Source organism: Streptomyces sp. NPDC087440, assembly GCF_044744005.1.
In the GTDB taxonomy this organism is placed as follows: domain Bacteria; phylum Actinomycetota; class Actinomycetes; order Streptomycetales; family Streptomycetaceae; genus Streptomyces.
In genome coordinates, this window is record NZ_JBIUXN010000013.1 from 216,616 (window position 1) to 270,544 (window position 53,929).

General features: G+C 71.6%; 57 protein-coding genes and 2 pseudogenes (1 of these 59 cut by a window edge). 27 read left to right on the top strand and 32 right to left on the bottom strand.

From position 1 onward, the window contains the following. Positions 1 to 131: 131 nt before the first annotated feature. The 3 genes from ACIO3O_RS25130 to ACIO3O_RS25140 form a co-directional block, all read right to left on the bottom strand. On the bottom strand, positions 132 to 911 hold the full coding sequence (locus ACIO3O_RS25130; protein ID WP_401749442.1) for an SDR family oxidoreductase: 780 nt from the start codon (positions 909 to 911) through the stop codon (positions 132 to 134). Positions 912 to 1,004: 93 nt separating this feature from the next. Further along, positions 1,005 to 1,844, bottom strand: a complete 840-nt coding sequence (locus tag ACIO3O_RS25135; protein ID WP_401749444.1) for an SDR family oxidoreductase — start codon at positions 1,842 to 1,844, stop codon at positions 1,005 to 1,007. Positions 1,845 to 1,997: 153 nt separating this feature from the next. Continuing rightward, positions 1,998 to 2,852 (bottom strand): helix-turn-helix domain-containing protein, encoded by an 855-nt coding sequence (locus ACIO3O_RS25140; RefSeq protein WP_401749445.1) that lies wholly within the window; start codon positions 2,850 to 2,852, stop codon positions 1,998 to 2,000. A gap of 207 nt (positions 2,853 to 3,059) precedes the next feature. Between ACIO3O_RS25140 and ACIO3O_RS25145 the strand changes: the two genes are divergently transcribed. Next, positions 3,060 to 3,890 carry a helix-turn-helix transcriptional regulator gene (locus ACIO3O_RS25145; protein ID WP_401749447.1) on the top strand — a complete coding sequence of 277 codons (831 nt, stop codon included), beginning with the start codon at positions 3,060 to 3,062 and terminating at the stop codon, positions 3,888 to 3,890. Positions 3,891 to 3,912: 22 nt separating this feature from the next. Here ACIO3O_RS25145 and ACIO3O_RS25150 read toward each other — a convergent pair whose 3' ends face one another. Together ACIO3O_RS25150 and ACIO3O_RS25155 are read right to left on the bottom strand one after the other, a co-directional pair. Beyond that, complete coding sequence (locus tag ACIO3O_RS25150) at positions 3,913 to 4,461, bottom strand: dinucleotide-binding protein (RefSeq protein ID WP_401749449.1); 549 nt, start codon at positions 4,459 to 4,461, stop codon at positions 3,913 to 3,915. 161 nt (positions 4,462 to 4,622) lie between these two features. Then, positions 4,623 to 5,627 (bottom strand): alpha/beta hydrolase, encoded by a 1,005-nt coding sequence (locus ACIO3O_RS25155; protein WP_401749451.1) that lies wholly within the window; start codon positions 5,625 to 5,627, stop codon positions 4,623 to 4,625. Positions 5,628 to 5,883: 256 nt separating this feature from the next. Between ACIO3O_RS25155 and ACIO3O_RS25160 the strand changes: the two genes are divergently transcribed. Beyond that, positions 5,884 to 8,682: an AAA family ATPase gene (locus tag ACIO3O_RS25160; RefSeq protein WP_401749453.1), complete on the top strand. Its 2,799-nt coding sequence runs from the start codon at positions 5,884 to 5,886 to the stop codon at positions 8,680 to 8,682. Positions 8,683 to 8,741: 59 nt separating this feature from the next. On the opposite strand, the gene ACIO3O_RS25165 is transcribed toward ACIO3O_RS25160, so the two are convergent. Both ACIO3O_RS25165 and ACIO3O_RS25170 read right to left on the bottom strand, forming a co-directional pair. After that, positions 8,742 to 9,389, bottom strand: coding sequence for a hydrolase (locus ACIO3O_RS25165; protein WP_401749454.1), 648 nt, complete (start codon positions 9,387 to 9,389; stop codon positions 8,742 to 8,744). A 162-nt stretch (positions 9,390 to 9,551) separates the two neighbouring features. Then, on the bottom strand, positions 9,552 to 10,172 hold the full coding sequence (locus tag ACIO3O_RS25170; RefSeq protein ID WP_401749457.1) for a TetR/AcrR family transcriptional regulator C-terminal domain-containing protein: 621 nt from the start codon (positions 10,170 to 10,172) through the stop codon (positions 9,552 to 9,554). A 152-nt stretch (positions 10,173 to 10,324) separates the two neighbouring features. Here ACIO3O_RS25170 and ACIO3O_RS25175 point away from each other — a divergent pair, with 152 nt between their 5' ends. From ACIO3O_RS25175 to ACIO3O_RS25185, 3 genes are read left to right on the top strand one after another with little or no spacing between them, the layout of a single operon-like run. Continuing rightward, entirely contained in the window at positions 10,325 to 11,266 is a 942-nt protein-coding gene (locus tag ACIO3O_RS25175) for an alpha/beta hydrolase (protein ID WP_401749459.1), read from the top strand. After that, the gene (locus tag ACIO3O_RS25180) at positions 11,259 to 12,308 is read left to right on the top strand and encodes a PDR/VanB family oxidoreductase (protein WP_401749461.1); all 1,050 of its coding nucleotides are present in this window, start codon (positions 11,259 to 11,261) and stop codon (positions 12,306 to 12,308) included. The genes ACIO3O_RS25175 and ACIO3O_RS25180 overlap by 8 nt, the downstream gene beginning before the upstream one ends. A 55-nt stretch (positions 12,309 to 12,363) precedes the next feature. Beyond that, a complete protein-coding gene (locus ACIO3O_RS25185) occupies positions 12,364 to 13,059 on the top strand; it encodes an MSMEG_1061 family FMN-dependent PPOX-type flavoprotein (protein ID WP_401749463.1) in 696 nt (231 codons plus the stop codon). 255 nt (positions 13,060 to 13,314) lie between these two features. Here ACIO3O_RS25185 and ACIO3O_RS25190 read toward each other — a convergent pair. Together ACIO3O_RS25190 and ACIO3O_RS25195 are read right to left on the bottom strand one after the other, a co-directional pair. Next, a pseudogene (locus ACIO3O_RS25190) lies at positions 13,315 to 13,599 on the bottom strand (FAD-dependent oxidoreductase); the annotation flags it as partial. Positions 13,600 to 14,060: 461 nt separating this feature from the next. Next, the gene (locus ACIO3O_RS25195) at positions 14,061 to 14,942 is read right to left on the bottom strand and encodes an NAD(P)H-binding protein (RefSeq protein ID WP_401749465.1); all 882 of its coding nucleotides are present in this window, start codon (positions 14,940 to 14,942) and stop codon (positions 14,061 to 14,063) included. A gap of 44 nt (positions 14,943 to 14,986) precedes the next feature. Here ACIO3O_RS25195 and ACIO3O_RS25200 point away from each other — a divergent pair, with 44 nt between their 5' ends. Beyond that, complete coding sequence (locus tag ACIO3O_RS25200; RefSeq protein ID WP_401749468.1) at positions 14,987 to 15,943, top strand: AraC family transcriptional regulator; 957 nt, start codon at positions 14,987 to 14,989, stop codon at positions 15,941 to 15,943. A gap of 105 nt (positions 15,944 to 16,048) precedes the next feature. Here the strand turns inward: ACIO3O_RS25200 and ACIO3O_RS25205 are convergent, their stop codons facing one another. Further along, the gene (locus ACIO3O_RS25205) at positions 16,049 to 17,206 is read right to left on the bottom strand and encodes a thioester reductase domain-containing protein (protein ID WP_401749470.1); all 1,158 of its coding nucleotides are present in this window, start codon (positions 17,204 to 17,206) and stop codon (positions 16,049 to 16,051) included. Positions 17,207 to 17,600: 394 nt separating this feature from the next. Between ACIO3O_RS25205 and ACIO3O_RS25210 the strand changes: the two genes are divergently transcribed. Together ACIO3O_RS25210 and ACIO3O_RS25215 are read left to right on the top strand one after the other, a co-directional pair. Then, positions 17,601 to 18,914 carry an AAA family ATPase gene (locus ACIO3O_RS25210; protein ID WP_401749584.1) on the top strand — a complete coding sequence of 438 codons (1,314 nt, stop codon included), beginning with the start codon at positions 17,601 to 17,603 and terminating at the stop codon, positions 18,912 to 18,914. Next, positions 18,904 to 19,791 (top strand): hypothetical protein, encoded by an 888-nt coding sequence (locus ACIO3O_RS25215; protein ID WP_401749472.1) that lies wholly within the window; start codon positions 18,904 to 18,906, stop codon positions 19,789 to 19,791. The genes ACIO3O_RS25210 and ACIO3O_RS25215 overlap by 11 nt, the downstream gene beginning before the upstream one ends. Before the next feature lie 164 nt (positions 19,792 to 19,955). Here ACIO3O_RS25215 and ACIO3O_RS25220 read toward each other — a convergent pair. From ACIO3O_RS25220 to ACIO3O_RS25250, 7 genes and pseudogenes are all read right to left on the bottom strand, one after another. Further along, positions 19,956 to 20,105, bottom strand: a pseudogene (locus ACIO3O_RS25220) (IS5/IS1182 family transposase); the annotation flags it as partial. A gap of 88 nt (positions 20,106 to 20,193) precedes the next feature. Further along, the gene (adh, locus tag ACIO3O_RS25225) at positions 20,194 to 21,717 is read right to left on the bottom strand and encodes an aldehyde dehydrogenase (protein WP_401749473.1); all 1,524 of its coding nucleotides are present in this window, start codon (positions 21,715 to 21,717) and stop codon (positions 20,194 to 20,196) included. Positions 21,718 to 21,772: 55 nt separating this feature from the next. Then, positions 21,773 to 23,113 carry a GAF domain-containing protein gene (locus tag ACIO3O_RS25230; protein ID WP_401749475.1) on the bottom strand — a complete coding sequence of 447 codons (1,341 nt, stop codon included), beginning with the start codon at positions 23,111 to 23,113 and terminating at the stop codon, positions 21,773 to 21,775. 144 nt (positions 23,114 to 23,257) lie between these two features. Beyond that, positions 23,258 to 23,506 carry a hypothetical protein gene (locus ACIO3O_RS25235; protein WP_401749476.1) on the bottom strand — a complete coding sequence of 83 codons (249 nt, stop codon included), beginning with the start codon at positions 23,504 to 23,506 and terminating at the stop codon, positions 23,258 to 23,260. 10 nt (positions 23,507 to 23,516) lie between these two features. Continuing rightward, positions 23,517 to 23,735 (bottom strand): hypothetical protein, encoded by a 219-nt coding sequence (locus tag ACIO3O_RS25240; RefSeq protein ID WP_401749477.1) that lies wholly within the window; start codon positions 23,733 to 23,735, stop codon positions 23,517 to 23,519. Between the two features lie 51 nt (positions 23,736 to 23,786). After that, positions 23,787 to 24,806, bottom strand: coding sequence for an acetamidase/formamidase family protein (locus tag ACIO3O_RS25245; protein ID WP_401749478.1), 1,020 nt, complete (start codon positions 24,804 to 24,806; stop codon positions 23,787 to 23,789). Next, a complete protein-coding gene (locus ACIO3O_RS25250) occupies positions 24,803 to 24,958 on the bottom strand; it encodes a hypothetical protein (RefSeq protein WP_401749479.1) in 156 nt (51 codons plus the stop codon). The genes ACIO3O_RS25245 and ACIO3O_RS25250 overlap by 4 nt, the downstream gene beginning before the upstream one ends. Before the next feature lie 310 nt (positions 24,959 to 25,268). On the opposite strand from ACIO3O_RS25250, the gene ACIO3O_RS25255 reads away from it, so the two are divergent. The 4 genes from ACIO3O_RS25255 (at position 25,269) to ACIO3O_RS25270 (ending at position 27,708) form a co-directional block, all read left to right on the top strand. Then, positions 25,269 to 25,553 carry a hypothetical protein gene (locus ACIO3O_RS25255; RefSeq protein WP_401749482.1) on the top strand — a complete coding sequence of 95 codons (285 nt, stop codon included), beginning with the start codon at positions 25,269 to 25,271 and terminating at the stop codon, positions 25,551 to 25,553. 173 nt (positions 25,554 to 25,726) lie between these two features. Continuing rightward, positions 25,727 to 26,788, top strand: a complete 1,062-nt coding sequence (locus ACIO3O_RS25260) for a fatty acid desaturase family protein (RefSeq protein ID WP_401749485.1) — start codon at positions 25,727 to 25,729, stop codon at positions 26,786 to 26,788. A gap of 82 nt (positions 26,789 to 26,870) precedes the next feature. After that, positions 26,871 to 27,053 carry a hypothetical protein gene (locus tag ACIO3O_RS25265; RefSeq protein ID WP_401749486.1) on the top strand — a complete coding sequence of 61 codons (183 nt, stop codon included), beginning with the start codon at positions 26,871 to 26,873 and terminating at the stop codon, positions 27,051 to 27,053. Between the two features lie 112 nt (positions 27,054 to 27,165). Beyond that, the gene (locus ACIO3O_RS25270) at positions 27,166 to 27,708 is read left to right on the top strand and encodes an MOSC domain-containing protein (protein ID WP_401749488.1); all 543 of its coding nucleotides are present in this window, start codon (positions 27,166 to 27,168) and stop codon (positions 27,706 to 27,708) included. 65 nt (positions 27,709 to 27,773) lie between these two features. Here the strand turns inward: ACIO3O_RS25270 and ACIO3O_RS25275 are convergent, their stop codons facing one another. Both ACIO3O_RS25275 and ACIO3O_RS25280 read right to left on the bottom strand, forming a co-directional pair. Further along, positions 27,774 to 28,577, bottom strand: a complete 804-nt coding sequence (locus ACIO3O_RS25275; protein ID WP_401749586.1) for a hypothetical protein — start codon at positions 28,575 to 28,577, stop codon at positions 27,774 to 27,776. A 166-nt stretch (positions 28,578 to 28,743) separates the two neighbouring features. Further along, positions 28,744 to 29,040, bottom strand: coding sequence for a hypothetical protein (locus ACIO3O_RS25280; RefSeq protein ID WP_401749490.1), 297 nt, complete (start codon positions 29,038 to 29,040; stop codon positions 28,744 to 28,746). A 166-nt stretch (positions 29,041 to 29,206) separates the two neighbouring features. On the opposite strand from ACIO3O_RS25280, the gene ACIO3O_RS25285 reads away from it, so the two are divergent. Beyond that, positions 29,207 to 30,097: an oxygenase MpaB family protein gene (locus ACIO3O_RS25285; RefSeq protein ID WP_401749492.1), complete on the top strand. Its 891-nt coding sequence runs from the start codon at positions 29,207 to 29,209 to the stop codon at positions 30,095 to 30,097. A gap of 67 nt (positions 30,098 to 30,164) precedes the next feature. Here the strand turns inward: ACIO3O_RS25285 and ACIO3O_RS25290 are convergent, their stop codons facing one another. Further along, on the bottom strand, positions 30,165 to 30,782 hold the full coding sequence (locus ACIO3O_RS25290) for a class I SAM-dependent methyltransferase (RefSeq protein ID WP_401749495.1): 618 nt from the start codon (positions 30,780 to 30,782) through the stop codon (positions 30,165 to 30,167). A 146-nt stretch (positions 30,783 to 30,928) separates the two neighbouring features. Here ACIO3O_RS25290 and ACIO3O_RS25295 point away from each other — a divergent pair, with 146 nt between their 5' ends. From ACIO3O_RS25295 to ACIO3O_RS25315, 5 genes are all read left to right on the top strand, one after another. After that, positions 30,929 to 31,333, top strand: coding sequence for a DUF742 domain-containing protein (locus ACIO3O_RS25295; protein ID WP_401749497.1), 405 nt, complete (start codon positions 30,929 to 30,931; stop codon positions 31,331 to 31,333). A gap of 62 nt (positions 31,334 to 31,395) precedes the next feature. Continuing rightward, complete coding sequence (locus ACIO3O_RS25300; RefSeq protein ID WP_401749499.1) at positions 31,396 to 32,115, top strand: GTP-binding protein; 720 nt, start codon at positions 31,396 to 31,398, stop codon at positions 32,113 to 32,115. Positions 32,116 to 32,268: 153 nt separating this feature from the next. Beyond that, on the top strand, positions 32,269 to 32,664 hold the full coding sequence (locus ACIO3O_RS25305; RefSeq protein ID WP_189826132.1) for a roadblock/LC7 domain-containing protein: 396 nt from the start codon (positions 32,269 to 32,271) through the stop codon (positions 32,662 to 32,664). A 246-nt stretch (positions 32,665 to 32,910) separates the two neighbouring features. Beyond that, positions 32,911 to 33,861: a DUF6397 family protein gene (locus ACIO3O_RS25310; RefSeq protein ID WP_401749502.1), complete on the top strand. Its 951-nt coding sequence runs from the start codon at positions 32,911 to 32,913 to the stop codon at positions 33,859 to 33,861. Between the two features lie 5 nt (positions 33,862 to 33,866). Then, positions 33,867 to 34,082 carry a hypothetical protein gene (locus tag ACIO3O_RS25315; RefSeq protein ID WP_345226244.1) on the top strand — a complete coding sequence of 72 codons (216 nt, stop codon included), beginning with the start codon at positions 33,867 to 33,869 and terminating at the stop codon, positions 34,080 to 34,082. Here the strand turns inward: ACIO3O_RS25315 and ACIO3O_RS25320 are convergent. The 3 genes from ACIO3O_RS25320 to ACIO3O_RS25330 all read right to left on the bottom strand — a co-directional run bounded on the left by ACIO3O_RS25320 (position 34,064) and on the right by ACIO3O_RS25330 (position 35,987). After that, complete coding sequence (locus ACIO3O_RS25320; RefSeq protein WP_401749504.1) at positions 34,064 to 34,543, bottom strand: YchJ family protein; 480 nt, start codon at positions 34,541 to 34,543, stop codon at positions 34,064 to 34,066. The genes ACIO3O_RS25315 and ACIO3O_RS25320 overlap by 19 nt on opposite strands. Positions 34,544 to 34,682: 139 nt before the next feature. Further along, positions 34,683 to 35,057, bottom strand: coding sequence for an RNA-binding S4 domain-containing protein (locus ACIO3O_RS25325; protein WP_401749506.1), 375 nt, complete (start codon positions 35,055 to 35,057; stop codon positions 34,683 to 34,685). Between the two features lie 9 nt (positions 35,058 to 35,066). Further along, positions 35,067 to 35,987: an alpha/beta hydrolase gene (locus tag ACIO3O_RS25330; protein WP_401749508.1), complete on the bottom strand. Its 921-nt coding sequence runs from the start codon at positions 35,985 to 35,987 to the stop codon at positions 35,067 to 35,069. A gap of 148 nt (positions 35,988 to 36,135) precedes the next feature. On the opposite strand from ACIO3O_RS25330, the gene ACIO3O_RS25335 reads away from it, so the two are divergent. Then, the gene (locus ACIO3O_RS25335) at positions 36,136 to 36,723 is read left to right on the top strand and encodes a GNAT family N-acetyltransferase (protein ID WP_401749510.1); all 588 of its coding nucleotides are present in this window, start codon (positions 36,136 to 36,138) and stop codon (positions 36,721 to 36,723) included. Positions 36,724 to 36,838: 115 nt separating this feature from the next. Then, a complete protein-coding gene (locus ACIO3O_RS25340) occupies positions 36,839 to 37,069 on the top strand; it encodes a hypothetical protein (RefSeq protein ID WP_401749511.1) in 231 nt (76 codons plus the stop codon). Positions 37,070 to 37,168: 99 nt separating this feature from the next. Here the strand turns inward: ACIO3O_RS25340 and ACIO3O_RS25345 are convergent, their stop codons facing one another. The 3 genes from ACIO3O_RS25345 to ACIO3O_RS25355 all read right to left on the bottom strand — a co-directional run bounded on the left by ACIO3O_RS25345 (position 37,169) and on the right by ACIO3O_RS25355 (position 39,547). Further along, a complete protein-coding gene (locus tag ACIO3O_RS25345; protein WP_401749512.1) occupies positions 37,169 to 37,885 on the bottom strand; it encodes a DUF2470 domain-containing protein in 717 nt (238 codons plus the stop codon). A gap of 155 nt (positions 37,886 to 38,040) precedes the next feature. After that, entirely contained in the window at positions 38,041 to 38,661 is a 621-nt protein-coding gene (locus ACIO3O_RS25350) for an L-threonylcarbamoyladenylate synthase (protein ID WP_401749513.1), read from the bottom strand. A gap of 94 nt (positions 38,662 to 38,755) precedes the next feature. Then, a complete protein-coding gene (locus tag ACIO3O_RS25355) occupies positions 38,756 to 39,547 on the bottom strand; it encodes an SDR family NAD(P)-dependent oxidoreductase (RefSeq protein WP_401749514.1) in 792 nt (263 codons plus the stop codon). 209 nt (positions 39,548 to 39,756) lie between these two features. On the opposite strand from ACIO3O_RS25355, the gene ACIO3O_RS25360 reads away from it, so the two are divergent. After that, positions 39,757 to 40,242, top strand: coding sequence for a peroxiredoxin (locus tag ACIO3O_RS25360; protein WP_401749516.1), 486 nt, complete (start codon positions 39,757 to 39,759; stop codon positions 40,240 to 40,242). 200 nt (positions 40,243 to 40,442) lie between these two features. Here ACIO3O_RS25360 and ACIO3O_RS25365 read toward each other — a convergent pair whose 3' ends face one another. Together ACIO3O_RS25365 and ACIO3O_RS25370 are read right to left on the bottom strand one after the other, a co-directional pair. After that, positions 40,443 to 41,105: a response regulator gene (locus ACIO3O_RS25365; protein ID WP_401749518.1), complete on the bottom strand. Its 663-nt coding sequence runs from the start codon at positions 41,103 to 41,105 to the stop codon at positions 40,443 to 40,445. Further along, positions 41,102 to 42,244: a sensor histidine kinase gene (locus ACIO3O_RS25370; protein ID WP_401749521.1), complete on the bottom strand. Its 1,143-nt coding sequence runs from the start codon at positions 42,242 to 42,244 to the stop codon at positions 41,102 to 41,104. Before ACIO3O_RS25370 ends, ACIO3O_RS25365 begins: the two co-directional genes overlap by 4 nt. Before the next feature lie 165 nt (positions 42,245 to 42,409). Between ACIO3O_RS25370 and ACIO3O_RS25375 the strand changes: the two genes are divergently transcribed. From ACIO3O_RS25375 to ACIO3O_RS25385, 3 genes are all read left to right on the top strand, one after another. Beyond that, the gene (locus ACIO3O_RS25375; protein ID WP_401749523.1) at positions 42,410 to 43,021 is read left to right on the top strand and encodes a hypothetical protein; all 612 of its coding nucleotides are present in this window, start codon (positions 42,410 to 42,412) and stop codon (positions 43,019 to 43,021) included. Between the two features lie 145 nt (positions 43,022 to 43,166). Then, positions 43,167 to 44,624, top strand: a complete 1,458-nt coding sequence (gene argG, locus ACIO3O_RS25380; RefSeq protein WP_401749526.1) for an argininosuccinate synthase — start codon at positions 43,167 to 43,169, stop codon at positions 44,622 to 44,624. Positions 44,625 to 44,882: 258 nt separating this feature from the next. Then, complete coding sequence (locus ACIO3O_RS25385) at positions 44,883 to 45,512, top strand: hypothetical protein (RefSeq protein WP_401749528.1); 630 nt, start codon at positions 44,883 to 44,885, stop codon at positions 45,510 to 45,512. 91 nt (positions 45,513 to 45,603) lie between these two features. On the opposite strand, the gene ACIO3O_RS25390 is transcribed toward ACIO3O_RS25385, so the two are convergent. Beyond that, positions 45,604 to 46,806 (bottom strand): nitrate/nitrite transporter, encoded by a 1,203-nt coding sequence (locus ACIO3O_RS25390; protein ID WP_401749530.1) that lies wholly within the window; start codon positions 46,804 to 46,806, stop codon positions 45,604 to 45,606. A 100-nt stretch (positions 46,807 to 46,906) separates the two neighbouring features. Then, positions 46,907 to 48,643 (bottom strand): MFS transporter, encoded by a 1,737-nt coding sequence (locus ACIO3O_RS25395; RefSeq protein WP_401749532.1) that lies wholly within the window; start codon positions 48,641 to 48,643, stop codon positions 46,907 to 46,909. Between the two features lie 318 nt (positions 48,644 to 48,961). Here ACIO3O_RS25395 and ACIO3O_RS25400 point away from each other — a divergent pair, with 318 nt between their 5' ends. Both ACIO3O_RS25400 and ACIO3O_RS25405 read left to right on the top strand, forming a co-directional pair. After that, entirely contained in the window at positions 48,962 to 49,957 is a 996-nt protein-coding gene (locus ACIO3O_RS25400) for a GNAT family N-acetyltransferase (protein WP_401749534.1), read from the top strand. 90 nt (positions 49,958 to 50,047) lie between these two features. Beyond that, positions 50,048 to 51,229, top strand: coding sequence for an acyl-CoA dehydrogenase family protein (locus tag ACIO3O_RS25405; RefSeq protein ID WP_401749536.1), 1,182 nt, complete (start codon positions 50,048 to 50,050; stop codon positions 51,227 to 51,229). 80 nt (positions 51,230 to 51,309) lie between these two features. Here the strand turns inward: ACIO3O_RS25405 and ACIO3O_RS25410 are convergent, their stop codons facing one another. Both ACIO3O_RS25410 and ACIO3O_RS25415 read right to left on the bottom strand, forming a co-directional pair. After that, the gene (locus ACIO3O_RS25410) at positions 51,310 to 51,834 is read right to left on the bottom strand and encodes a DUF5994 family protein (RefSeq protein ID WP_401749538.1); all 525 of its coding nucleotides are present in this window, start codon (positions 51,832 to 51,834) and stop codon (positions 51,310 to 51,312) included. A gap of 136 nt (positions 51,835 to 51,970) precedes the next feature. Continuing rightward, the gene (locus ACIO3O_RS25415; protein ID WP_401749540.1) at positions 51,971 to 52,933 is read right to left on the bottom strand and encodes a pyridoxal-phosphate dependent enzyme; all 963 of its coding nucleotides are present in this window, start codon (positions 52,931 to 52,933) and stop codon (positions 51,971 to 51,973) included. 175 nt (positions 52,934 to 53,108) lie between these two features. Here ACIO3O_RS25415 and ACIO3O_RS25420 point away from each other — a divergent pair, with 175 nt between their 5' ends. After that, positions 53,109 to 53,929: the 5' portion of a TauD/TfdA family dioxygenase gene (locus tag ACIO3O_RS25420; RefSeq protein WP_401749542.1), read on the top strand. Its footprint extends 1 nt past the window's final position; only the first 821 of its 822 coding nucleotides appear in the window; its start codon is at positions 53,109 to 53,111; its stop codon straddles the right edge of the window (only 2 of its three bases are visible, at positions 53,928 to 53,929).

The window sequence follows — 53,929 nt, forward strand, 5'->3', positions numbered from 1 at the left end:
GCGCCCCCGGGCGCCCCGCGGGCCCCCCGCGGGTTTTTCCGGCGCCCCCCCCCCGCCCCCCCCCCCGCGGGGGGGGGGGGGGGGGGGGGGGCCGCGCCCCCCCCCCCCCACCACCGTGTGTGTACGCGATCTCAGATCGCCTGCGCGGTCGGCATGACGGTGATTTCGGTGAGGTTGACGTGGCGCGGGACGGCGGCCATGAAGGCGACGGTCTCCGCGATGTCGGCGGACTGGAGGCAGTCGATGTCGTGGATGAGGTCCGCCATCAGCTTCGAGGCGTCGGGGTCGGTGACGTGGTCGGGGAGTTCGGTGTCGACCATGCCGGGTTCGATGGTGGCCACGCGGACCATCTTGGGGCCGAGTTCGACGCGCAGCAGGCGGGTGAGGTGGCTGATGTACGCCTTGGTGCCGGAGTAGACGGAGAACTTCTCCAGGATGCGGGTGGCCGCGATGGACGAGGTGTTGATCAGGTCGGCGGGCCTGCCCCGGGCGGCGGAGTCCGTCAGGTGGGGGAGGAAGGCGGCGACGACGTTCATCAGGCCGCCGATGTTGAGGTCGATCTGACGCTGCCAGTCCTCGACCTTCAACTCCTCGATTCCGGAGATCAGTTGCACGCCCGCGTTGTTGAACACGAGGTCGGCGTGGCCGAAGCGGGCGGCGACCTCGTCGGCGGCGTTCTGCACGGCGGCGCGGTCGGTGACGTCGACGGCCAGGGCGAGCGCGGTGCCGCCAACGGCCTCGATGTCCTTGGCCAGGCTGTCGAGGCGCTCCTTGCGCCGGGCCAGCACGACCACGGTGGCACCGAGTTCGGCGAGCCGACGGGCGGTGGCGGCGCCCATGCCGCTGGACGCGCCGGAGACGACGGCGACGCGGCCGGCCAGGGGGGTGCCGGTGAGCAGGGCAGCAGACATGACGGAACCTCAATCTCTGGTGTGATCGGTGGGGGAGAGGCAGTGCGGCGGGGGGAGCCGGTTGGAGCGGTGAGGATCGCGGTCGGCGGGACGTCAGGCCGCGTCGTCGTGCGCGGTCGCGGCGGACTTCTCGCGCCACGGGGCGAGGTCGGCCTGTACCTGCTGGTACTTCACGTCCAGCCGCTCCAGGGTGTCGCGGCCGACGTAGAGGTGCGTGGGCAGCTTCGCGGCGGACGCGGCCTCGACGATCAGTGCGGCGCCCTTGACCGGGTCGCCGAGCTGGGCGTGGTTGGCCTCGTCGATCCAGTCCAGGGTGACGTGCGCGGGCGTGCCGTCGTACTCGGTCATGCGGTGGGCCGCGACCGACAGCGAGCTGGAGTCGAGGAAGTCGGTGCGGAAGACCCCGGGCTCGACGACCATCGACTGGATGCCGAACGGGGCCAGCTCGACGGAGAGCGCCTCGCTGATGCCGGCGACGGCGAACTTGGACGCGGAGTACAGACTGACCCCCGGCTCACCCTCGAAACCCGAGCGCGAACCCAGGTGCACCAGCTTGCCCGCACCCTGCTTGCGCATGCCGGGCAGGACGGCGCGGGTGACGTTGATCAGGCCGAAGACGTTGAGGTCGAACAGCGACCTGGCCTCCGCGTCCGTGACTTCTTCCAGCGCGCCGAGCAGGCCCCGGCCCGCGTTGTTCACCAGGACGTCGATACCGCCGAACCGCTCCACCGCCGCGTCGACCGCCGCCGGAATGCTGTTGTTGTCGGTGACGTCCAGGGGGACCGCGTACACCCTCGCGGACTTCTTCAGGTCGTCCGGGACGCGCTCCGGATTTCGTACGGCAACCACGACGTCGTTGCCCCGCGCCAGGGCGGCGCGGGCGATTTCCGCGCCGATTCCGCGGGATGCACCGGTGACGAACCACGTAGCCATGAGGGAGACCTCTCTCGTCGCTTTCCCGGATCGGGATGTCTTTCCCGTCCCGGGATTTCCTGTGGACGCTTTCGAGTCTGCTCGGCTGCCGAGATCCGATGAAGGCCGTGCTCTTCCTGGGAGTGCCACACCCAGGAAACCGTCCTCGGGGCCCTACGGGCGCGGTGCGCCGAGGGAGCCCAGCAGCGCCAGCCCGTCGGCGGAAGCGGACCCCGGTTCGGCCAGCAGGACGACGAGCTGTTGCCCCGGGACGCTGCGCACGGCGAGCGTCTCCTGCCGGAACTCCAGCTCCCCCACAGCGGAATGGCGTACCTGAACCACCCCGTTCGGCAAGGTCCGGCCGCCCTCGCGGGACCACAGCCTGCGGAACTCCCCGCTGTGCATGGAGAGTTCACCCACCAGCTCGCGAACGCGCCGGTCGTCGGGGTCATGGGCCGCAGCCTTCTGGAGTTCGGCCACCGCGCACCGCCGGGCCCGCTCCGGGTTCCGGTAGAAGGTGCTCGCCGCAGGGTCGAGGAAGAGCATGCGCAGTACGTTGTCCCGCTGGGCGAAGTCGTCGTGCAGGGCGGCTGCCGGGGCGTTGGCCGCGAGTACGTCCTGGGCGTGCCCGAGGAGCAGGGCCGGTGTCCCGGTCAGGCTGTCGAGCAGCTGCCGCACCTGCGGAGTGACCCGCTCGATCCGCGGCGGTGCCTTCGTACGACGGGCGGCCGGACGGGCGAGCCGGAAGAGTTCCGCCCGGTCCTCGTCGTCGAGGAGCAGGGCGCGGGCGAGGGCCTCCAGGACCCGCGGCGAGGCGCCCGGCTCGCGGCCCTGCTCCAGTCGGCCGTAGTAGTCCGGGCTGACTCCGGCGAGCAGGGCGACCTCCTCGCGCCGTAGTCCGGGCACCCTGCGCCGGGCGGTGCCGGGCAGCCCCGCCGCCTCGGGGGCGAGGCGTTGCCTCCGTACCCGTAGGAACTGCCCCAGACTTCCCTCCGTGCCCGGGAGCGGGGCGTGGTCCATGCCGTCCATGGCGTCAGGCTAGGCGGCGGACGCCGGTAGAGGTTGTGCGAAGGGTGGGTGCGTTGCACCCAGGCTCACGGGTCAGGAGGGACGCCAAAGCCGGTGGTCAGCGGCACAGGTCCGGGACCGGAAGGCGGCCTGCCTCATGTGTGCGACCCACCGGGCGCCGCTGCACGGCGCTTCTCGCCCCGCAGCAACGCCGTCTAGCCTTGTCCGATGAGCACTGGGACGCCCCTGGGCGACTTTCTCCGAGCCCGCCGAGAAGCCCTGAAGCCGCACGACGTCGGTCTCCCGGAACACGGGCGACGCCGGGTCCCGGGACTGCGGCGCGAGGAGGTCGCCCTGCTCGCCGGAGTCAGTTCCGACTACTACGTCCGGCTGGAGCAGGGGCGGGAGAGCAGCCCGTCCCCGCAGGTCCTGGACGCCGTGGCGCAGGCACTGCGACTGAACCCGGAGGCCACCGACCACCTCAACCGGCTCTGCCTCGACCCGTCACAGCGCCCGCACGACCGCAACGGGGCGGGCGTGAGCCAACAGCTGCTCCAGCTGTTGGACGGCTGGGAGCAGTCCCCGGCCTTCGTCCTGGGCCCCGCCCTGGACGTCATGGCCGGGAACTCCCTCGCCACGGCGCTGCACAGCGGGTTCACCCGGTTCGACAACCTCGCCCGCATGGTGTTCATCGACCCGGCGGGACGCGCGTTCTACCAGGAGTGGGAGCGCGCCGCGCACTCCTGCGTGGCGGAACTCCGGGCCGCGTACGGGCACGACCCCGACTCGGCCCGCATCGCCGAGGTCGTGGCGCAACTCACCCGCGACAGCACGGAGTTCGCCGTACTCTGGCGGATGCACGAGGTCAAGAGCAAGTCCCAGGAGGGCAAGCACCTTCGGCACCCCGAGGTCGGTGACCTGCACATCAGGTTCGCGGCCTTCACGGTCAATGGAGCCGCTCACCAACAGCTGGTCGTCTACCAGGCCGAACCGGCCAGTCCGACAGCGGCCGCCTTCGAAGAGCTGGCCACCCTGGCCACCCAGCGGGCGGGCAGGTGAGCCGGGCCGCCGCCGAGTCTCCTCACAGCTTCCCCGGGCTCCCGTACCGGTAGAAGAACGGGCCCAGCTGGCCCGCCAGCGCACGCGTGAGTCCGGAGCCGTCTTCGAGCAGGCGGGCACCGGAGTCGAGGTCGCCGACGAACACGGGGTCGTAACCGGCGTCCCGGATCAGCTGCTCGGTGGCCTCCCGGGCGGCCGGGTCGGCGGCGAAGAGGTTGCTGGGGCGCACGCTCTGCGCCTCGATCCGGTCGTACACGGCGGCGAAGTTCGTCGAGAACGACTTCGCCGTCGGCCCGCCGACGATGGACTTCACCTGGTGGGACAGCGAGGGGAACGCGTCGTCCCGGGGGCCGTAGAGGTTGCAGGCGTCGATGGTCACCTGACCGGCCAGTCCCGCCACGCCTGCCAGCGCCTCGGTGATCGCCGGACCCGGCACCGCGACCACCAGGACGTCCGCCCCCGATGCGTCGCCGCCGTCACGGCCCAGCCCCGTCACCTCGTGCCCGGCCTTCGCCCACAGCTGGGCGAGACCGCCGCCCACGTTTCCGCGTCCGACAACGGTGATCCTCATGGCGACTCCTCCGGTAGGCCTGCTACGGCCGAGACTCGCAGGGCGGTCGCGGCCGCGCATCGGTGACTGTCGCCTAGACGGGCCCGACAGGTGGAACCCGTACAGACGGGCCCGACGGGTGGAGCCCGTACAGACGGGCCCGACAGGTGGAGACCGTACGGTCAGAACCGTCGCCGCAGCCAGCGCAACCGGGCCTCGCGTGCCGTCCGGGAGAGCGCCGCGTCCGGCACCACGGCGTCGAAACCGTGGAATCCGCCCGGCCACACGTGCAGTTCCGCGTCACCGCCCGCCAGCCAGAAGCGGGACGCGTACGCGACGACCTCGTCCCGGAACGTCTCGGCGGAACCCACGTCGAGGAACAACGGCGGCAGGCCCGCCAGGCTCGCGGCACGTGCCGGGGCCGCGTACGGGGACACGTCGGGGCCACCGCGTGCCTCGCCCAGCAGTGCCGTCCAGCCGGTGTCGTTGGAGGTGCGGTCCCAGACGCCGCGGCCCGCCATCTGGAAACCGGAGGGCGTGTCGTTGCGGTCGTCGAGCATCGGGCAGGCCAGGAGCTGTCCGGCGATCCGGGGGCCGCCCCGGTCCCGGGCCAGGAGCGTGGCGGCGGCGGTCAGCCCGCCGCCCGCGCTGGCCCCGGCGACCACGAGGCGGTCGGGGTCGACGCCGAGGTCGGCCGCGTGGTCCGCGACCCACAGGAGCCCCGTGTACACGTCGTCGATCGCGGCCGGGTAGGGGTGCTCGGGGGCGAGGCGGTACTCGACCGAGACGAGGACGGCGGGGAGCTCCCGCACCCAGTCGAGCATCTCCCCGATGAGGTTGCGGTTGTCGCCGAGGATCATGCCGCCGCCGTGGGTGAAGTACACGGCCGGAAGGGGGACGGGGGCGGTGTGCGGGCGCGGGCGACAGATCAGCAGGGAGACATCGGGCGCGCCGGTCGGCCCGGGGATGCGCTGCTCCACCGCTTCGATGGTCCCACCGCGCGTGAGTTCCTCGTCCGAGGGACGTTGGCTCGTGGTGGCCGCGCGTACGGAGGGGATCGCCGACGGCAGGACCGCCGGTGGCAGCACCTGGGCCAACGAGGGCAATGCCGAGGCGAGTTCAGGGTCGAACGGAGGCGGTGTCCAGGGGGCCGCGTGCCGGGGGCCGTGAGGTACGAGGGTCGTCATTGGGACTCCTGTGACTCCTGGGCAAGAGAGGGCGCGCGCACGGAGCACCCGCCTTCGTTGCCACGTCAACAAGCCGAATGGGACTCTGGGAACCGCACCAGGGCACCTCATCTCCCCAGCTCGCGTCGCACCACGGAGACGGCAGAAGGAGTCCCATGGCCAGGCTCACAGGCACCCCCCTCGTTCGCATCGGCAGAACCCGCCTAGACGGTCGGTGTCACCGCGCTCCGGTGAACTCTCTTGTTGGGCAGGTCCGTTGACGCGGGGATCGTCCCGCTCGTCGTCCGAGTGCCGCCGCCCGTTACTGGGCCGGCAGCGCGAGTCGGACGCGGTGCGGCGACTGCTCGACGCCGCCCGGTCCCGGCGCGGAGGCGCGCTGGTGGTGCGGGGCGAGCCGGGCATCGGCAAGACCGCCCTCATCGACCAGGCCCTCACGGCGCACGGCCTGACGGTGCTGCGGGCCGTCGGCGCCGCATTCGAGTCGGAACTCACGTTCGCCGCGCTCCACCAGCTCTGCCGGCCGGTCCTGCGCCGGCAGGATCGGCTGCCCACCCCCCAGCGCAGGGCGCTCGACGCGGCGTTCGGGCGGACGCCCGGCTCGGCACCCGACCGCTTTCACGTGGGCCTGGCGGTACTCAACCTCCTCTCCGAGGCCGCGTCCGAGCAGCCCGTCCTGTGCGTCGTCGACGATGCGCACTGGCTCGACCGGGCCTCGGCGCAGGCCCTGGTCTTCGTCGCCCGCCGCGTTCGGGACGAACCCGTGGCGCTGCTGTTCGCCGAGCGCGAGGAGAGTGATGAGGGTGACGAGAGTGATGAGGGTGGCGGGAGTTTCCACCGCTCGCTGGAGGGGCTCCCGGAGCTGCCGCTCCGGGGACTGGGCGACGACGACGCCCGGCGGCTCCTCGATGCGCAGATCCGCGCGCCGCTCGACCGGGCCGTGCGCGACCGCATCATCGCCGAGGCGCGCGGCAATCCCCTGGCCCTCCTCGAACTCCCGCAGACCGTGGACCTCGCGGGCGGGTTCGCCCTGCCCACCTCCCTGTCCGTCCCCGGGAAGGTTGCGGCGAGCTACCGCACCCGCATCGCCGCACTCCCCTCCGGCGCCCGCGACGTACTCCTGCTCGCGGCGGCCGAGCCGACCGGCAATGCGGCTCTGCTGCACGCGGCGGCGCTTCAACTCGGCCTGCCCGGCGACGCGGTGACGCGTGCGGAGGACTCGGGACTCGTGACCGTCGGCGGGTGGGTCCGGTTCCGCCACCCGCTGGTGCGGTCGGTCGTCTACCAGTCCGCCACCCCCGACGAACGCCGCACGGTGCACCGGGCACTGGCCGTGGCCACGGCGGTCACCGAACCCGACCGCAGAGCCTGGCACTTCTCCCAGGCCGCGCACCAGCCGGACGAGGACGCGGCGGCGGCGCTGGAACAGGTCGCGGACCGGGCGCGGGCTCGCGGCGGAGCCGCCGCCGCGGCGGCCTTCCTGGAGAGGGCCGCGTACCTGACGCCGGACCCCGCCCGCCGGGCCGTGCGCGCCCTCGACTCCGCGTACGCCAAGCGCGACATCGGCGCCGCCGACTGTGCGCTGTCGCTGCTGGCCATGGCGCAGGACGGCCCGCTCGACGACGTTCGCCGGGCCGACGCGGCGACGCTGCACGCGCGGATCAGCTTCGACCGCAGCCGCGACGACGCCTCCGTCTCGGAACTGCTGGCAGCGGCCCGGCTCATGGCGCCGCTCGACACCCGCGCCGCCCGCGAAACCTTCCTCGAAGCCTTCGGTGCGGCCGTGTTCGTCGGCAGGTTCGCCGCCACGGACCGCATGCGCGACATCGCCGTCAGCGCCCGCACCACCGGCCCCACCCCGCCGCGCCCCCTCGACCGACTCCTCGACGGGCTGACCACCCAGGTCACGCACGGCTACGTCGCGGCGGTACCGGAGCTGCGCCGGGCCGTGGACGCCTACCGGCACGGCGCCGGGCGCGACGCGTACGACGTCGGCCAACTGTGGGCGGCATGCGGCCCGACGATGGACCTGTGGGACGACGCGGCCTGGCGGGCCCTGGCCACCCGGCAGCTCGAACTCGTCCGCGGTGCGGGCATGCTCGCCGAACTGCCCGTGGCGCTGAGCTTCCGCGCCCTCGCGCACGTCCACGCCGGTGAGTTCGCCGACGCCGCCGCACTGGTCGCGGAGGCGCACGCGATCGCGGCGGAGGCCGGTACGCCGGACATGCTGCACGTCGACGTCACGGTGGCCGCGTGGCGCGGCGACGAGAAACGCACCCTCGAACTCGCCGACGTCGCCACCCGTGATGCCCGTGCACGGGGCGAGGGGCGGCTCCTGAGCGCCACGGAGTACGCCAGGACCGTCCTGCTCAACGGCCTCGGCCGGTACGACGCGGCCCTCACGACGTGCCGGACGGCGGCCGAACTCGACGAGATCAGCTTCCACGCCTGGATACCGCTGGAGTTCATCGAAGCCGCGACACACGCCGGACGCCCGGAACTGGCCGAACCCGTACTGGAGCGCCTGTCCGAACGTACCGCCGCCGCCGGCTCCGACTGGGCACTGGGAACCGAACTGCGCTCGCGGGCCCTGCTCACCCGGGGACCGGCGACCGAGAAGCTGTACCGGGAGGCGATCGAGTGCTTCGCCCGCAGCGAGGGCGCCCCGCACCTCGCGCGGGCCCGCCTGCTGTACGGCGAGTGGCTGCGCCGGGAAGGCCGCCAGACCGACGCGCGGGCCGAACTCCAGTCGGTGTACGAGCAGTTGACCGCGCTCGGCATGGCAGCGTACGCGAGGCGGGCCGCCCGGGAACTCGCCGCGACCGGTGCCCGCGCACGCAAACGGCCCGGCGGCGCGCCGGGCCGCCTCACCCCGCAGGAGTTCCAGATCGCCCGGCTGGTCGCCACCGGGGCGACGTCCAAGGAGGTGGGTATCCAGCTGTTCCTGAGCCCGCGCACCATCGACGCCCATCTGCGGAACGTCTTCCGCAAGCTGGGCATCACCTCGCGCCGTCAACTGCGCGGCCTGGAACTGACGCACGACCGGATGAGCGACTGACCGCGCCGGACGGCCCCTGCGTGGAGCCGTCCGGCACGGCGCACCCCTGACCCGTACGATCAGCCCTCGCCCAGCAGTTGGAGCTCCCAGGCCAGGCTGGTGCCGAAGCTGCCGCCGTGCTCGAACATGATCTCGCTCATGCCGGGGACGGTCGCCGTCCGCGCCCAGTCGCGCTGCCACTCCGAGATGACGGTCCCGGCGGTCATCGGGACGACGCCCGCCTGGATCATGCGCTGGACGCCGCGTTCGTGCGCCTCGGCCGTCGTCGCACCGGAGGCGTCCGTCACCGCGTACACCCGGTAGCCGTCCGCCAGGGCGTGGATGGCGGGCATGGCGAGACAGATGTCCGTCCACAGCCCGGCGATGAGGAGGTCCTTGCGGCCGGTGACGGCGACGGCGTCCACCACCCGCTGGTCCTCCCAGGCGTTGATTGTGGTGCGGTCGATCGGCTTCTGGCCGGGGAAGACGTTCTGGAGCTGGCGGATGAGGTGCCCGCCGCGGTCCTCGACGACCGTACTCAGGATCGTCGGCACGTCGAACAGCTTGGCCCCCTTGGCCAGCGCGGTGACGCTGTTGACCACGAGGTTGGGGTCCATGTTGTGCAGCCCAGCGAACTGCGCGCCCTGGTGGTCGATCAGCAGGAGGACCGACCTCTCGGGTGCGAGCAGTGCGCCGAGGCCGGTGTGGGTGACGTCGTTGGCTGCCATGTGAGTCTCCGATGCCGCAGGCTCCCCGAGAGGCCGATCGGCCTCGCCGTGCCGACAGGGTCCGACGGCGGCACACGGACGCGCATCGGCGACGGCTGCGTAGACGGGTGACGGCTACGTAGGCACGGGCTGCGATGATCAGGGGCCGTTCTCCCGCTTCCTTCAGGACGGACGGTCGGCCTCGCGGTCCAACTCTGCCCGGAGCGCCACCACTTGCATGTTCAGCGCGAACTCGAAGCGCTCCTCGTAGGTGCCTGCGGCGACGTGTGATGCGGCAGCGCTCAGCGCCGGATACGCGGGGTCGTCGAAGTCGCTCATGCGCTCGGGCGGCGCGGCGGCATGTGCCTGCTGCTCCTGCGCGATGCCGAGGACCAGATAGAAGATGGTCCAGTTCGCCCACGCCGCCGTGCGGTGCGAGAAGCCCGCGTCGAGCAGGGTGTGGATCATCGTGTCGGCGAACCGGTAGGTGTTGGGCTCAGTGGTGGCGAGCCCGGCGAGCAGGCGGGCTGCGTCGCGGCGGGCGAGGATCGCCCCCCGGCACCAGCGCGCCAGGGCCCGGACCCGGTCCTCCCAGGGGAGGGGCAGGGCGGCGACGTCCAGGTCCGCGAGGACGGCGTCCGACATCAGGACGAGCAGGCGGCGCTTGTTGTCGACGTGCCAGCGCACGGAGTTGTGCTGGACCCCCAGCCGGTCCGCGACGGAGCGCATGGTCACCATGTCCAGACCCTGCTGTTCGAGCACTTCCAGCGCCGCGTCGACGACTGCTGCCCGGCTGATGGCCATGGGTGCCCCGTTCCTCGTGATGGCGCGATGCCGTGTCGCCGCGCTGCCTCTTGTCCGGCGGACAATATACGGCGTCGCCTCTTGTCCAGTGGACAAGACCTCGCTATTGTCCAGTGGACAAGAGGGATGGGGTAAGCGAAAAGGAGTCGACAGTGTTCCTGGATCCTGAGTTCCTGCCCGTCTACGAGGTACTGCCCGCGCTCGACGTGTTCGCCGACGTGCCTACGGCCCGCGCGGCTTCGCGTGCGGCCAGCGGCGACGGCCGGTCGGACCGTGCGGTCGACGTCGAGGACCGTGTCATCCCGTCGGACGGGCGGCCGTTGACCCTGCGGCTCTACACCCCGGTCGCCCGGGGCGCGGACCTACTGCCGGTCGCGGTGTGGATGCATGGCGGCGGGTTCGTGCTGGGCGGCCCCAACGCGGAGGACGCCACCTGCCGTCGGCTGGCCGCCGAGCTGGGCATCGCCCTGGTCGCCCCCGACTACCGACTCGCCCCGGAGGCCCCGTACCCCGCCGCCTTCGACGACTGCTGCGCCGCGCTCGACTGGGTGGTGGACCAGGCGCACGCCCGGGGACTCAACCCGGCGCGCCTGGCCCTGGGCGGGCACTCCGCGGGTGCCTGCCTGGCGGCGGCCGTCGCCCTCGCCGCCCGCGACCGAGGAGGCCCGCGCATCGCCTACCTCTACCTGGGCTGCCCCGTCATCGACGACCGCCTGGCGACCGGTTCGGCGCGTGAGGTCACGGACCCCAGGCTCTTCAACCGCCGTGCCGCGGAGGCAGGTTGGGAGATGTATCTGCAAGGGGCCGACCCGAAGGCCGGCTATGCCGTGCCGGCCCGTGCCGAGGACCTGTCGGGTCTGCCGCCCACGTACGTCATGGCCGCCGGGGTCGATCCGGCACGGGACGAGGCCCTGGAGTTCGCGGCCCGGCTGGGCGCGGCGGGGAATGCGGTCGAGGTCCATCTCGTACCCGGAGTTCCGCACATGTTCGACGTGCTGGCCCCCACGGCTCGGGTGACCCGTCGTGCCGTCTCCGCCTGGACGACGGCGCTCGCCGACGGCATCGGCGCAGGACGCGAGCACGCACATGGCTGACCCGGTGGGAGCGAGCACGCACATGGCCGACCCGGTGGGAGGGGAGACGACCGGCACGCTCGGAGCGGACACGACCGGCACAACCCGGGCCGTGCCCGAGCTGTGGGTGAGGGTGCGCCAAGTGCGCTGGGAGGCCACCGGTGTGGTCTCCGTCGAGTTCACGTCACTCGACGGGCGGCCGCTCCCGCCCTGGTGGCCGGGCGCCCACGTCGAACTCGCGCTGCCGACCGGGATCGTACGGCAGTACTCGCTGTGCGGGTCGCCGCAGGACCTGACCTCGTACCGCATCGGGGTGCTGCGCGAGCGGGCGGGCCGGGGCGGTTCGGAGTACGTGCACGCCTTCCTCCGGCCGGGACAGTCCGTACGGCTGCGCGGACCGGTGGACAACTTCGGGTTCCGGCGGGAGGAGGCGTACCTGTTCATCGCGGGCGGCATCGGCATCACCCCCGTCCTGGCGATGGCGCGGCAGGCCGCCGCCTGGGGCCTGCCGTGGCAGCTTCTGTACGGAGGCCGCACCGCCGATTCGATGGCCTTCCTGGACGAGCTGCGTGCCCACCGCGACAACGTACGGCTCTACCCGAGCGACAGCGCCGGCCGTATCCCGCTCGCCCACTGGCTGGAGCGGCCACGGCCCGCAACGGCCGTCTACGCCTGCGGCCCGGAGTCCCTGTTGACCGCGGTCGAGGAGGGGGCCGCGCACTGGGCGCCGGGCTCGGTGCGCCTGGAACGGTTCAGGCCGCGTCCGAAACCTAACCGGCCCGACACCGAACCCGACACCGACGTCGAGGTGGTGTGCGCGCGCTCGCGGCGCACGGTCGTGGTTCCCGCCGGCGACAGCATCCTCAGCGCGCTGGAGGGAGCGGGCCTGCCCGTGACCGGGTCGTGCCGCGAGGGTGTCTGCGGCACCTGCGCGACACGGGTCGTCGACGGCGAACCCGAGCACCGCGACGACATCCTCACCGCCGAGGACCGCGCGACCGGCGACCGCATGTACATCTGCGTCTCCCGGGCGCGCGGGGAGCGCCTCGTACTCGACGTGTAGCAGGGCATCCAGGTGCCCAGAACCGCACACCCGTCACCGGAGGTCCCGCATCAGCATGAGCCGTCACGACGTCACGCGTACCACTGCGCCCGTCCGCACCGCCGCCGACGACTACCGCCCCGTCGACATGGACCGGGTGCGGGAGATCATCGGCCACCCGCCGCCGTTCATCGCGGCCAAGAAGGAAACCCACCTCGGCGCATTCACCACCAGGTTCATCGCGCACAGTACGTTCTTCTGCCTGGCCACGGCCGACGACGCCGGACACCTCGACATCAGCCCCAAGGGCGATCCGCCGGGGGCCGTACGGGTGCTGGACCCGTGGACCCTGGTACTTCCGGACCGGCCCGGCAACAAGCTCGCCGACACCTTCGAGAACCTCACCCGCAACCCCGCGGTGGGGCTGGTGTTCCTCGTTCCCGGGCTCCGGGAGGTCGTGCGTGTGAACGGTGACGCGTTCATCAGCGACGATCCGGAGCTGCTGCACATGCTGAGCGCCGACGGGAAGCCCGCCGTGCTGGCCACCGTCGTGCGCGTGCGGGAGGTGTTCTCGCAGTGCGGAAAGGCGGTGATACGCGCCCGGCTGTGGGAGGGCGACCCGCGTCGGCTGGCCGAAGCGGTCCTGCTGGGCGGCGACTTCTACACGATGCACGTGGCGGAGCACGCCGCCAAGATGGCCGACAGCCTCGGCGACCGGCTCGCGGAACTCCCCGCCATCGCCGAGAGCCAGTACCGGAACCACCTGTACTGACAACCGCCGTACGTGCCCCGAAGGTGGGCGCCTGATGGGAGAAATCCCCGTTCGGACGCCCTTCTTCGCGCTTCTAGAAGAAGCCGAGCTTCTTCGGGGAGTAGCTGACCAGGAGGTTCTTCGTCTGTTGGTGGTACATGGGCCGGTGTCGTGCTGACCAGGCAAAACGGTCTTCCGTCGGTCGTGCTCGGCGGTGATGAGCTGCTGGGACTCGTCGACGAACTGCCCGCCCATCTCCACGGGCTGGTCGACGAACGTGTCGGTCCAGGTACGGCCGCCGACCCGGCCGCGGGCCTCCAGCAGGAGCGGGTTGAGGCCCTTGGCCCTCAGCTCCCGCGCGGCTATCGCGCCCGCGAAGCCGAGGCCCACGACGATGGCGTCGTCGTGGCCGCGGGTTTCGGCGCCATGAACGGTGGTGCGGCCGAAGGCGCCGGGGACCGAACCGATCGCGGCGGCAGCGGTGAGCCCGCCCACCGTGAGCAGTCGCCGACGGGAGAGACCGTCGATGCGACGTATGCCGGACTGGTTGTCTTCACTCACTGGGTTGTCCTCACGTTTCCTGTGATCGCTCGTACCTATCAAAGGGCGACGTGAGGAATCGGCGGCTGCCAGTACGGCCGTGACCGCAGGGTGCCGATCCGTCGTTCGAGACGTGACGGAGCGAGGCCTTGCGGCTCGGAATCCGGCGGATGCAGCCGCGTTCGCGAGGCAGGGTGATCTGAGAGTGATGCCAACTCAGTGCGGATCGAGGCCAGATGAGCGTCCTGGATCCACCACGGTGGCAGGACCGCGTCTCCGCGTGTGCGGTCGCGTCGGCCTGTGCCCGGTGCAACTTACCGTGAACTCGCGCAATTCCCCCGTGCACCTGCTGTGTGGAGGCAGGTTCTTCAACGCGTGCCGAGACCGGCACAGTGTCCTTCACGCGGTGCGGCCCCCACGCGTCGTCGCGACTGCGGGGGCCTTCTCGTGCGGGCGATGACGGTTACTGACCTTCCCTCTCGTCAGTCGCGCCAGGCACCGGCCGCCGCGGCCTCCTTCACGAACAGGGCGAAGGACCGGGGCGGCCGACCGAGCGCGGCCTGCACCCCGTCGGACAGATGGCTGTCCATGTCCCGCCGGATCGGGCCGACCGAGTCCGCGTAGTCCTCGGCGTCTGCCGTGGGCCAGCCCTCGGCGACCAGCTCGGCCACGAAGTCCTCGTGCGACAGGGACACATAGCGAACCGAGCGACCGGTGGCATCGGAGATGAGGTCCACCACCTCGCCGATGGTGAGCGCGCTCGGCCCCGACAACTCGTAAGTTTTACCGACGTGGTTGTCCTCGATGAGAGCGGCGACCGCGACTGCGGCGATGTCCTCGGCGTCCACGAAGCTCGCAGCACCGTCGCCCGCGGGCAGGCGCAGCTCCCCGCCGAGCACCGAGTCGCGGAAGAAACCCTCGCTGAAGTTCTGTGCGAACCACGCCGGCCGTACGACGGTCCACTCCAGACCGCTGTTGCGCACGGCGTCCTCGCCGTCGATGTGGGTCCTGCCCGCGATGCTGTCCGCCTTGGCGTATCCAGGGACGTCGGAGCCGCGGCCCGACAGGAGCACGATGCGCTCGACCCCCAACTCCTTCGCGCGCTGCACGAACGGCCGCGTCAGCTGCTCGCCGTCCTGCGGGACGATGAAGACCTTCTTCACGCCGTCCAGAGCGGCATCCCACGTGCTCCGGTCCGTCCAGTCGAAACGGGGGTCGCCAGAGCGCGATCCCACGCGCACCGCGACACCCTTTGTGCCAAGTTGGGCCACGGCACGTCCGCCGACCTTGCCCGTACCACCAGTGATCAAAATCGGGTGCTCAGTCATGGGACAACCACATCTTTCGGCGGGCGGCGAAGCCATGGCTGAGACGCCCAGGTTGATGTTCGAGCCTCTACATTGGAGGGGTGGACACCTTGGCGAAACTGCTGGACGGGGTACGGGCACGCGGTGCCGTGTTCACCCGGACGGTCATCAGCCCACAATGGTCCCTGCGCTTCGCGAGCGGCGCCCACCTGACCCTGGTCGCCGCGTTGGACGGAAGGGTCTGGATCACACCCGCCGACGGCGAGCCGATGGAACTCCGCTCAGGTGACATCGCCGTTCTGCGGGGCCCCGCCCCCTACACCGTCGCCGAGGACCCCGCCTCGCCGCCCGGCCGCGTCATCACCAGCGCGGACTACTGTGCACGCACCGCGCGAGCGGTCGCGGTCGGCGAACACGCCCTCGACCCGCGTACGTGCGGTGTCGACGCGACCGGTTCGTCCCTGCTGGTCAGCGGTGCCTATGAGGGGCGGACCAGCATCAGTGACCGTCTCCTGGACGCCCTGCCGGACGTCCTCGTCGTACCGGAAGCCGACAGCGACCGTACGCTTCTCGCCCTCGTCGCGGAGGAGGTGCGCCGTGACAAACCGGGCCAGCAGGCCGTCCTGGACCGACTGCTCGACCTGATGCTGGTCTCCACGCTGCGCGCCTGGTTCGACCGCCCCAAGAACCATGCACCCGTGTGGTACCGGCCCACGGACGACTCCGTCGTCGCGAGCGCACTCCGGCTGATGCACGACGACCCGGCGCACCCGTGGACCGTGGCGAACCTCGCAGCCAAGGTGGGTGTCTCCAGGTCGGGCCTGGCCCGCAGCTTCGTCCGCCACGTCGGTGAGCCACCCATGACGTACCTGGCCACGTGGCGCGTTGCCCTGGCCGCCGACCTGCTCCGCGACACCGACGACACGGTGAGCTCCATCGCCCACGAGGTGGGGTACTCCAACACCTTCACCCTCAGCGTCGCCTTCAAGCGATGCCGCGGAATCTCCCCCACGCAACACCGGGCGGCAGTTCTGCACAGCCGTGGGCTGAGCGCCTGAGCCGGAGGGCGTGCGAGGGCCCCGGCGGGCGTGCGCGCCGGGGCCCTCGGGTGGTGCGGGTGTCAGTCCGGAATCGGGTGGGGTGCTAAACCCTCGCAGATGCGGCTACTTCCCGGCCGGGGACCGGGAAGTAGCCCTTGTCGGTGAAGAATTCCACGTACCGCGCCAGCAGGTGCCCCGTTGCCCGGGGGCAGTGGATGTCGCTGCCGGTCGGAGCCACCTCCGTCGCGTCCGTGTCAATGTCGGGATAGCCCCCGATGCCCGAGATCGCGGCTTCGAAGACGTCGAGCAGCGGCAACAGCGAGTTCTCCGGATGCTTCCGCACACGGACTGGCTCCACTCCGCCGGGTCGAGGTCCACGAGCGTGTGGCCGAGGGCGCGGAGCCGCTCGACGATCTCGGTGAAGTGCAGACGGTGCGGATTGGACAGGTTGAAGGTGTCTCCCACTCCTGCGATCCGTGAGGAGAGCCACCGGATCGCCGCGCTCACGTAGTCGACCGGTGTCGGATGGAAGAAGCCGGAGATGCCCGCGGGGGCCACGCCCACCTCCAGCATGCCGCGGATGCTCAGCCACACGAAGTCCTGTTTCTGGCAGGCCCCGTTGACCTGGTCGCCGGAGACCACGTCGACCCGGTACACCGAGACAGGGATGCCGCGCGACCGGGCGATGTCGATGATCCCCTCGGCTATCCGCTTCGCCTGCCGGTACCCGTTGGACAGCAGCTCCGGCGGGCCGATCGGGTCGTCGACGGCGATACGGCGACCCTCGGCGGGCTCCTGCGCGTGGACGCCGGTGGACGAGATGTAGTGCACGGGAATGGTCCGGTGCCGGGCCGCGAGCCGCAGCACCTCCTCGGTGCCCGCGATGTTGGCGGGCCTCAACGCCTCGTACGGATAGAGCCAGTTGACGCTGGCACCCGTGTGGTGGACGACGTCGACCACCCGGGCCAGCTCGTCGAAGGCGCCCTCGTCCCGTCCGAGCGCCGGCTCGGCGAGATCACCGACGGCAATGTCGATCCGGTCGAAGTCGAGGTCCGCCCCCGTCTCGTACCACGTGGCCGCGGTAGTCAGGCGTGCGCGGGCATCCGACGCGTCCGTGCCGCGGACCAGGCAGTGGATCCGCGCAGACGTGTTCCGCAGCAGGTCCCTCAGCAGGAAGGAACCGAGGAAGCCGGTGGCGTCGGTCAGCAGGATGTGCCGGGGTTCGTCGGTGAGGTGCACGTCAGGCGCGGCGACGATGTGGGCGAGGTGTTCGAAAATCACCCTTCGTCCGTTCGATGGGGCTGGGGTGCCCTGCGCAGGGCGAGCGAGGTAAATCGGCCGCCCCGTGTAACGGCAGGTAGGCATCTGCCAAGGACTTGAGGGGCGCGGGAGTGGCCTTCCGACCTGTGGCTAGGATCGGAGGTCAGGACATGGGGAGGGGCAGACGGTGCGTTTTGCAGTGGGGCCTCGGGGGGCTGAAGCGCGGGAGCTCGCGGCCCTGTGGGAAGAGGGGGTCGACGGGGTGCTGGTGCCTGATGTCCGCTCTCCTGATGGTCACCGCACCGGATACGTCCTGCACCTGGCGTGGTACGAGGAGCCGATCGGTGCGGTGAGGATCGCGCATGCGGCAATGGATCCCCGAGGGCGGCATAGGCCGCCCATGCCAGACCGGTTCGTGCACTTGGACGACGACTTCTTCTCTGTCGGGCAGGACGTCTCCTACTACGAGAACCTGCGGCACCTTCCTGACTGGGAGCGGGCTGAGGTATTTCGGGCGCTGCGTGACATGGCGAGCGATGAAGCCGTCTTGACCGCCGCTCTGGAATACGACGTCACTCATGACTCGCTCCTGCGGTACGTCAAACTGGCCACGGTGCGCGGGCAGATGCGCCGACTTGCCGGCGGAGGCGCCCGCAGGCAGTCCTTCGGCATCGGCTACACCCCTCCTGGCCGCGACGGAACAAACCCGCCACGGTTCACGTTTTCGGCCGTTCCCGGCTCACAACCGGCCACGAACATCCACGCGCTGACCGGACGCAACGGTGTGGGAAAGTCGTTCGTACTGTCCCGTCTGGCACGGGCCGTGGCCGCCGACGAGCCAGATCTCACCAGGTTCGGCCTCGTGACCGAGGAAGGCAGGCAGGGGCGGTCCTTCGCGAACCTGGTGATGGTCTCCTTCAGCGCCTTCGACGGCTTCCCCCTCCTCCACGGCGATGCCATGTTCGACACCTCTTATGTCGGCCTGCACGTCCCGGGTTCCGCACCACCCCGTTTCAAGACCCCCAATCAGTTGCGTCGGGACTTCACCACCGCCGTGCGTGCTTGCATGACCCGTGAACGCACCCCTCGGTGGATCGACGCCATGCGTGCCCTCGACTACCCCGGCGGTGGACTGCTGGAAGACGGCTGGCTCGCCGCCTTCGAAAGCACCCCCACCGTTGCCGGCCAGATCCGCAAAGCCAGAGCCCTGTTCGGAACTCTCTCAGCCGGCCACCGGATCGTCCTGCTCACCGTCACCCGGCTGATCGAGAACGTTGACGAGCGCACTCTCGTCATCATTGACGAACCCGAAACCCATCTTCACCCCCCGCTGCTGGCCGCATTCATGCGCACCATCTCCGCCCTGCTGGCCGACCGCAACGGACTCGCCGTCGTCGCTACCCACTCACCAGTGGTCGTCCAGGAACTCCCTGCTCGCTGTGTGTGGAAGCTGCAGCGCCATGGCGACCACCTCCGCGCCAGGCGCCCGGGAATCGAGACCTGGGGCGAGAACGTAGGCGTCCTCACCCACGAGGTGTTCACTCTCGAAGTCACCGAATCCGGCTTCCTGAAGGACCTGCGAACGCTCGTCAACCAGGAGCTGACCTACGACCAGGTCCTCGCCCGGTACCACCACCGGATGGGCAGCGAGGCACGCGTCGCCCTCAGCGCACTGATCGCCGTCCGCGGCGGCGAAACCCGCGTCGAAGGGCCCAGCGATGCGCCGTAGCCTCACACCGCCTCCGCAGGACCCCCGGGACGTCTACAGCACCTGCATCAACAACACCCATCGTGTCACCTTCGCCAAACTGGCCTTGGCCGAGGACGACGTCGTCGACGCCGCCGACCAGTTCGAGGCTGCCGCCCAGAAGCAGGCGCTCCACACGCTCGCCCACCTGGGCGAGCAGCCCACGAACCGGCTCGACCGTGAGCGGCTGGCGAAGGTTTACGACGGGCGCCTGGTCCGCACAAGTGGACCCGGCCGCAAGACCTACGACGCGATCAAGGCCAGGTCGGCTTTCTGTCCGTTGTGCACCATCGGGACGGTCTCCACGATCGACCACTACCTCCCCAAGATGAAGTACCCGCTCCTCGCCGTGGTGCCAGTGAACCTCGTCCCCGCGTGCGGTGACTGCAACAAGAAGAAGGGAGAGCACGCCCCGGCCACCGAGGAAGATCAGACCCTCCACCCGTACTTTCCCGTCCAAACGCTCTTCGAGCACCCGTGGTTGGTGGCCCGAATTCTCCCGCCCACTGCTGATCGCGGCATGGTGGCCACGTTCTCTGTCACCCCCCACCCGAAATGGCCACCGGTGCTCGCCGCACGGCTGAACTCCCACCTCCGGGTTCTTGAACTCGATACACGCTTTACCTACGCGGTGGTGTCGGAGCTGTCCGCGGTGAGCAACCTTGTGGCCACGTGGACTACCTACGGCCTCGCACGTGACGGGATCCATCGGATGCTGGCTGATCAGGCCGCCGCGAGGGGCGGGGGCGAATCTCTCAACACGCCTATGGCCGCGTTGTACCGTGCCCTCGCCGAGGACGGTTGGTACCTCAACGGTGGGTGGCGCAGCGCAGTCGAACACGTTCCGTCAGAGGGGTGACCGGGCGCTGAGCGGCTCACCACTCCAGTGGGGATCCAAGAAACAGGTGGAGCGAGGGGGCCAGTGCGGAAACAATCTTGATGTAGCCAGTGTTGTCGCCCACTAAAGGGTGTTGCACAAGGCTGCATTTGGGCAGGTCAGAGCCCGTGCGGGCAGTCTTCTGGTCATGATGCGAGGGCGAGGTTGTGCATGTGGGCGACGGCCTGGACGGCGTGGTGGAGGCCGTCGCCGTGCTGGCGTCAGTCGCGGAGGATCGTGTAGTTCTTCATCCGGCCGATCACATGCTCCACCCGGGCCCGGACCTTGCGGTGGGTCGACCTCACACCGATCCCGGTGCCGAGAGGTTCGGCAGAGGGGCGCCTGACCGGGAAAACCCCAGGTCAGGCGCCCCTTTTCGCGCGTTTAGAAGAAGCCGAGCTTCTTCGGTGAGTACGACACGAGGAGGTTCTTCGTCTGCTGGTAGTGGTCCAGCATCATCTTGTGCGTCTCGCGCCCGATGCCCGACTGCTTGTAGCCCCCGAATGCGGCATGCGCCGGATATGCGTGGTAACAGTTGGTCCACACACGGCCCGCCTGGATCGTGCGGCCCGCCCGGTAGGCGGTGTTCATGTCGCGGGTCCACACGCCCGCCCCGAGCCCGTACAGGGTGTCGTTGGCGGTCTTCATCGCGTCGTCGAAGTCGGTGAACGACGTGACCGCGACGACCGGGCCGAAGATCTCCTCCTGGAAGACCCGCATCCGGTTGTCGCCCTCGAAGATGGTCGGCTGTACGTAGTAGCCGCCCTCCAACTCCCCGCCGTGTTCGATGCGCTGACCGCCCGTCAGGATCTTCGCGCCCTCCTGCTGGCCGATGTCCAGGTAGGACAGGATCTTCTGGAGCTGGTCGTTGGAGGCCTGGGCCCCGATCATGGTGTCGGTGTCGAGGGGGTGGCCGGGCTTGATGAGTTCGGTGCGGGCGATCGCCGCCTCCAGGAACTCGCTGTAGTGCCCGCGCTGGATCAGCGCGCGCGACGGACAGGTGCACACCTCGCCCTGGTTGAGGGCGAACATCGTGAACCCTTCGAGCGCCTTGTCGCGGAAGTCGTCGTCCGCGCTCCACACGTCGTCGAAGAAGATGTTCGGGCTCTTGCCGCCGAGTTCCAGGGTGACTGGCTTGATGTTCTCGGAGGCGTACTGCATGATCAGCCGCCCCGTCGTGGTCTCCCCGGTGAACGCGATCTTCGCGACCCGCGGGCTGGACGCGAGCGGCTTGCCCGCCTCCACGCCGAAGCCGTTGACGATGTTCACCACGCCCGGCGGCAGCAGATCGGCGATCAGGCTCATCCAGTAGTGGATCGAGGCGGGCGTCTGCTCGGCCGGCTTGAGGACGACGGCGTTCCCTGCCGCCAGCGCCGGTGCCAGTTTCCAGGTCGCCATCAGTATGGGGAAGTTCCACGGAATGATCTGGCCGACGACGCCCAGCGGCTCGTGGAAGTGGTACGCGACCGTGTCGTCGTCCAGCTCGCTCAGCGAGCCCTCCTGGCCGCGCAGCGCGCCCGCGAAGTACCGGAAGTGGTCGATGGCCAGCGGGATGTCGGCGGCCAGCGTCTCGCGGACCGGCTTGCCGTTCTCCCAGCTCTCCGCGACCGCGAGCTCCTCCAGGTGCGCCTCCATCCGGTCGGCGATCTTCAGCAGGACGTTCGCGCGCTCGCCCGGCGCGGTGCGCCCCCAGCCGGGGGCGGCGGCGTGCGCGGCGTCCAGGGCGAGCTCGACGTCCTCGGCGGTGCCGCGCGCCACCTCGGTGAAGGGGCGGCCGTTCACCGGGCTCGGGTTCTCGAAGTAGCCGCCGCGCACCGGAGCGACGTACTCGCCGCCGATCCAGTTGTCGTAGCGACTCTGGTACGACATGATCGCGCCGTCGCTGCCGGGCGCGGAGTATCGGGTCATGACGTGGCCTCCCTCGGGCGGTGCCGCCCGCCGTTGGACGGCACCGGCAGGGACGCTAGGCGGGCGGACGTTGCAACACCGTTGCGGGAGGCGTCGGGCGCACCGGCGCCGGTGGTGGCGTTCCGTGCACCGGTGCCGGTGCACGCAGTGCGGCGTCCAGCTCCCTGACGCGCGCGTGCACAACAGGACGCTGTCGTACGGACGCCACCTGCGCCAGCGCCTGCCATACCGCCACGTCGTCCTCGCCCCACGGACTGTGCACCCAGTCCGACAGCAGCCCCGGGTCCGCCCGTGCCACCAGCGCCGCCCGCAGCTCCGCCTCCAGCCTGCCGCGCAGCCGCACGACGGCGGGCGCCTGCGACCCCGGCAACAGCGGCCCCGCGTACGCGCCCATCGCGGCGGCCACCGCACCGGAGCCCAGCCGCCGGGCCACCACGGTGAAGTCCGCCTCCACCGGAACGGTGAGCCGGTAGGGGCGCGAGCACAGCAGATGGGGCCCGAGCAGCCGCCGCAGCCGGGACAGTTCCGCGCGCAGCGTCACCGGCGTCACCGACTCGTCCTCGTACAGCTCGCACAGCAGGCGGTCGCCCGACAATCCCTCGGGATGCCGCGACAGCAGGACGAGGATCTCGCTGTGCCGCCTGCTCAGGCGCACCTTGGAACCACCCGCCACCAACAGGGCCTCGTCGCGCCCGAGCGCGTACAGCAGGGCGGCGTCGTCGTCCGCGCGCGGGGCGGGCACCGACAGCGCCAGGTGCGACTCGGCGGCCCGCGCCACCGCCTGCACGAACGCCAGACTGTGCGGATGGGCGAGGCTGTCGCCGCCGGTGATGTCCACGGCGCCCAGCAGCCGCCCGGTGTGCGGATCGTGCAGCGGTGCCGCCGCACAGGTCCACGGGTGCACGGGCCGCAGGAAGTGCTCCGCCGCGAACACCTGCACCGGCCGGTCCAGCGCGAGCGCCGTCCCCGGTGCGTTCGTCCCCACCGACGACTCGTCCCAGCGGGCACCCGGCACGAAGTTCATCCGCCCCGCCCGTCGCCGCGAAAGCGCGTCCCCCTCCACCCACAGGAGCCGCCCGAACGCGTCGCACACGGCGACCAGGTGCTCCCCGTCCCGGGCGTACGCGCCCATCAACTCGCGGAACAGCGGCATCGCCCGCGCCAGGGGATGGCTGTCGCGGTACGTGCTCAGGTCGTCGTCCGCCAGCTCCACGCGCGCATGGCCGTCGGGGCTGACCCGGGCACGCGCCGAGCGCCGCCACGAAGCGGCCACCACCGGGCGCACCGGCCGCTCCACCCGGCCCGCCGAGGTGAACACCTCGTGCGCCCGGCGCAGCAGACCGAGCCGTTCACCGGGATCGGCGCCCGGTTCCAGAGCCACCCACGCGTCGGTCAACTCGGCCTCCCCGGTGAAGACTTCGGACGGCAACGGGCCCTGCGGGCCGAAAGCCCCATCGTCGTCGTGCCGGGGGAGGGCGGCAAGCGTCCCGGCAGCACCCCTTGCCGTCGGAGGGCCGCCCTGCGACGGAGCGGCGATGGGCTAGCCCTCCGACTGAGCGGCGATGATCAGTTCCTTCATCAGCTCGCGGCTCAGCTCCGGGTCGTCCTCGAACGGCAGCCAGTCGCGCCCGCACCGGCACCGCATCCGCACCACGTCGCCCCATCTGCCCCCGGCGGAGAACCCGGTGACCGCCTCACAGCCGGGACAGGCCATCGGTCCCTCGCCCGCCACCACGATCGGCGCGAGCATCTCGATCGACCAGGGGTCGAGCAGCTCGAACTCCTCCACGACCGCGCGCCTACCGGGGCGGGATCTCGCCGAGCTGGGCGCTCAACGTCCGCAGATCGCCCCCGGAGATCCCCGAGAGGGCGGCCACCTCCTCCAGGTCCGACCCGGCCTGCGCGGCCGCCACGGCCTCGGTCTCGACGTCCGCACGGGCCGCGTTCAGCGCGACCTCGGCTTCCCGCAGGCGCTGCACGGCCAGTTCCAGCGGAGCCAGACTCTTCTCGGTGTCCATGCTGCGGATACTGGCACGGGAGAGGAGCACACGGCCAACCGGCGACCCCGGCTAGGACAGCCCGCGGAGCGTCCCGGCCACCTCCCGCAGGTGCCGGTGCAGCCCCCGGTGCGGATCCCCGGACGGCAGCCACTCCTTGCGGATCTTGGCCACGCAGGTGTAGTTCGTGTCGCAGACGTTCGCCAGCGGCGCCTCACCTGCCTGGCTGACCAGCTGGTACGCGTCCAGCTCGGAGAACCCGTAGTCACGCGCCAGCCACTGCACCAGGTCCAGCTGGGAGATCCGGAACGCGTCCTCCAACGGGCGCGCGGACCCCGTCGACAGCAGATGCGTGTCCGACTCCAGCCGGGGCCACGGCGTCGCCACCCCCTTGAGCAGTTCCACGACCACCACCGTGTTCATCGCGCACTCCACCGCCACCCCACAGGTCTCGCCCTCGCCCTGCCGGGCGTGCCCGTCACCCAGGCTGAGCAGCGCGCCCGCCACGTTGACGCCGAGGTAACAGGTGACCCCGGCCCGCATCTCCGGGGTGTCCATGTTGCCGCCGTGCGCGTCGGGCACCAGCGCCGAGCGCACCTCCAGATTCGCCGGGGCCACCCCCACCGTGCCGTGCATCGGGTCCATCGGCAGCTCCACCTCGATGTCGCTGTCCCGCGCCCGGAACAGACAGGTGCGCCGTCCGCGGTCCAGCTCCCACATCCACACCACCTCCGGCAGCGGTGCCTGCAGGGAGGCCGTCGTGTGTGTCGACGTCAGCGCCCCGAACAGCGGCACCGTCGTCGACGCCGCCCAGTCGCGGGCGGGCTCGATCGACACGAAGTGCACGGCCACCGTGTCGCCCGGCTCCGCCCCCTCCACGTAGAAGGGCCCCGTCTGCGGATTCAGGAACGGGAACGCGCACACCTGCGACACCAGGTCCTTCTCGGAGCGCACCCGCCCCGCGAAACAGTCCTCGGTGTACAGATCGAGCACCGTGCCCGGTGCGATGCGTGCGACGGGCGCGGCCCCGCCGAACGTCCAGCCGTACTCGCCCTCTTGCGGTCGTACGGTCACCACGCGGGGATCGGTCATCGCTGAGCTGCTCCACTTCCGGGGCGGGACGGGTCGGACCCTTCGTACAGGGCGTTGGGAAGGTCGTCCAGGATGACCGTGGCCAGCAGCACGAACGTCGTCATGACCCGGTGCCACGGCCCTGCGGCATGCGGAATGTTGCGGTCCGCCATGGAGTGGGACGCAACTTCGGCACAGGGGTCGCGAGTTGTCCCCGTACGACCGATCCTGGACGGTATGGCCACGCCGCCCGTACCACCGCACCAGCCGCCCGGCACACCCCCGGGAGGAGGCTTCGGCCCCCCACAAAGCCCCCCGCAAGGACCACCCCAGCAACCCCCCGCAGGCCCGCCCTACGACGCGCCGCCCGGCGGCTACGGCCCGCCGACGGTCGGCGGCGGCCACGGCTGGCCCCCCGAGGGTCCACCGCCGGACGGCCCCGCAGGACCGCCCGGCGGGTCCGGCGGAGGGCGTCGCCCCCTGGTGCTGATCCTCGCCGTCGTCCTGGCGATAGCCGCCGTCGTGGCCGTCGTCCTCGTCGTGACCGGCGGCGACGGCTCGAAGCAGCCGGGCGCGCCCACGACCACCACGCCCGCGCCGAAGCCCACCTTCAGCCTGCCGTCCGAGTTCCCCACCAGCCTGCCGTCGGGCTTCCCGACGAAGCTCCCCTCCGGATTCCCCACGGAACTGCCGAGCGACTTCCCCTCGGACATCTTCTCCGACCTCCCTTCCGACTTCCCGTCGGACCTGGAGTCCCTCCTCCCCTGACACCGGCTCCGGTGCTGGTGTCAGGTGCACCCCGCACCCCCGGTGTCACGGGTGCTGACCCCCCGTCCGCTTCGGGTGGTGACGTCATGGCCGGGGCAGGACATGCTCCGTAGCGTTCCTGGGAGACGCGCGACGCAGACGCCGAGCGCGCCTCCACGGAACGGAGTTCACGCATGCGCCAGGCCGTCGACACCGCGCCGGTGCACCTCGCCGGCACCACCCCCGGAAGCGACTTCGCACCACTGCTGCGCACGGTCAGGGCGCAGGGACTGCTCGGCCGCCGCCACGGCTGGTACGCCGCCCGCGCGGTGGTGAACCTGTGCTCGCTCGCCGCCGTGGTCACCGGCGTGATCCTGCTGGGACACAGCGGGTGGGTGTTCCTGCTCACCGTCCCGTTCTCCCTGGTCTGGACGCGCACGGCCTACCTCTCCCACGACGCGGGCCACGCGCAGATATCGAGCAGCCGTCGCACCAGCCGCTGGATCTCGTTGGTCCACGCGAATCTGCTGCTCGGCATGAGTCAGGCCTGGTGGAACTCCAAGCACGACAAACACCACGCCAACCCCAACCACGTCGACAAGGACCCGGACGTGGGCGTCGGCGCACTCGTGTGGACCCAGCAACAGGCCGCCGGACGCGAGGGTTTCGCCCGCTGGCTCACCCGCAACCAGGCCCGGCTGTTCTTCCCCATGCTGCTCCTCGAAGGCATCGCCCTGAAGGTGTACGGGTTCCAGGACCTGCGCCGCCAGGACCGGCGCGAGCGCTGGGCGGAGGGCTCCCTCCTGGTCCTGCACCTCGCCCTGTACGCGACGCTCCTGCTGGCCACCATGACACCGCTGACGGCGCTCGCCTTCGCCCTCCTGCACCACGCTTTGTTCGGGCTCCAGCTCGGCATGGCCTTTGCGCCCAACCACAAGGGCATGGAGATGCCCGACCCCGACGGCGAGCGCTGGGGACACCTGCGCCGCCAGGTCCTCACCTCGCGCAACGTCCGCGGCGGCCCCGTCACCGACTGGTTCCTCGGCGGCCTGAACTACCAGATCGAGCACCACCTCTTCCCGAGCATGCCGCGCCCCCACCTGCGGCTCGCGCAGCCCCTGGTGCGCGCCCACTGCCGGGCGGTCGGCATCCCGTACACCGAGACCGGACTGCTCGACTCGTACCGGCAGGCACTGAGCCACATGCACGAAGTGGGCGCACCCTTGAGGAAGGGGACTGCCGTCCCGAACGGGTGAACCACCGCCGGAGGGAACCTCACCGGCCCGCATTGCGTTCTCAGAAGCAGGAGCGGCGACAGCCGCGGAGGAGGCGTCGAAGATGTCGAAGAGTTCGAAGGTCGCGGTCGGCGGTGTCGTCGTCGGCATCGCCCTCATCTGGATGATCGGGTTCTGGTACGCGCTGCTGGTCATCGTGGGTGTGCCCGTCGCCGCCTACCTGATGCTGGACAAGACCCAGCGGCGCAGGCTGCAGCGGATCACCCGCAAGGAGCTCGGCAGCTGAGACTCGCGCCGGATCGCTGTCCGCCCTGGAGGGGAAACCTCCCCCGAAGGCCCGGTGACCGCCCGTATAGGCTCGCGAACGATCATCGGTCCGGGAGAAGGGGAGCCCCACCATGGGCGCAGCAGTCACGGCGGTCAGCAGCAACGGCACGTACACGTTCACCAAGCCCAACCGCGACAGCATCACCCTGCTCGCCGGGCTCGGCGTCGAGGGCGACGTCCACTGCGGCGAGACGGTCAAGCACCGCTCCCGCGTCGCCCAGGACCCCACCCAGCCCAACCTGCGCCAGGTCCACCTCATCCACGGGGAACTCTTCGACGAGGTACGGCAGGACGGCTTCGACGTCGCCCCCGGCCAGCTCGGCGAGAACGTCACCACCAGCGGCATCGACCTCCTCGCCCTGCCCACCGGCACCCTGCTGAAGCTGGGCGAGGAGGCGGTCGTGGAGGTCACCGGCCTGCGCAACCCCTGCCTGCAGATCGACGCCTTCCAGGACGGACTGCTCAAGCGGGTCGTCGGCCGCGACGCCGAGGGCAACATCGTCCGCAGGGCCGGCGTCATGAGCGTCGTACGCACCGGCGGCGTGGTCCGCCCGGGCGACACCATCACCGTCGAACTCCCCGCCGCCCCGCACCGCCCCCTGGAACGCGTCTGACGCCCTGAACGGGGCGGCACGGGCCCAGGGGACACCCGGATACGTGCCGAAGCGGCGGCGCTGCGTCAGGACGGCCGTGCCGCCAGCTTGTCGAGCGACTCCAGGAGCCCCGGCAGCTCGGCGCCCCGCCCCACCGGCAAAATCTCCCCGGGCTCGTCGTCGAGCAGAAGGAAGGCGATGTCGTCGGTCCTGGCCACGAACGACCAGCCCGGACCGTCGGCCCGCAGCGTCCGCGCCTCGCCCGAGGCGAACGCCGACCGCACCCGCCCGACCGGCGGCGGGTCCGCGACGTAGCCGTGCAGCGCCTCGATCACCCGGCGCACCAGCGGATGCAGCTCGCCCTCGGAGCCCTCGAACGTCTCCGCGTCGCTCTGCTCGTCGAGCTGGCCGCGCCAGGTCGCCCACTGCCGGGCGATCTCGTCCGCACCCAGCCGGCGCTGCGCGGGCCCCCACTGCCCGGTGTCCGGCGGCGTCAGCAGCGGCCCGTCGGGGGAGTCGTCCGGCAGCTCGGGATCGTGCGGCTCCGGAACGCCGGGAGCGGCGACCGCGAGGGCGAGCGGCCAGCCGGGCAGGGCCGCCACCACCGAGCGCTCCGGCGGCGACAGGTCGTACTCCATGCCGCAGTCCCAGGAGGCGATCGCCACCGCCACCAGCGACACGTCGTCCACGACCACCGTCCAGCGCGCCCCGGTGCCGTCCTGCCCCAGCACCAGCCCGTAGCCGCGCTCGTCGGGCGCCAGGCCGAGCGCCCCGCACGCCTCGGGGAAGTCGTCGCCGAGCACCGCGGGGAACTGCGCGGGCGTGAGCAGCACCGCCGTGAGCACGAACAGCTCGTCCTCCCCGGCAGCCTCCTCCCGCGCAGCAGCCACCTCCTCCGCGGTCTCTTCCCCGGCAGCTTCCGTCCCGGCCACAGCACCCTCCCCAGACGTACGGTCGTCGGCGCACCTTAACCAGCCAGTAACCTGCGCGTCGAGGGGTGACGGCCGATTCGCCGCAGGCAGCCCGCGTACCACACGGACCGACCTTTCGCCGAGGTCAGGCCGCAGGCAGCCCGAGCAGGCTGCGGGCCACCCGCTGCGGCTCCTCGTCACGCTCCCGGGCGAGCGCGATCACGGCCCGGCACGCCAGTTCCGTCACCCCGAACGACAGCGCCTCGGGCGACACCCAGCCCGCGGCCTCGTCACTGCGCGGCTCGTCGTCCTCGACGCACGCCGCCACGTACTCGGCGGCCGCCTCGAAGATGTTGTGCGGACGCCGGGCCCGGTGAGCCGATTCTTCCGCCGGACGGGGTTCCTGCGACGACTTGAAGAACCGGGCGATTCTGTTCAGCATCCGCACCACATCCCCGTGAGCAGTAGATCTCGGATGCTTCAAGTGTGCCCCGTGGCCGTAGGGTTGAGCCGCCGCGAACCGTCCGCGATGGTGTGCCCCAGGGCGTCGCGCGGTGCTGCGCGGACTCCAACCAACCGCCGGAGGAGACCCGGCAGAAGGGCGACACGTGGTGAAGCGCTACGACCGGCTCCAGCAGATACGGCGACTCGACCCGGAGCAGGACTTCCTGCGGATCTACCGCCTGATGTCCACCCACGAGTTCCCCTGGGACTTCACCCGGGCCCTGGAACTGGCCCTCTACCGCACCTACGCGGTCCCCTCCATCGGCCGCCTCCTCGCCGAGACCGCCGAACTCACCGACCGCCCGCAGAAACGTTACGACGACACCGCGCTCCTGCTGGACACCGTCGTGGAACACGGCTTCACCAGCGCCGAGGGCCGCACCGCAGTCCAGCGCATCAACCGGATGCACCGCAGCTACGACATCAGCAACGACGACATGCGCTACGTCCTGTGCACGTTCGTCGTCACACCCAAGCGCTGGATCGACGCCTACGGATGGCGCAGACTCTGCGACCACGAACTGCGCGCCTCCGCGGCGTACTACCGCACCCTGGGCGCACACCTGGGCATCATGGAACTGCCCACCACCTACGAGGACTTCGAGCGCTGCCTCGACAGTTACGAGGCCGAGCGCTTCGGCTGGGACGAGGGCGCCCGCAAGGTCTCCGACGCGACGCTCGACCTGATGAGCTCCTGGTACGGACCCCTCGCCCCCCTCGCGAGGGGCGCCAGCCTAGCCCTCCTGGACGACTCGCTGCTGAGGGCCTTCCGTTACGAACGGCCACGCCCGGCGGCACGCGCCGTCGCCCGGGGCGCCCTGCGGCTGCGCGGCCGGGCGGTGCGCCTGCTGCCACCGCGCCGGGCCCCGCACTACGCCCGCCAGAACCGGGAGATCAAAGGCTACCCGAACGGGTACGAGATCGCCGCCCTCGGCACGTTCCCCGTGCCCGGAGTGCGCGGCTGCCCCGTGCCGCACACCCAGCGCACCTCGTAACGCCCCGGCGGCCTCCCACCGGCCCGGCATACCTCCCACCGGCCCGGCCGCCCCGCAGCGGCCCGGCTCAGCCCTCGCGGACGGCCAGCACGAGATACCGGTCGTCCTCGTCGACGTACGACATCAGACGCCACCCGGACCCCGCCAGGAGCGGACGCAGCCGGGGTTCGGCCCGCAGGTCGTCGTCGGAGACCCGCCGCCCCTGGTGGGCCGCGAGGGCGGCTCTGCCCACCGGGTGGAACAGTGCGAGCAGCCCGCCGGGACGCACCGTGCGGGCCAGCTCGCGCAGGTTCTCCCCGGGGCGCGGCAGGTGCGAGATCAGCCCCGATGCGAACACGGCGTCCACCACGCCCGTCCCGAGCGGCAGTCGCGCCACGTCGGCCTGGAGCAACAGCGCGCTCCGCCCGCGCCCCTTCCTGGCGGCCTCGTCCAGCATCTCCCGGGTGAGGTCCGCCCCGAGCACCGTCCCGGTGTTCCCCACCGCCTGCCGCAGGTACGGCAGCGCCCTGCCCGTGCCGCAGCCCGCGTCCAGCACCACCTCGCCGCCGCGCAGCCCCAGCGAGGCGACCGCCGCCTCGAAGGCGGGCCCGTCGTCGGGGAAACGCTCGTCCCACCGCGCGGCGCGCGAACCGAAGAACTCCCGCACCCGCGCGGGGTCATGAACCTGCGTGTGGTCATTCGTCATGCCCACATGATCCCCCGGGGGCACCTTGCAGCCACATTGCGCCGCCTTTCGAAAGGGTGCCCGGGAAGCCGTGGCCCGGGGACTACCGTCCACAACCCACGGGGCGCAGCCCGCCGCACCCAGGCCGGAGCCGGAGAGACCCACGGATGATCGAACATCAGAGGGCAGCCGAAGGCGCCACCCAGTGGTACGACGCCGAGGCGGGCCCCCTCGTACGCCCCTACGCCAAGACCGGCGTGCGCTCCGCCACCGGCGCGGTGCGTCAGCACCTCGACCTGGTCGCCCACGTCACGGCCGCCCCCGGAGCGGGCGCACCCGACGCCTCGCTCCTGAGCCGCGAGCACCAGGCCCTGCTGTCGCTGTGCCGCAGCGGCACACACACCGTCGCGGACCTCGCCTCGTCGGCGGGGCTGCCCACCGGAGCCGTACGCACCCTCCTCAACGACCTCATCAGCGCCGGGCAGTTGGAACTGCGGGGCCCCGCCCTCCCCACCGCCCTGCCCGTGGACATCCCGCTGCAGGACGTCATCGACGCGCTGCGCGCCCTGTGACGGCGGCCCGGCCCCGGGAAGCCCTCCCCGAACCTCAGACCCACCTCCGAAGGACGTACCCGATGGCCCCCGACCGAGGCGACCGCCCGGAAACAACCGACCACCCAGGCACCACCGACCACCCGGCGGGCACCGACCGCTTCGAGGTCTCCGACGCCCCGGACGGCGACGCTGCACCCGGCGCCGAAGGCGATGCCGACGTCACCGGAGACGGTGCGCCCCTCGCGCTGAAAATACTGGTCGCGGGCGGATTCGGCGTCGGCAAGACCACCCTGGTCGGCTCGGTGAGCGAGATACGCCCGCTGCGCACCGAGGAGATACTCAGCGAGGCGGGGGAGGCGGTGGACGACACCGCCGGGCTCGACCACAAGGCGGCGACCACCGTCGCGATGGACTTCGGACGCATCACCATCCGCTCCGGGCTCTCCCTGTACCTGTTCGGCACCCCGGGGCAGGACCGCTTCTGGTTCCTGTGGGACGACCTCGCGCAAGGGGCGCTCGGCGCCGTCGTCATCGCCGACACCCGCAGACTCGCCGACAGCTTCTTCGCCGTGGACTACTTCGAGGACCGCCGCATCCCCTTCGTCGTCGCGGTCAACTGCTTCGCGGGCACCCAGACCTACGGGGCGCTCGAAGTCTCGCGCGCCCTCGACCTCGACCGAGGAACTCCCGTGGTGCTGTGCGACGCACGCGACCGCGACTCCGGCAAGGAAGTGCTGATACGGCTGGTCGAATACGCGGGCCGGGTGCACACCGCGCGCATGCTCGACGCGATGAGCTGACCGGGCCTCCGCGCCCGCCCGCCGGAATTCCCGCCTCCCGTACACCGCTTGGTGATCCCGATCTGCTTGCCGCTGCGGCAACTGTGGGTAAGGCTTGCGGGAGAACAGGGGAAAACGGGAAACGGGGAACGACCGAGCGGGGAGAGCCGAAACATGGCACTGAGCAAGGGACTTGACTGGCTGCTCGACGACCTGACCAACCGGATTCAGCACATCCGGCACGCACTGGTCCTGTCCAACGACGGACTGGTGACCGGGGCGAGTTCCGGACTGGCACGGCCCGACGCGGAGCATCTCGCCGCGGTCTCCTCGGGGCTGCACAGTCTGGCGAAGGGCTCCGGGCGGCACTTCGGGGCCGGGAAGGTGCGCCAGACGATGATCGAGTTCGACGACGGAATCCTCTTCGTCACCGCCGCGGGCGAGGGCAGCTGCCTGTGCGTCCTGGGCGCGGCCGAGGCCGACTTCGGGCAGGTGGCCTACGAGATGACGCTGCTCGTCAACCGGGTCGGCGAGCATCTCAAGGTGGACGCGCGCCAACCGGGGATCTGACGGACCTGCGCAAACGCGCTCGGCCTGAGGGTTATCCACAGGCCGAGCGCGATCCGCGCCTCCCGGGCTACGGTCGTCACCGAGAGTGATTAGCACCTCACGGGGAGGACCGTCATGGCCGTACAGAACGCAGCCGCACAGGACGCAGCCGCACAGAACACAGCCGTACGAGAAGCGCGAGTGAAGCGAGACGCACTCGGGGGCGAACGGAATCGGGACCGGTCTGCGCCCGCGACCGTCACCGCCGTGCGCGCGGCCCAGGAACTGGGCCTGAAGAGAAACGAGTTCGACCTCGCCGTGCAGCTCGGCCGCATCCGCACCGTCGCCGACTGCGACGGCGGACGGCGTCGGGTGGCCCGCGAAGAAGTGGACCGGCTCCTGGAGTTGGAGCAGCGGGCCACCCCGCTCAGGGAGCGACTGCGTACCGCGGGGACCAGTGAGGGGGCCGCGCTCCTGAACATCGGCCGCGCACGCTTCACCGGACTGGCCCGCGCCGGATACCTGCAACCCGCGCGCTTCTACCTCAACCGCTATCGGGCGGTGGTCTGGCTCTACCTCGTCGAGGAACTGGCCGACTTCGCCGCCCGCCACCCCGAACTGCTCCGCGGCCGCTACCCGGACGCCCTGCGCGCCGCCCTCGCCGCGGGGGAGGACCGCCGGCCCCGGAACTGGCGCAGCCGACGGCTCGGCCAACTCCTGGTCAGGACCGAGGACCCCTGGGAGCAGGCGGCGATCTTCAGCTCGCTGCTGGAAGGCGACCGCCTCGCCCGCGTGGTGGACACCCCGCACGAGGCGGACCGCCTCGCCGGGCTCAGAGCCGGACTCGTCGCGGCGGAGCCCCGTGGCCCCGCCGCGCGCGAGGCCGTGCGTACGCTGCTGGTGGCCGACGATCCCGACGAGATCGACTGGATCGTCCTGAACCTGGCGCTGTCGCTCGACGAGGCGCGGGCCAAAGACGCCGACGCCGAGAAGGGCACCGAGAGCGGCGTCGGGAAGGGTGCCGGGGACGCCGTGCGGAGCCCACGGTGCGAGGGCCCGGTGCCCCGCCCCGCCCGGCACACCGGGCCCGGGCTGCTGCATCGGCTGGAGCGGATGCCGTGGCGGGCGTGGAGGGAATGGAGTGCCTCGACCTGGAGGGTGTCGACGCGGAGGCGGGGCAGGGGGAGCCGGAAGCCGCAGGCGCATGAGGCACACTGAGCGACGTGTCCTCCCCTCGCCGTGTCTGCCCCGTCTGCCGTCGTGAGATCGCCGTCGTCGCCGCGCGCTTCGCCCGCCACGACCCGCCGGGGGCACGTGGTACGACGGAGCTGATCTCCTGCCCCGGCTCGCGGACCACCGCGCCCCTCGGCTCGGCCGTGCAGCCGTCCCTCGACGGTTACGCGGTACCGGAGTTCCCCGGTCAGCTCCCGCTGTTCTGACCGTCCAGGTACGTCCAGTGCCCCTCAGCGCGCACGAACCGGCTCACCTCGTGCTGGCTGTCGGCCTCGCCGTCGTGGACGTAGTGCGCGCGGAACTCCACGACCCCCTCCTGGTGGAAGGCGCTGCCGCCCTCGGCGCGGAGAATGTCGAGGCCGGTCCACCGCATGGCGGGGTCCAGGTCCAGGTCGGCGGGCCGGGTCGTCGGATGCCAGGTCCGCAGGAGATAGGGCACGTCGAGTACCACGAAGGCGCTGTAGCGCGAGCGCATCAGACGCTCGGCGGTGGGTGCGGTGGCGTCCCCGCGGTGGAAGCGGCCGCAGCAGTCCGCGTACGACTCCGCGCGCCCGCACGGGCAGGGCGCGGCCGGGTCGGTCGGAGCGGGTACGGGCCGGGACGGGCGGGAGGGCTCCGTACGCGAGGACTGCGTACGCGAGCGACGGGAACGTGAGGCTTTGGACATGCCCCCATCCTCCCCGACACCGCCACGACCGGGCCCCGCACCCCGACGGCACCGCGTGCGCTTCCCCACCGGTACGGCGTATGCCCACCCCCGACCGCACCGCGCACGCACCCCCGCCCCGGTACGCCCCGGGCGCAGCTCAGAGGCCGCCGCGCAACTGCTCCCACTCGCGGCGATCGCGCTTGGTCGGGCGGCCCGCACCACGGTCGCGGACGCCCGCGCCCATGACCTCGCGCGGCGGGCGCGGCGCGCTCTTGTCGACGTAGGCCTCGGCGGCCGGAGCGGCCCCCACACGCTTGCGGATCAGCTGGGACACGATCACGACGCGCTCCCAGCCCTCCTGCCGCACCCGCACCTCGTCGCCGATCCGCACCGCCTGCGCCGGCTTGACCCGCTCTCCGTTGATCCGCACGTGCCCGGCCCGACAGGCCGCAGCCGCCGCCGACCGGGTCTTCGCCAGCCGCACCGACCAGACCCAGCTGTCGACCCGTACCGTTCCCGTCTCCGAAGCCATGCGGCCACCCTAATGCCGCAGAGCGGCGCGCAGGGCGGCCAGCGACGGCCGGGCCGCCTCCCGGCAGGACGGCACGAGGTTCGCGAAGCTCAGGAAGCCGTGCACCATGTCCTCCTGGACGTCCAACTGGGCGGGCACCCCCGCCGCACGCAACTGCCGCGCGTACGCAACGCCCTCATCCAGCAGCGGATCGTTGCCCGCCACCAGGACGTACGCGGGAGCCAGCCCCGACAGGTCGTCGGCGAGCGACACCGCACCGTACGGCACGGCGTCTGCACGGGAGATCGCACCGAAGTGGTGCCGGGCGAAGAACGCCATGGCCTGCGCCCCGAGCATCGGGGCCTCGGCGAGACGCCTGCGCGAGGGCGTGTCGTCCAGACCCGTCGCCGGATACCAGAGCAGTTGCAGCACCGGCTGCGGCAACCCCCGGTCGCGGGCCATCAGACAGACCCCGGCGGAGAGCGACGCCCCCGCACTGTCCCCGGCGAGCGCGATGCGCGACGGGTCACCGCCCCATTCCCGCGCGTGCTCCAGGGCCCACGCGTACGCGGCGAAGCCGTCCTCCAGGGCGGCGGGGAACGCGTGCTCGGGGGAGAGCCGGTAGTCGACCGCCACGACGATCGACCCGCTCTCCTCCGCCGTCGTACGGCACAGCGCGTCGTGACTCTCCAGGTCGCCGATCACGAACCCGCCGCCGTGGCAGAAGACGGTGACGGGCAGATCCGGTTCGGTCGAGGGGTGGTAGAAGCGCACCGGGATGCGGCCACCCGGTCCCGGAATGCTGGCGTCCGCGACCTTCGGCAGCTGCGTCGTGACCGGCAGCAGGGCGAGCCGCGCCGCCGACTGCTTGCGGAAGGAGACCGGGTCCAACGACCAGTCCATCTGCGGAACATGATCCAGGAGCCGTTGGAGCGCGGGTTCGATCGGCATGCCACAACCCCCTGACGAACCATCAGCAAGGCCATGAATGTACGGTTCGTTTGAACCGAAAGGAAGTGGCGTGCCACGGGCAATGCGGGCATGCCGCGCCGCGGGTAATCCGGTGGTGGACCGGACGCGGGCCGATCAGGATGACGCAATGCACACCTTCCTGGAGACCGAACGGCTGGCCCTGCGCCCGTTCGCCGACACCGAAGCGGACGTCGACCGCCTGCTGGCGCTGAACAACGACCCCGAGGTCATGCGGTACATCAACGGCGGTCTGCCGACTTCGCGCGAAGCGGTCCGCACCGGCATCCTGCCGACGATGCTGACCGACCACCGCTGCACGGGCACCCGCGGCCACTGGGCGGCGGAGGACAGGGAGACCGGGGAGTTCCTCGGCTGGTTCGCACTCGCCCCGCTCGACCAGGACAGCCCGGCCGTCGCCGAACTCGGCTACCGCCTCAACCGGGACGCCTGGGGCCGGGGCTGTGCGACCGAGGGTGCCCGCGCCCTGATCGACAGGGGATTCACCGACCTCGGGGTCCAGCGCGTCACGGCGAACACCATGACGGTCAACGCGACGTCCCGCCGGGTCATGGAGAAGTGCGGCCTCACCTTCGTCCGCAGCTACTTCGACGACTGGCCCGAGACCATCGAGGGCTCCGAGCGCGGCGATGTCGCGTACGAGCTCACCCGCCCCGCGTGGGAGCGGCTCGGGCCGTTGGCGCACCCCCGTGCATGATCACAGCCCGACCGCAGTGCCCCGGCGTGCGAAAGCCGCCCGCACGCTGCCTACTGGAAGCAGGACTGACCTCCTCCGGTCAGCCTTCCGCCCCGCCCGCCGGGAGGTCCCCGCCATGTTCCGCCCCCGCACCGTCCGCGCAGCCCTCGCCACCGCCCTGCTCGCCGGCGGTCTCCTGCTCGCCCCCGCGGCCGCCGCCGACCCGCCCCCCGGCGCGGACCGCTGCGCCGCGATCCAGCACGACCTCGACGCCTACCGGCGCGGCGAGGTCCAGTACTACGTCGATCCCGAACCGGCCTGGCGGGCCGAGGCCGCCGAACTCGGCTGCGAGATCTGCGGGCTCTGACGACGCGGGGAGGCAACGTCAGGGCCCGCAGGCATCAAAGAGCCGCGAGAACCGCAGGTATCAAGGAACCCGCAGGCACCACATCCGCAGCCGCGCGGTTCAGGCCGGAAGCCGGTTCGGGTGCGACATCCGGCGCGCCGCCCGCAACAGGCCCTGGATCTGCGGCCCCGCCTGCTCCACCCCCGTCACCGGCGTCGGGAACGCCAGCCGCACGTCGGCGTGCGCACGCGGGTACTCCAGACGCAGCGTGAGACCGTACCGGTCCATCGCCACCGGCATCGCCCGCGTCAGGTCGGCGGTCCGTGGCGCACGCACCAGGCGCAGCAGCAACGGCACCAACTCGGCGTGCGCGTCCAGCAGATGCGTGAGCATCCCCGCCTCACAGGTGGCCAGCGGGTCCGGAAGCGCGTGCTCCAGCTCTTCGAGAGTGACGTACGCACGCCCTTCCCCGTCCTCGATCACCGCCTGCCCGAACTCCATGCAGGTGCTGCCCTGGTGCGCCTCGGAGGAGTCGTACGGTGCCGCGAGCAGCCCGGTGACGGTGACCCGGGCGCGGACCCGGTCCCGTACCGGAGTGGGAGCGATGTCGGTGAACTCCAGCCGCACGGGGATGCGTTCGTGCCCGGGGGAGGGGTGGGCCGCGTCGGTGGGTTCGTGGACGTGGATGCGGCTCATGACGCCCTCCCCGTCGAGCCTGCGGACCTCCGTGTGCACGCCGTCGCTGACGACGGTCATCGAGTGGGCGGCGGCCAGGACGGACCGGACGCGCTCGGCGCTGGTCGGCTGCTGGGCACGGGAGGGGCGGGGCAGGCGCATGCGGGATCTCCAAGAGGCAACGGCAGGACACCGGATCGAGCAACTTAGGTAAGCCTAACCTAATGCTCTTCCGGTGGCTGCGGCGCGACACGGATCAACCGAAAACCGCCCCCGCGCGCCCCCTCACCGAGGGAAGTGACGCGCGATTCCACTCCCTACTCGAAGCGGTCGGTGTCGCCCGCCCCGCGCCGTACGATCTCCGCCTCGCCGTCCGAGAAGTCGACGACCGTCGTCGGCACCGTCCCGCAGTCGCCCGAATCGATCACCGCGTCCACGACGTGCTCGAGTCGCTCCTTGATCTCCCAGCCCTGCGTCATCGGCTCCTCCTGGTCGGGCAGCAGCAGCGTGCTCGACACCAGCGGCTCGCCGAGCTGCGCGAGAAGGGCCTGCGCGACGACGTGATCGGGGATCCGCACGCCCACCGTCTTCTTCTTCGGGTGCAGCAACTGGCGCGGCACGTCCTTCGTCGCGGGCAGGATGAAGGTGTAACTGCCCGGTGTCGCCGCCTTGATGGTGCGGAACACCCGGTTGTCGAGCTGCACGAACTGGCCCAGCTGCGCGAAGTCGTGGCACACCAGCGTGAAGTGGTGCCGGTCGTCCAGGTTGCGGATCGTCCGGATCCGGTTGATGCCGTCCTTGCTGCCGAGCTGACAGCCCAGCGCGTAACAGGAGTCCGTCGGATACGCGACGAGCGCGCCCGCCCGGATGCTGTCCGCCACGCTCGCGATGGTGCGGGGCTGGGGGTTCTCGGGGTGCACGTCGAAGTACTTGGCCATCTGCCGAGTCTAGGCGATCACCCCCGAACCGCCCGGCGAAGCCCACCCGCCCCACGGCCCGCCTCCCCGCGCAGCCCATCCGCCCCCGCAGCCCCTACTCGACCGCCGCCCCGCCCATCGTCCGCCGCATCGCCATGTTGCTGACCAGCAGCCCGCCGTCCACGGGAAGCGTCACCCCGGTGATCCACGACGCGTCCGCCGACGCCAGGAACGCCACCGCCGCCGCGATGTCCTCCGGCTCCCCGAGCCGCCCCATCGGGTAGTGCGCGGGCAGTACGTCCAGGGGCGTCGCCCGCCCCTCCCAGGCACGTGTGCGTACGGTTCCGGGCTCCACGACGTTCACCCGCACCCCGCGCGGCGCGCACTGCACGGCCAGCGTCCGCGTGAGCGACGCCAGGCCCGCCTTCGCGGCGCTGTAGGCGTGGTTGCCGAAGTGCTGCTCCGCGTTGACGGAGCCGATGTTGACGATCGCCCCGCGCCCTCCGGCCGCCGCCAGGTGCGGCAGCGCGGCCCGTGCACAGCGGAACGCGCCGTGCAGGCTCACCTCGAAGTCCTCGTACCAGGGCCCGTCCGGGGTCTCCTCGAAGAGCTCGGGCTCCGCGTGACAGGCGTACGCGTTGTTGACCAGCACGTCCAGCCGCCCGAAGGTCTCGACGGCCAGCGCCACCGCCGCCTCCACCGCCGCCCGGTCGACGACGTCACAGCCCTGCGCCAGCGCCGTCCCACCCCCCTTGCGTATCTCCGCAGCCACCCGCTCGGCACGCTCCGCCTCCCGGTCGGTGACGAGCACCTGCGCCCCTTCCGCCGCGAACCGCCGGGCGGTCGCCTCCCCGATGCCCTGCCCTGCGCCGCTGATGAGCACGCCGTATCCACCGAATCGCGTCATGCCCGAACCGTAATTCCGCATCAGCTCCCAGTGGACCGATTCACGCATCACGGGCCGCCGCAGAAGAGGCACGGAAAGCCGAACTCCCCGACTCCTGCCCAAAGAAGTCCCCCACCCGCCCCCCGGCCTATGCTCCTGCGAGACCGCCCACCACCGACCCCGACCCCCACCACCCACCCCGCCCCCCACCCACGAGTGAGGACCCCTCCATGCCCCCGACCCCCGCCCCGCACACCCCTCTCGCCGACTTCACGCTCCCCGGAGGCGTGCTGACCGACGACGGCTTCGCGCGCAGCGACTACACGCTCAGCGCCCGACGCGGCCGCCCCCTCGTCCTCGCCTTCTACCCCGGCGACGACACCCCCGTCTGCACCAAGCAGCTCTGCTCCTACTCCAGCGGCCTCGACGCCTTCACCGACACCGGAGCCGAGGTCTGGGGCATCAGCCCGCAGAGCGTCGACAGCCACGAGGCGTTCGCCCGTAAGCACGACCTGCGCCTGCCCCTGCTCGCCGACACGGACCGCTCCGTCGCCAAGGCCTTCGGCATCACCGCCCCCGGCATCGGCCTGCGCCGCGCCGTCTTCATCGTCGCCCCCGACGGCACCCTGCACTGGAAGCACGTCTCGCTGCTGGGCGCCACCTTCCAGAACACCGACACCCTCACCCGCGAACTGAAGTCCCTCTCCGCCTCCTGACCGGGCCCCGCCCCAGGTCCACACCCGGCCCCCACCACGTATGCCGATGGGGCAGGGTGCGGTTCCTGCCCCGACACGACGGCGGGCAGCACGGCCGCTCCGAGGGGCGCCTCGCTGTGCCGGGGCAGACGCGTTCGGTCCGCGCCCGGCCCGAGACCCGAAAGCCACGACGTCCTGGGTGTCAACAGGACATCGTGGCGCTATCCGCCCGCGACCCGCCCCGCCTCCCACGCCCACGCGGCGATCCCCACCCGGTTGCGCACCTTCAGCTTGGCCTGGATGTTCGCGATGTGCGTCTTGGCCGTACCGGCGGAGATGAACAGCCGGTCACCGATCTCCGCATTCGTCAGCCCGTCCGCGACCAGGTGCGCGATCTCCGCCTCCCTGGCCGTGAGCGGCGTGCTCGGCGCAGGTGCGTCGGCGGGAGCGGCCGGCTGTGCCGACGGCAGCCCGCGCAGCAGCCGGACCGTGATCTGCGGGCTGATCAGCACGTCGCCCGCCACCGCCGCCCGCACCCCCTCGATCAGGAGGTTCGGCCCGGACCGCTTCAGCAGGAATCCGCAGGCGCCATCCCGCAACGCCGTGCGCACGTAGTCGTCGTGGTCGAAAGTGGTGACCACCAGCACCCGCACCGGGTCCTGGACCCCCGGGCCCGCCAGCCTGCGGGTGACTTCCAGCCCGTCGAGACCCGGCATCCGGATGTCGGCCAGCACCAGGTCCGGGCGCAGCGAGCGGGCCAGTTCGACGGCGGCGGTGCCGTCGGCCGCCTCCCCGACCACCGACATGTCCGGCTGCGAGTCCAGGACCATGCGGAACCCGGTGCGGACGTCGGCCTGGTCGTCGGCCAGCAGGATGCGGATCACTTCGGCTTCTCCGATACGTCGTCAGGGGTACGGGGCGGGGTGGGCCCGACGGCGAACGGCAGCCGCGCCGCCAGCCGCCAGCCGGTGTGGCCGTCCGGGCCGACGGCGAGCGTGCCGCCCAGGGCGACGGCGAGTTCGGTGAGCGCGGGGACACCCCGCCCGCCGCGCCGCGGCGCGAAGGGCCGGGGCCGGGACCGCACGCCGTCGTTGCGCACGCCCAGGTCCAGGACGTCGCCGTCGAGCGTCAGTGCGACGTCCACCCGGGTCGCGGCGGGGGAGTGGCGGCGTACGTTGGTGAGGGCCTCCACGACGATCCGGTACGCGGCCGCCCCGACCTCCCTCGGCAGCTCCTCTGGCAGTCCGGCAGCCATGCGGAGCTCCGCCCGGGCGGACCCTGAAGCGGCGAAGTCGGCGACGAGGGAGGGGAGTTGGGAGACCGAGGGCAGGGCGGACGCGGTGCCGTCGGGATCGAGCATGTCCATGGTGCGGTCCATGGCCGACAGGGCGCTCAGCCCCGCCCTCTCGATGCGCTCCAGCGCGAGCACCGCCTGCCCGGGATCGGTCGCCGCCACGAACCGTGCGGCCTGCGCCTGGACGACGATGCCGCTGATGTCGTGCGCCACGAAGTCGTGCAGGTCCCGCGAGAGCTGAAGCCGTTGCGACCTGCGCGCCTCCAGCACCGCCCGGCCCCGCAGGTCCTGCTGGCGCCGGAAGTGCGCCCCGGCCGCGACCGCCGCCAGCGCGGGCAGGAGCCAGACGGCCGCGATGCCGGTGCTCTCCAGCAGAGAACCGCCCGGGGCCAGCGGCACCGGCCACAGGGCCACCGCCAGGGACGCCAGCACCACCGAGGGCCGCAGTTCCCGAGGGGCCGACCATCGGGTCACCGCGGCGATGAGCGGCAGCAGGAGGAAGGCCTGCGCCAACTTCCAGCCCGAACCCGCCTCGTCGTCGGGCAACGCGAAGGACGTGACCAGCGACAGCACCGCACACGCGGCCGTGGCGGCTGACACGTCCACACCCCGCGCGGCCGCGAAGCCCCCGCGGCGCAGCCCGATCCCGATCCGTACCAGCGCACCGGACGCCAGCAGCACGACCACGGCGTCAAGTGCCGTGCGCAGCAAGCCGATTCGATCCCCCATGCGTGCACCCTAAGCGGTCGCCCGCCGAACCGGCATCTGCCGATCGGGAGATCTGCCGCACCCGCTGTGGCCTCGGGTTTTGTGCCGATCGGCGGATGGGCGGGAAGGGGGGCGACGGCGGAGAGTGGAGGCATCGCAGGGCGGACCGCAAAGGGCCGCCGAACCATGGGAGTTGACGTGCGGGCACAGCACCTCGCGGAGACCGGCGGCACGACGCGGCACCGGGCGAAGACCGCCCACCTCCCCGGCGTACCCGCCCCGCACGTCTCCCGGTCCGTCCGCCGGGCCGCCCAGATCGCCGCCCTGACGACCGTGCCGACGGGCCTGTGGCGGATCTCCGCCGCCTTCGGCTGGGACACCGGCTTCCGGGACGAGGCCCTGCACCCCGACCTGTTCCCGGGCGTCGGCTCCTTCTACCTGATCGGCCTGAGCCTGTTCGCCGAACTCCTCGCCCTGCTCACGCTCGGCCTCGTACAGCGCTGGGGCGAAGTCCTCCCGCCGTGGGTGCCCTGGCTGGGCGGCCGCCGCATTCCGGTGGCGGCGGCGGTGGTCCCGGCCGCGCTGGGAGCGGCAGCGGTGACTCTGGTGACGCTCATGGGCGCACTGACCTGGGACGAACAGGCCGCCATGCCCGGAGCCCCGAACGGCGGCAAGCTCCTGCTGATGGGCCTGTGCTACGCGCCTCTGCTCCTGTGGGGCCCGCTCCTCGCGGTGGTCACGGTCGCCTACTGGAGGCGCAGGACCGGACGATCGGTTCGGACATCGCATTCGAACTGACGGTACGCATGCGAGTGGCCCGGGCCCGCGCACCCGGGCCCCGCCTGCACACCGGTTGACCCCGGCACGCGCACAGCCGTGCGAGTCGACAGCGTCACACCCGAACGGCTTTGCATGGCCATGCGTAGTCATGCATACTCTTCCCATGTCTAAGGTCCTCACCTCCCTCCCCGCCGGCGAGCGCGTCGGCATCGCCTTCTCCGGCGGGCTCGACACGTCCGTCGCGGTCGCCTGGATGCGCGACAAGGGCGCCGTCCCGTGCACCTACACCGCCGACATCGGCCAGTACGACGAGCCCGACATCGCGTCGGTGCCCGGCCGCGCCCAGGCCTACGGCGCCGAGCTCGCCCGCCTGGTCGACTGCCGTGCCGCCCTGGTCGAGGAGGGCCTGGCCGCACTCGCCTGCGGCGCGTTCCACATCCGCTCCGGCGGGCGCGCCTACTTCAACACCACCCCGCTCGGCCGGGCCGTCACCGGCACCCTCCTGGTGCGGGCGATGCTGGAGGACAACGTCCAGATCTGGGGCGACGGCTCCACCTACAAGGGCAACGACATCGAGCGGTTCTACCGCTACGGCCTGCTCGCCAACCCCCACCTGCGGATCTACAAGCCCTGGCTCGACGCCGACTTCGTCACCGAACTCGGCGGCCGCAAGGAAATGTCGGAGTGGCTCCTCGCCCACGACCTGCCCTACCGGGACTCCACCGAGAAGGCGTACTCCACCGACGCCAACATCTGGGGTGCCACCCACGAGGCGAAGATCCTGGAGCACCTCGACACGGGCGTCGAGACCGTCGACCCGATCATGGGCGTCCGGTTCTGGGACCCGTCCGTCGAGATCCTCACCGAGGACGTCACGATCGGCTTCGAGCAGGGCCGCCCGGTCACGATCAACGGCAAGGAGTTCGCCTCCGCCGTCGACCTCGTCATGGAGGCCAACGCCATCGGCGGCCGCCATGGCATGGGCATGTCCGACCAGATCGAGAACCGGATCATCGAGGCCAAGAGCCGCGGCATCTACGAGGCCCCCGGCATGGCGCTGCTGCACGCCGCCTACGAGCGCCTCGTCAACGCCATCCACAACGAGGACACCCTCGCCCAGTACCACAACGAGGGCCGGCGGCTCGGCCGCCTCATGTACGAGGGCCGCTGGCTGGACCCGCAGGCGCTGATGGTCCGCGAGTCCCTCCAGCGCTGGGTCGGCGCGGCCGTCACCGGCGAGGTGACGCTGCGGCTGCGGCGCGGCGAGGACTACTCGATCCTCGACACCACGGGCCCGTCCTTCTCGTACCACCCGGACAAGCTGTCCATGGAGCGCACCGAGGACTCGGCCTTCGGCCCGGTCGACCGGATCGGCCAGCTCACCATGCGCAACCTCGACATCGCCGACTCGCGCGCCAAGCTGGAGCAGTACGCGGGCCTCGGCCTGATCGGCAGCTCCAACCCGGCCATCGGCGCGGCCCAGGCCGCCTCGACCGGCCTCATCGGCGCGTCGATGCCGGAGATGCCGGAGGGCGGCGCGCAGGCCATCGCCTCGCGCGGCGAGGTCTCCGCCGAGGACGAGGCGCTGGACCGGGCCGCCATGGAGTTCGGCACGGACTGACCCGCCCCGCACCCGTCCGTGAGGCCCCGTCAGACGCTCGTGCCGTCTGACGGGGCCTCACCCCGCTCCCCGATTGGACGTACGTCCGCCGCCGCTCGGAAAAGCCGGGAACCTCAAGGCCACAGCCATGTTCACGCCATAGTGACGCACAGGGCAGGTGACCGGAAGTGATCGAAATATTGCGATAAGTGGCCAATGTCCGGACGGTAGTGACGAGCAGTCCGCTCACTCACATCTGAAAGGACCCTCTTCATGCGCATGTCCCGGAAAGCCGGCCTGATTGTCTCGACCGCAGTGTGCGGAGCCCTCGCCCTGGGCACCGCGGGCCCGGCCTTCTCGGCCGTCCACGACGCGCCCGTCAGCTCCGAGGCGCCCGTACCCGCGATTCCGGGGGCCGACGCCCTCGCCAAGCAGACGAAGACCCTGAGCGACCTCGGCGGCGCCCTCACCCCGGTCACGGACCTGGTCAGCGCGGTGCTCAAGGCCCCCAAGGGCAAGCTCGCCCCGGCCGACGCGGCCAAGCACGCCAAGGCGGTCAAGGCGGCGCTCGCGAAGATCGGCAAGGCCGCGCCCAAGCAGGCTCCGAAGGCCGCCCCCGCTCCCGCGGCGGACCTGCAGGCCAAGGCCGTGGCCACGCTGCAGGCCAGCGTCGACGCGCTCCTGAAGGCGTCCGCCAAGGGCGACCCGAAGGCCGTCGCCGCCGCTGCCACGGTGACTCTGACCGCCAGCGTCAACCTCGTGGTGGGCGTCGCGCTCGCCGGCGGCCTGCCGGTGCCGAACCTGCCCGGCCTGCCGAAGCTCCCGAAGGTCCCGGGCGCTCCCGCCGTTCCGAAGATCCCCGGCGTCCCGGCCGCCCCTGCGCTCCCGGCGGTCCCCGGCCTCGGCTAGGACCTGCACGCACAGCCCGAGGGCCCGTACGGATGTTCGTCCGTACGGGCCCTCGGCCGTGTCGCGGCAGGCACGTCCGGCACGCCCGGCATTACGAGGAGGGGCGCGGGGCACGCATCCGCTCGTACGCGTACACGCACCCGGCCAACGCCAGGTCCGACAGCAGCATGAAGCCGATCGAGTACGAGTCCTTGGCGCTGTAGATCGCGCCCATCAGCAGCGGCGGCAGGAACCCGCCGAGCCCGCCCATCGCCCCGACGATCCCGGTGACGCTGCCCACCTGGGCCTGCGGCGTCACCTGCGAGACGAGGGCGAACACGCTGCCGCCCGCCGCCCCGAGCCCCGCCGCCATCGCCAGCAGCGCGAACGTCCCCCACGGCCCGAGCGCCGGGTCGAAGGCCTGCACGACGGCGAACACGGCCACCACCAACAGCGCGCCCGCCGTCACGGCCGCCGGGTGGAAGCGGTCCGACAGCCGCCCGCCGATCGGCCGGAAGACGACCGTGACCAGGGCGAAACCGGCCGCCTTGGTGCCCGCGTCGGTCGGGGACAGCTCGTACCAGGTCTTCAGGTACGTCGGCAGGTACACGCCGAACGCGACCACACCGCCGAACCCGATCGCGTACAGCGCCGACAGCTCCCACGTCACCCGCAGCCTGCCCGCCCGTCCCAGCCGGGAGCCCAGCGAGGCCGTCGGAGCCACCCGGTCCGGGTGGTCGGTGATCAGCACGGCGGCCAGCACCGCGAACGCGGCGAGTGCCACCGCGACCACCACAAAGGGAAGGTTCTCCCCGTGCGCGGCGATGCGCGGCGTGAAGTACGCCGACAACGCCACCCCGCCGGTGCCCATGCCGAACACCCCGAGCGCGAACCCCCGGCGGGACGGCGGGAACCACGCGTTGACCAGCGGAACCCCGATCGCGAACGTCGTGCCGCCCAGCCCCAGCAAGAACCCCACCAGCAGCATCATCGGAAAGCTGTCCCGCGCGGGAATCAGCAGTAGCACCGGCACGATCGTCAACGCCGACACCAGCGGAAACATCAGCTTCGCCCCGTACCGGTCGGTCAGCGCACCCGCCGGAATCCGCCCCACCGAACCCACCAGCACCGGCACCGCCACCAGCAACGACTGCTGGAAGGAACTGAGCCCGAGGCGGTCCTTGTAGCCGACCGCCAGCGGGGCGATCAGGTCCCACGCCCAGAAGGTGAGCGTGAACCCGACCGTCGCCACCAGCAGATTCCGGTACGCGGCAGCCGGAGGCTTCACGGCCGGTGCGGTGTATGCGCTGTCCATCCCCCCAGTGAAGGATTCGCACGGCCCACGGGCGCGGGGGAGTGGGCCGTACGCAGTAGCCGGGGTCGTACGCGGCAGCCGCGCCGCACCCCGGCGCCCCTCACCCCGGAGCGACCTCCTCGGCCGCGGCCTCCAGCGCCAGATCCAGGTGTACGGTCCGGTCCTCGCCGTGGTGCGTGGCCGCCGCCGCACGCGGCGCGTGACCGGGGGCCTTCGCCGCGAGCACGTACGGACCCTGCGCCGGGACCGCGAGCGCGTAACGGCCCTCGGTGTCGGTCAGCGCGGCACCGGCCTGGCGTCCGCGCCGGTCGATCAGCGTCACCCGGGCGCGGGCCACCGGCGCGCCCTCGGCGCCCAGCACCCTGCCGCGGAACGCCGCGAGGGTCTCCTCGGCGCGCGCCAGGACCGCGTCCTCCTCGCTGCTGGCCCGCAGCTGCACGACCGGCTTGCGGCGGCCCGGCAGGAACAGGGCGAGCAGCACACCGACGACGACGGCACCGGTGGCGATCAGGAAGGACAGCCGGAAGCCGTGCATCGTCGGGATCGCCACCCCGCCCACGTGGGTGGCGGTGTTGGCCAGCACCATGCCGATGACCGCCGACGACACCGAGGTGCCGATCGACCGCATCAGCGTGTTCAGCCCGTTGGCCGCGCCCGTCTCCGACGGATCCACCGCGCCGATGATGAGGGCGGGCAGCGAGGAGTAGGCGAGGCCGATGCCCGCGCCGATCACCACCGAGATGACGATCGTCTGCCAGGCGGCGCTCATCAGGCCGAGCCCGGCCCCGTACCCGATCGCGATGATCAGCATGCCGAGGATCAGCGTGACCTTCGGCCCGAACCGCGCCGAGAGCCGGGCGTACACGGGCGCGGTGAACATCATCGTCAGGCCGAGCGGCGCCACGCACAGCCCCGCGACGACCATCGACTGGCCGAGCCCGTACCCGGTCGCGGACGGCAGCTGGAGCAACTGGGGCAGCACCAGCGAGATCGCGTAGAAGGCGACACCGACCATGATCGAGGCGAGGTTGGTGAGCAGCACCTCACGCCGGGCGGTGGTGCGCAGATCCACCAGCGGGGCCTTCAGCCGCAGCTCCATCACGCCCCAGGCGAGGAACACCAGGACCGCCGCGCCGAACAGCCCCAGTGTGGTGGCGCTGCCCCAACCCCAGTCGCTGCCCTTGGTGATGGGCAGCAGGAGCAGGACCAGACCGAGCGTGAGACCGAACGCGCCCGCCACGTCGAAACTGCCCCGGGCCCGCAGCGGACTCTCCGGCACGACGACGAGCGTCAGCACGATCGACAGGACACCGAGCCCGGCCGCGCCGAAGAACAGCGCGTGCCAGTCCGCGTGCTGGGCGACGAGGGCGGCGACCGGCAGCGCGAGCCCGCCGCCCACGCCTATGGAGGAGGACATCAGCGCCATCGCCGAGCCCAGCTTCTCGGGCGGCAGCATGTCGCGCATCAGCCCGATGCCGAGCGGAATGGCGCCCATGGCGAAGCCCTGGAGCACCCGGCCCGCGATCATCACCAGGAGCTGGTCGGTGAAGCCGCAGATCAGCGACCCGACCACCATGATCGCCAGGCTGGTGACCAGCATCCTGCGCTTGCCCGCGAGATCGCCGAGGCGGCCCATGATCGGGGTGGAGACGGCTCCGGCGAGCAGGGTCGCCGTCATGACCCAGGTGGCGTTGGAGGGGGAGGTGCTGAGGAGTTCGGGCAGGTCTTTGATCACCGGTACGAGCAGCGTCTGCATGACCGCGACGACGATGCCGGCAAAGGCGAGGACAGGGACGACGCCGCCTGTTCGGCGAGTGGTGGTCGTCGGCTGTGGCATGGGCGGGGGCCTCCGGAAGGCAGTCTCGGGCAGGAGCCGGGGGTTCGGGCGGAAACGGGAGCAGCGAATTCGAGCAGGAGCCGGGGGTTCGGACAGAAGTCGCGGGCGGGGTACGTGTAACTCGAACCTGTTTCCCGAGGCGACTATTCCGACGATCGCCGTACGAACGAATTCTTGACCTTCCATTGACCGCGGCCCGCCCCCGGCACCCCCGTACCACCGGCCCGATATGCCGCCCTTGCCCGGATGATGATTTGATCGTCCAAGACCCCGGTCACGCGCACCGGGTTCCACGCACGACGCGAAAGGACGGCAGACATGCAGGGACAGGACGCCATATCCGTGGAGGGCCTGACCACCCGCCCCCTCACCCGGGACGCGGTCCCCGCCTGGCACGAGCTGCACGAAGCCGTCGAACGAGCCGACCGCACCGGCGACCACGTCGGCGCCGCCGAACTCGCCGAAGCCCTCGACGACCCCAAACTCGAACTCCAGCAGGACAGCCTCGCCCTCTGGGAGGGCCCGCGCATGGTCGCGTACGCCGTCCTGCGCACCCCGCACGGCGCCGTCGACGCGGCCCGCTTCGGCGCGGACGCCGCCGTGCACCCCGACTGGCGGCGACGCGGCATCGGCACCCGCCTCGTCACCTGGCTCCACGCCCGCGCCAAGGTGCGCCACGCGGCCGACCCCGAACTCTCCGCCCTGACCGGAGAACTCCTGCTCGGCGGCAAGGCCGGCGACGAGGGCCTGCGCAAACTGGCCGACACCTGCGGCTTCACCCCCGTCCGCTGGTGGTTCTTCATGAAGCACCCCCTCAAGGAGATCGCGGAGCCCCGCCCGGCCCCCGACGGCACCCGCATCGTCCCGTACGACACCCCCTACGACGAGGCCACCCGCCTCGCGCACAACGACGCCTTCCGCGACCACTGGGACTTCGCCCGCATGGACACCGCCGACTGGAAGACCTGGGTCACCGGCGTCAGCGCCTTCCGGCCCGCCCTCTCCCGCCTGCTGGTGGCGGGCGACGAGGTCGTGGCGTACCTCCTGGCGGAGGAGAACGAGGCCGACACCGCCGCCACCGGCAGCCGCGACTGCCACGTCGGCTACCTCGGTACGCGCAGGGCCTGGCGCGGCCGGGGCGCGGCACCCGCCCTGCTGGCCGACCTGCTGCACGCCGCCGCCGACGCCGGATACGACACGGCCTCCCTGACCGTCGACACCGCCAACCCGAGCGGCGCGCTGGGCTTCTACGAGCAGACCGGCTTCGTCGCCGACCGTGAATCCGTCACGTACGCCAGGCCACTCACGTCCTGACGGCGCGACGCATCCGCAGTGGATCACCGGGTACGAGGTCGTCACCTTGACTTGCCGAAGACTCAACCGATGGGGCGTGGAGGCGGACGGATGGCGGACAACCTGCTGGAAGAAGACCTGTACCGGTTCGAGGAACTCCTCGACGACACGGAACGCAAGACCCTGCACCGCGTCCGCGAGTTCCTGCGCGACGAGGTCGCCCCGCACGCCAACACCTGGTGGGGCACGGCGTCCTTCCCGCACCACCTGATCCCGCGCTACGGCGAACTCGGCATCGCGGGCATGGCGTACGAGGAATGCGCCGGCACCCCCGCCAGCAGCCTCCTCAACGGCTTCGTCGCCCTGGAGATGGCCCGCGTCGACGCCTCCATGGCCACCTTCTACGGTGTGCACTCCGGCCTCGCCATGGGCAGCATCGCCCGCTGCGGCTCCCCGGAACAGCGCGCCCGCTGGCTGCCCGCCATGGGCCGCATGGAGAAGGTCGGCGCGTTCGCCCTGACCGAACCGCAAGGCGGCTCCGACGTCGCCCTCGGCCTGCGCACCACCGCCCGCCGCGAGGGCGACACCTGGGTCCTCAACGGCGAGAAGCGGTGGATCGGCAACGCCACCTTCGCCGACCTCGCCATCGTCTGGGCCCGCGAGGAGGGCGAGGACGGCGGCGTCCGCGGCTTCGTCGTCGACACGTCGACACCCGGCTTCAAGGCGACCCTCATCGAGAACAAGATCGCCCTGCGCACCGTCGAGAACGCCGACATCGTCCTCACCGACTGCCGCGTCCCCGAGGAGAACCGCCTCCAGGAGGCGAACGGCTTCCGCGACACCGCCGACGTCCTGCGCCACACCCGCAGCGGCGTCGCCTGGGAAGCCGTCGGCGTGATGCTCGCCGCCTACCGCATCGCCCTCGACTACACCCGCGAACGCGAGCAGTTCGGCGGCCCCGTCGCCCGTTTCCAACTCGTCCAGGACCTCCTGGTACGCATGCTGAGCGACGCCACCTCCTGCCTCGGCATGGTCGTACGGCTCGCCCAGCTGGAGGACGCGGGAACCTTCCGCGACGAGCACTCCGCCATGGCCAAGGCGCACTGCACCACCCGCATGCGCGAGGTCGTCGGCTGGGGCCGCGAACTCCTCGCGGGCAACGGCATCGTCCTCGACTACGGCATCGGCCGCTTCGTCGCCGACGCCGAAGCCCTCTACTCGTACGAGGGCACCAGGGAGATCAACACCCTGATCACCGGCCGCGCGGTCACCGGACTCGGCGCCTTCGTCTGAGCCGGACGCCGCACCGCCGGACGCCGCACGGAAAGCGGATTCCGCACGGGAAGCGGCTGGCGTACGGGACAGGGCGGGCCTCAGCCGGGCAACGCCCGCCCGCCCTCCGCCTCCCAGGCCTCCCGCCGCGCCTCCTCGTCGCCGAAGCCGAAGTCCGGCGCCTCGGCGACGAGGGTGCTCGCCGTCACCCGGCGCGCGGGATCGCACGCCGCCTCCATCAGCCATGCGGCGGTACGGTCCGGGGCCTGCGGAGGAACCACCAGGAGGTCCCAGCGGCCCACCGTGCGCGACAGCAGCAGCAGCTTGTGCGGATCCTGCTCGGCCAGGAACCAGCCGACCTTCACCACATGCCCCGCCACCGGCACCTTGCGCGGGATCTCGGGCCAGTGCGTCGGATTCACCGTGACCCGGGTGATCAGCCCCCACACCTGGTCCAACTCGGCGACCAGCAGCGGCAGTTCGAAGGCCAGATCGCGGGAGTACGGCCACCACGCGCCGTCGAGCAGGGCGGGCGCGGAACCCGGCGGAGCCAGCGCCAGCCGCAACGGGCCGGTGGCACGCACCGCCGGGGGCGCGGGGGAGTGCGGGGAAACGGTCGCGGTCATGGCGCGGACCTCGCTCCGGCCGGAAGGACCGGCACGGTGTCGTGGATCGCCGGGAACGGCACCGGCGTCGGAGGCCGGTGCCCGAAGTGCCCTCGGTACCCCCACCGTACTCCCGCGAACTCCCCGACGTACCCGGTCAGCGGGCGCAGAGCTCCGCGAAACGCTGCGTGTCGACGTTGCCGCCGGACACGATGACACCCACCCGCTCCGGCAGGTCCGCGACCTGCCCCGCGAGCAGCGCGGCGAGCCCGGTCGCCCCGCTCGGCTCGACCACGATCTTCAGCCGCTCGAAGGCGAACCGCATCGCCTCCCGAATCTGATCGTCCGTCACCAGCACGACCTCGTCCACCAGTTGCCGATTGATCGCGAAGGTCAGCTCGCCGGGACTCTGGATGGCCTGCCCGTCGGCGATGGTGCGCGGCACGGGCACGGTGACACGCCTGCCCGCCGCCAACGACTGCCGGGTGTCGTCCCCGGCCTCCGGCTCCACCCCGACCACCCGGGTGTTCCCGTACAACCCCTTGACCACCGTGGAACTCCCGGCGATGAGCCCGCCGCCGCCCACCGGCGCCACCAGCGCGCCCAGTTCGCCGGTCTCCTCGACCAGCTCCAGTGCCGCCGTGCCCTGACCGGCGATGACGTGCGGATGGTCGTACGGCGGAATCAGCGTCAGCCCGCGCTCGGCCGCCAGCGTGTTGCCCAGCGCGATGCGGTCGCCCGCGTACCTGTCGTACGTGACGACCTCCGCCCCGTACCCGAGGGTCGCCGCCACCTTGGAACGCGGGGCGTCCTCCGGCATCAGGATCACCGCGCTCGTGCCCAACTCCCGCGCCGCCAGCGCGACCGCCTGCGCGTGATTGCCGGACGAGAAGGCGGCCACCCCCTTGGCCAGCTGCTCCGGCGACAGCCGGGAGATCGCGTTGTACGCCCCGCGGATCTTGAACGCGCCGATCCGCTGGAAGTTCTCGCACTTCAGGTGCACGTGCGCACCGACCAATTCGTCCAGCGTGCGCGAGCGCAGCACCGGGGTGCGATGCACGACGCCGTTCAGCCGGGCTGCGGCGTCACGTACGTCGTCCAGGGTCACGGGGAGGGCCATGTGTGTCCTTCGCTCGGATACCGGGGGCTTCGTGCATCTTCCTGTACGTCCCTGTGTCGTGCCGTACAACGCCCGCGCGCCGCACCGGTGTTCCCCGCCCGCGCCGCGCTTCACGGGAGGTGGGTGGGGAAAGGATGGTGGCAGTGGTCCGTACAGCACAAGGCCAGGGGTGTTCATGGAAGGCGACATCGGACGGCCCCAACTGCCCACCGCCTGGCACCCGGCCGCCCTGCGGCCCGCCGACTGGCTGATCCGACTGCCCACCGACCGGGTCCCGTCGGCCGCCGCTGACGTCTCCCGCCTGCTCGCCGCCCTGCGAGACGGTCCCGGATTCGCCGTCCTGCGCGGCCTGCGCCTGGACGGGCTCAGCGACCAGGCCTGCGCCGAACTGGGCCAGGAGATCATCTCCTTGGCAGGCACCCCGCGCCCGCACGAGTCCGCCGCCCCCAAGGACCACCTTCTGGCCCGCACCGCCCCCGCCCAAGGACCCTCAGAAGCGGCGCTCGCCCCGCACACCGACCGCGCAGGACCACCCGGCCCTCCACGCCTCCTCGCACTCCTGTGCGTCCGGCCCGCACCGACCGGCGGCACCTCCCTGCTGATCGGCGGAGCCACGGTCCACGACAGAATCGCGGCAGCACATCCCGGCGAACTCCCCACCCTGTACGGCGACTTCCACTTCGGCGCGGAACGCGACCTCGCCCGCACCGGACCCGTCTTCGCCCACCGGGACGACCGGCTCACGGTCCACTACAACCGGCACCAGATCGAACGCGGCCACCACGCAGCCGGCCTCCCGCTCAGTGCTGCCCAGACCCGTGCCCTCGACGCCTTCGACGCCGTACTCGCCGACCCGGACCTCTTCCTCCGCGTGCCCCTGCACCGGGGAGACCTGCTCCTGCTCGACAACACCGCCGTGCTGCACGGCCGTACCGCCTTCACCGACCACCCCGACCCGCTGCTCCGACGCTGTCTGACCCGCTCCTGGGCGGACTG

Excerpts from the sequence above, each read along its gene's own strand:
- ACIO3O_RS25330 (WP_401749508.1), bottom strand. The coding sequence starts at position 35,987 with ATGCCGATCGAACCCGCGCTCCAACGGCTCCTGGATCATGTTCCGCAG.
- ACIO3O_RS25375 (WP_401749523.1), top strand. The coding sequence starts at position 42,410 with ATGGGAGTTGACGTGCGGGCACAGCACCTCGCGGAGACCGGCGGCACG.
- ACIO3O_RS25145 (WP_401749447.1), top strand. The coding sequence starts at position 3,060 with ATGAGCACTGGGACGCCCCTGGGCGACTTTCTCCGAGCCCGCCGAGAA.
- ACIO3O_RS25405 (WP_401749536.1), top strand. The coding sequence starts at position 50,048 with ATGGCGGACAACCTGCTGGAAGAAGACCTGTACCGGTTCGAGGAACTC.
- ACIO3O_RS25215 (WP_401749472.1), top strand. The coding sequence starts at position 18,904 with ATGCGCCGTAGCCTCACACCGCCTCCGCAGGACCCCCGGGACGTCTAC.
- ACIO3O_RS25155 (WP_401749451.1), bottom strand. The coding sequence starts at position 5,627 with ATGACGACCCTCGTACCTCACGGCCCCCGGCACGCGGCCCCCTGGACA.
- ACIO3O_RS25360 (WP_401749516.1), top strand. The coding sequence starts at position 39,757 with ATGCCCCCGACCCCCGCCCCGCACACCCCTCTCGCCGACTTCACGCTC.
- ACIO3O_RS25415 (WP_401749540.1), bottom strand. The coding sequence starts at position 52,933 with ATGGCCCTCCCCGTGACCCTGGACGACGTACGTGACGCCGCAGCCCGG.
- ACIO3O_RS25280 (WP_401749490.1), bottom strand. The coding sequence starts at position 29,040 with ATGCTGAACAGAATCGCCCGGTTCTTCAAGTCGTCGCAGGAACCCCGT.
- ACIO3O_RS25385 (WP_401749528.1), top strand. The coding sequence starts at position 44,883 with ATGTCCCGGAAAGCCGGCCTGATTGTCTCGACCGCAGTGTGCGGAGCC.
- ACIO3O_RS25345 (WP_401749512.1), bottom strand. The coding sequence starts at position 37,885 with ATGCGCCTGCCCCGCCCCTCCCGTGCCCAGCAGCCGACCAGCGCCGAG.
- ACIO3O_RS25250 (WP_401749479.1), bottom strand. The coding sequence starts at position 24,958 with ATGGCGGACCGCAACATTCCGCATGCCGCAGGGCCGTGGCACCGGGTC.
- ACIO3O_RS25295 (WP_401749497.1), top strand. The coding sequence starts at position 30,929 with ATGATCGAACATCAGAGGGCAGCCGAAGGCGCCACCCAGTGGTACGAC.
- ACIO3O_RS25300 (WP_401749499.1), top strand. The coding sequence starts at position 31,396 with ATGGCCCCCGACCGAGGCGACCGCCCGGAAACAACCGACCACCCAGGC.
- ACIO3O_RS25355 (WP_401749514.1), bottom strand. The coding sequence starts at position 39,547 with ATGACGCGATTCGGTGGATACGGCGTGCTCATCAGCGGCGCAGGGCAG.
- ACIO3O_RS25410 (WP_401749538.1), bottom strand. The coding sequence starts at position 51,834 with ATGACCGCGACCGTTTCCCCGCACTCCCCCGCGCCCCCGGCGGTGCGT.
- ACIO3O_RS25325 (WP_401749506.1), bottom strand. The coding sequence starts at position 35,057 with ATGGCTTCGGAGACGGGAACGGTACGGGTCGACAGCTGGGTCTGGTCG.
- ACIO3O_RS25320 (WP_401749504.1), bottom strand. The coding sequence starts at position 34,543 with ATGTCCAAAGCCTCACGTTCCCGTCGCTCGCGTACGCAGTCCTCGCGT.
- ACIO3O_RS25130 (WP_401749442.1), bottom strand. The coding sequence starts at position 911 with ATGTCTGCTGCCCTGCTCACCGGCACCCCCCTGGCCGGCCGCGTCGCC.
- ACIO3O_RS25240 (WP_401749477.1), bottom strand. The coding sequence starts at position 23,735 with ATGGACACCGAGAAGAGTCTGGCTCCGCTGGAACTGGCCGTGCAGCGC.
- ACIO3O_RS25370 (WP_401749521.1), bottom strand. The coding sequence starts at position 42,244 with ATGGGGGATCGAATCGGCTTGCTGCGCACGGCACTTGACGCCGTGGTC.
- ACIO3O_RS25195 (WP_401749465.1), bottom strand. The coding sequence starts at position 14,942 with ATGGCTTCGCCGCCCGCCGAAAGATGTGGTTGTCCCATGACTGAGCAC.
- ACIO3O_RS25135 (WP_401749444.1), bottom strand. The coding sequence starts at position 1,844 with ATGGCTACGTGGTTCGTCACCGGTGCATCCCGCGGAATCGGCGCGGAA.
- ACIO3O_RS25400 (WP_401749534.1), top strand. The coding sequence starts at position 48,962 with ATGCAGGGACAGGACGCCATATCCGTGGAGGGCCTGACCACCCGCCCC.
- ACIO3O_RS25140 (WP_401749445.1), bottom strand. The coding sequence starts at position 2,852 with ATGGACGGCATGGACCACGCCCCGCTCCCGGGCACGGAGGGAAGTCTG.
- argG (WP_401749526.1), top strand. The coding sequence starts at position 43,167 with ATGTCTAAGGTCCTCACCTCCCTCCCCGCCGGCGAGCGCGTCGGCATC.
- ACIO3O_RS25335 (WP_401749510.1), top strand. The coding sequence starts at position 36,136 with ATGCACACCTTCCTGGAGACCGAACGGCTGGCCCTGCGCCCGTTCGCC.
- ACIO3O_RS25185 (WP_401749463.1), top strand. The coding sequence starts at position 12,364 with ATGAGCCGTCACGACGTCACGCGTACCACTGCGCCCGTCCGCACCGCC.
- ACIO3O_RS25245 (WP_401749478.1), bottom strand. The coding sequence starts at position 24,806 with ATGACCGATCCCCGCGTGGTGACCGTACGACCGCAAGAGGGCGAGTAC.
- ACIO3O_RS25270 (WP_401749488.1), top strand. The coding sequence starts at position 27,166 with ATGGGCGCAGCAGTCACGGCGGTCAGCAGCAACGGCACGTACACGTTC.
- ACIO3O_RS25150 (WP_401749449.1), bottom strand. The coding sequence starts at position 4,461 with ATGAGGATCACCGTTGTCGGACGCGGAAACGTGGGCGGCGGTCTCGCC.
- ACIO3O_RS25350 (WP_401749513.1), bottom strand. The coding sequence starts at position 38,661 with ATGGCCAAGTACTTCGACGTGCACCCCGAGAACCCCCAGCCCCGCACC.
- adh (WP_401749473.1), bottom strand. The coding sequence starts at position 21,717 with ATGACCCGATACTCCGCGCCCGGCAGCGACGGCGCGATCATGTCGTAC.
- ACIO3O_RS25305 (WP_189826132.1), top strand. The coding sequence starts at position 32,269 with ATGGCACTGAGCAAGGGACTTGACTGGCTGCTCGACGACCTGACCAAC.
- ACIO3O_RS25180 (WP_401749461.1), top strand. The coding sequence starts at position 11,259 with ATGGCTGACCCGGTGGGAGCGAGCACGCACATGGCCGACCCGGTGGGA.
- ACIO3O_RS25260 (WP_401749485.1), top strand. The coding sequence starts at position 25,727 with ATGCGCCAGGCCGTCGACACCGCGCCGGTGCACCTCGCCGGCACCACC.
- ACIO3O_RS25395 (WP_401749532.1), bottom strand. The coding sequence starts at position 48,643 with ATGCCACAGCCGACGACCACCACTCGCCGAACAGGCGGCGTCGTCCCT.
- ACIO3O_RS25165 (WP_401749454.1), bottom strand. The coding sequence starts at position 9,389 with ATGGCAGCCAACGACGTCACCCACACCGGCCTCGGCGCACTGCTCGCA.
- ACIO3O_RS25290 (WP_401749495.1), bottom strand. The coding sequence starts at position 30,782 with ATGACGAATGACCACACGCAGGTTCATGACCCCGCGCGGGTGCGGGAG.
- ACIO3O_RS25340 (WP_401749511.1), top strand. The coding sequence starts at position 36,839 with ATGTTCCGCCCCCGCACCGTCCGCGCAGCCCTCGCCACCGCCCTGCTC.
- ACIO3O_RS25265 (WP_401749486.1), top strand. The coding sequence starts at position 26,871 with ATGTCGAAGAGTTCGAAGGTCGCGGTCGGCGGTGTCGTCGTCGGCATC.
- ACIO3O_RS25390 (WP_401749530.1), bottom strand. The coding sequence starts at position 46,806 with ATGGACAGCGCATACACCGCACCGGCCGTGAAGCCTCCGGCTGCCGCG.
- ACIO3O_RS25170 (WP_401749457.1), bottom strand. The coding sequence starts at position 10,172 with ATGGCCATCAGCCGGGCAGCAGTCGTCGACGCGGCGCTGGAAGTGCTC.